Raw genomic sequence first — 56,814 nt, forward strand, 5'->3', positions numbered from 1 at the left:
GGGAAGGTCCGCAGGCTGAATAGGCGTTGTCTGCAGGTGAGGCGCTTTAATCCGCCAGCCCTTGGTCTTAATTGAAGAATCTTCTCTGCAATGCGCTTCAAGTGCCGGTAAAGTAAGCCATCTCTTGCCAGGGTACTCGGATGAATAGCGTGCAGCGTATAAGCGGCCAATGGCGGCCCGTTTTGATCGGATTGTTGATGACGGCGGCCTGCGCCAGCGCCGTACGGGCAGATGATGGCGTGGCGCTCACCGCGCTCACCCAAGTGCCTGAGGGTGTTGAGGTGCGCGGCAGGCAGGTCGCCGCCTACACCTGGGACGACCGCCAGGGCAAGAACCTGCTGGTGCTCTCCGAGCAGGTCAGCGAACGCGAGGATGACGGTACCCAGTCGGCGTTTGTCTATGCGGCCCAATACCTGATCGACGGTGACCGTCCCAAGCGCATGTGGATGCTCTACGACGACGTGCAGCATTGCCAGTTCGATGCGGCGCTGCGCTTCGACATGGCCGCGACCAAGGTCACCGACCTCACTGGCGATGGCATCACCCAGGCCACCGTGGGCTATTCGCGCTCCTGCACCAGCGATGTCAGCCCCAACGAATTCAAGCTGATCATGCATGTCGGCAAGTCGCAGAAGTACCGCCTGCGCGGGGTCGACCGGGTCGGCGCAGCCTGGTGGGATGAGGAGGCCGGGGCCCTGCGTGGCATGCCGCTGCCCAAGGATTGCAGCGTGGCCGGGCAGCAGGCGCTGGTCAGCCAGTACAAGGAGCAGGGCACGGAGTTGCCGTTGCCGGGTTGCTATGGCGATGAGAAGGACTTTGCCAAGGCGCCGGAAGCTTACCTGGCCTTTATGCGTCAGCACTGGTTCGCCTTGATGCAGAAGCAGGATGCCGAATGGAGCCAGGCCCAGACCCAGCCCCAGGCGCCCACCGAGGATGAAGACACGGCACCGTGATTTTGTGCCAGGGCTTTTCCTGGGTTAGACTCGGTCTTCGCCAATTCACTAAATACCTCGATTAAACAATGAGTTGTTCGAGGTATTTAATCCAAAGGCTGATCTACCTTGACCGAGTCTATCCGCAACCCGTTGACCCTCTACCTCACCCGCCTGGCCCCCTCCAGCCAACTGACCATGCGCTACGTGCTGCAGGACGCCGCCGACCGCCTGGGCTTCGAAGACATCAACCTCGAAGACATCGACTGGCACCTGCTGCAACCCGAACATGTCATCGCCCTGGTCGCAGCATTGCGTGAAGACGGCTACGCACCGAACACCTCATCCTTGTATGTGAATGCCGTGCGCGGGGTGATGAACGAAGCCTGGCGCATGAGCCTGATCAGCCAGGAACATCTCCTGAAAATGCGCACGGTCAAGGCCACGCCCGGCACGCGCCTGGGCCAGGGCCGCAATCTGCGGCGCACGTTGATCCGGGAAATGATGGAGGTCTGCGCCGCCGACCCTCGCCCCCAGGGCCTGCGTGATGCAGCGGTCATCGGCATCCTGTATGGCTCGGGCATGCGCAAGTCCGAGTCGGTCAACCTCGACCTGGCGCAGATCAACTTCGATGAACGCAGCTTGCGGGTAATCGGCAAGGGCAATAAGGAATTGGTCAAGTATGCGCCGGACTGGGCTTTCGCCAAGCTGCAGGCGTGGTTGGCGTTCAGGCGCGAACAGCTCAAGGAAGGCGAGCAGGACGACAGCTTCCTGTTCAACCGCATACGCCGGGGCAGCCATATCACCCGGGAACGTATCACCAAGCATGCGATTTACTACATCGCCCGCCAACGGGGTGAGCAGGTGGGGGTGAAGATCATGCCCCACGATTTTCGCCGCTCGTTTATCACGCGGGTGATCGAGGAGCATGACCTGTCGATTGCACAGAAGCTGGCGCATCACACCAATATCCAGACCACCGCCAGCTATGACGTGCGTGACGACAACGAGCGGCGGCGGGCGGTGGATCGGTTTGATCTGTAGACGAACAGCTGCGGACCTACAGAATCGGTTTGCCGCCGGTGACCGCATAACGCGACCCCGAGATATAGCTGGCCTCGTCCGATGCCAGCAGCACATAAATCGGCGCCACTTCCACCGGTTGGCCGGGGCGGCCCAGTGGGGTTTCGCTGCCGAAACTCTGCACGTCGTCATCGGTCATGGTCGCCACGATCAACGGCGTCCAGATCGGGCCGGGCGCGACGCTGTTGACGCGGATGCCCTTGCTGCCGAGTAATTGCGCCAAGCCACCGGTGAAGTTGGCGATTGCGCCCTTGGTGGCGGCATAGGCCAGCAGGGTCGGCTTGGGCATGTCGGAATTGACCGAGCTGGTGTTGATGATCGAACTGCCGGCCTTCATATGCGGCAGCGCGGCCTTGCAGAGGCGAAACATCGCGGTGATGTTGATATCGAAGGTCTTGACCCATTCCTCATCCTCGATCTCTTCGAGCGTTTCGTGGGTCATCTGGAACGCAGCGTTATTGACCAGCACGTCAATGCGCCCGAACTGTTCCACGGTCTTGTCGACCAGCGCCTGGCAGGTGGCTTTTTGCGCGATGTCACCGGGCAGCAACAGGCATTGGCGGCCGGCTTCCTCGACCCAGCGCGCGGTTTCCCTGGCGTCTTCGTGTTCGTCCAGGTACGCGATGGCCACATCGGCGCCTTCACGGGCGAAGGCGATCGCCACTGCGCGGCCAATGCCGCTGTCGGCTCCGGTGATCAGGGCGATCTTGTTGGCCAATCGGCCAGAACCCTTGTAACTCTGCTCCCCACAGTCCGGGTACGGGTCCATGGTGCGTTGGGTACCGGGTACGTTTTGCGCCTGAGGGGCGAAGGGCGGGCGTGGGTAGTCAGTCATTTCCAATCTCCATAGGTTTCGAACGGTGCTATGGGATTAGTAGTTTCATGGCCGGCGATAGTTGTAATGGATGCCGGCCAGGCCCGACGAGCGGTATCGCTCAGCCGTGGGGCGGGGCGCTCGCCAGGTGTGCCGGCAGACGGCCCAAGGTCCACAGCGTGGTGAACATCGCCGCGAGCGCACACAGCGCGATACCCATGAGCATCGGCGCCGGTGTGTGGTCGGCGAACACTCCGACCAGGGTCATGGACACGGCAGCGGTGATCATCTGGATCGCGCCCAACAGGGCGGAGGCAGATCCCGCCACAGCACCATGATCTTCCAGGGATAACACGCCCGCCGCCGGCAACAACAGGCCGAGGAAACCGAAGCCGATAAACAGCGACGCCATCATCAAGGCCAGGCTGTCGACCCACAGCGTGGTCGCGGCCAGCAGCACCATCACGGCGGCTACGGCGACCACCGACCAGCGAATCAGTGGCGCCAGGCCGAAGCGCGCGCTCAAGCGTGCAGTGAGTTGGCTCATGGCAAAAAACGACGCGGCGTTCAGGGCGAAACACAGGCTGAACTGGGTAGGCGTAAGGCCGAAGTATTCGATATACACGAAGGGCGCACTGCCGATAAACACGAAGAACGTCGCCAGCCCGAACCCGCACACCACCGACAGACCGATGAAGACCGGGTCACGCAGCAGTGCGCCGTAGCTGCTGAATGCCGTGCCCAAGGTCTTGCCCAGTCGGCGCTCGGCGGGATGGGTTTCGGGCAGCTGCACAATTGTCATCACCAGGCACAGCACGGCCACCACCGCGAGCACGGCGAATACTTCGCGCCAGCTCCACAATGAAATCACCAGGCTGCCGGCCAGCGGCGCGAGAATCGGCGACACACTCATCACCAGCATCAGCAAGGCCATCAGCCGCGCAGCTTCATGGCCGGTGTACAGGTCACGCACGATCGCCCGGGGAATGACCATCCCGGCACAGGCACCGAACGCCTGCACGGCACGAAAGCCGATCAGCACTTCAATGGTGGGCGCCAGCGCGCAGCCGACGCTGCCCACCGCAAAGATCAGCAGCCCGGCGTAAATCGGCGGCTTGCGCCCGAACACATCGCTGATCGGGCCGTAGAACAGCTGGCAAACCCCAATGATCATGAAAAATACCGTGAGGCTCATCTGTACCGCCGCCGGCGAGGCGTGCAGGCTGGCGCCCAGGGTGGGCAGGGCAGGCAGGTAGATGTCGATGGCGAACGGGCCGACGGCGGTAATCAACCCCAGCAGTAACGCAAGGTGGGCAATACTTCGGGACATGGGCGGTTTCCGGCAGCGCAAAAGTCGATCAGCTTAAGGGATCCGCGCAGATCCGCAAACTTAGGCTTCACTAACAGGGATTGATGCCGATAACGGTAAGAACGTTGCTTCGACGGTTGGGTATGGGGATGTCAGCATGACGATCAAATTACGCTTGATGCTGTTGATTGCCACTGGGTTGCTCACGGCTCTGGTCATGAGCCTGGCCGGCTACCTGGGGAATGTTCGGATGAGCGAGGCCGTACAGGATAGCGAGGTGAGCATGACGGTCCTGCGCAACCATATGGAAGCCGACATGATGCACGACGCACTGCGTGCCGACGTGCTGTCCGCCATGCTCGTGGGGTTGGGCAAAAGCACCAGCAGCAAGGATGAGGTCAACACCTCGTTGAAGGAACACGCCGAGCATTTCCGTCAGGTACTGGGGGACAACCTCAAGTTGCCGCTGGATCCCACGATCAAAAGCGGCCTGGAAAAAATCAGACCCAGCCTGGACACCTATATCAGTGCCGGCGAGCGCATCGTCGCGCTGGCACTGGAGAATCCTGAGGCCGCTCGCGGGGAACTGGACACCTTCAACAAGGCGTTTTCCCAGCTGGAAGATCAAATGGCGGCGATGAGCGAGCTGATCGAAAGCAATACCCAGGAGACCAGCGCCAGCACGCGGCAGACCATCAGCCACGCCAATTTGACCTTGGGCGCCGTATTGCTCGCCAGCCTGTTGCTGCTGCTGGCCCAGGGGCGCTGGGTGTTGTCGAGCATCATGGCGCCGCTGCAGGCCGCCAGTCGCATTGCTGCCAGTATCGCCCGGGGTAACCTGAGCGAGCCGATTGTCGAACCTAAGCGCAAGGACGAAGCCAGCTCGTTGATCCGCAGCCTTGCCACCATGCAGCGAGATCTACGCGGCATGATCGAGGTGGTGCGCAGCAATGCCCACGGCGTCAATGGCATGAGCGAACGCTTGAGCCAGGGCTGCCATGACGTCGCCGGCAGCAGCCAGCAGCAAAGCGCGGCCGCCAGCACCATGGCGGCCGCGGCCAGTGAAATGACCGCCAGTATCGAGGAAATCACCCGGCATGCCGGACGCGCCCTGGACATGGCCAACCAGGCCGAAGCCCTGGCCAAGGACGGCGGCCGGGTGATCCACCAGGTGGTGAAGGACATGGATGGCATTGCCCGCTCAGCGCAGCAATCGGCCCAGGTCATTCGTACACTGGACAAGGAGTCCGAGGCGATCTTCAGCATTATCCAAGTGATCAAGGGCATCGCTGACCAAACCAACCTGTTGGCCCTGAACGCCGCGATTGAAGCCGCCCGCGCCGGCGAACAGGGACGCGGCTTTGCGGTGGTCGCCGATGAAGTGCGCAGCCTGGCGGGCCGCACCAGCGCCTCGACCCAGGAAATTGCCAGCATGGTCGGGCGTATCCAGCAGAACACCCGGGAAGCGGTGACCAGCATGGAGGAGGGCGTCACCCAAGTGGACAAAGGCATGGCGGTAACTGCCGAGGTGGAGCGAGCGATCCGCGATATTCTGCAGGCCACCCTGAATACCACCGAGTTGGTGAACGACATCTCGCGCACCATCGGTGAACAGAGCCTGGCCAGCAACGAGATCTCCCACCAGGTGGAGATGATTGCGGGAATGTCGGAAAACAACAGCCGCATCATTGGCGAAACCGCCTCGACCACCGATGAGCTGGCCGGGCTGGCCGGCAAGTTGTCGCAATCCGTGGATCGCTTCAGCCTGTAACACCGCACAGACCTGATACACGCTTTATGGACCGGCCCCCTGTGGGTCGGTTTTTTTTGCCCGGTCCACCGGCCCACTCGCAGGGCTCGTTGACCGGGCACTGCAAAAAAAGATTGAATATTCACACCTAATGTTATTTAAATAACAAAACAAGAGCGCCACGACCTGCCTGGTCGGGGTGCAACAAGGTGGAATAGCAATGAGCAAGATCGCAGTCATCGGCAGCAATATGGTGGATTTGATCACCTACATCGACCGCATGCCGGCCCAGGGCGAAACCCTGGAAGCGCCTGGTTTTGCCCTCGGGTGTGGCGGCAAGGGGGCGAACCAGGCGGTGGCGGCCGCCAAGCTTGGGGCGCAGGTGCTGATGTTGAGCAAGGTCGGCGACGACATGTTTGCCGACAACACCCTGGCCAACTTCCAGCGTTTTGGTATCGACACCCGTCATGTGCAGCGGGTGCCTGGGGTTTCCAGCGGTGTCGCGCCGATTTTTGTGCGAGCCGACTCCCACAACAGCATTCTGATCGTCAAAGGCGCCAATGCGCATTTGTTGCCGGCGGACATCGACGCCGCGGCCGCCGACCTGCGCGAGTGCACCCTGATCGTGCTGCAGTTGGAGATCAATCTGGAGACGGTCTACTACGCCATCGAATTTGCGCACCGGCACGGCATCGCGGTGCTGCTCAACCCGGCACCGGCCCTGGCCGGCCTGAGCGGGGAGCACCTGGCGCAGCTGGATTTCCTGATCCCCAATGAATCGGAACTGGCGTTGATCACCGGCCAGGTCGTGGACTCGCCGGACGCCGCCCAGCGCGCAGCGCGCACGCTGGTAGCCAGCGGCATTCGCCACGTGATTGTCACCCTCGGTGAACACGGTGCGTTGTACGTGGGAGAGGAGGGCGAATTCCGGGTGCCGGGCCGAAAGGTCGTGGCACGGGACACCACGGGCGCCGGCGACGCCTTTATCGGATGCTTCATCCAGCACTGGAGCCGCGACGGCGGTATCCGGCAGGCCATGGAACAGGCCGTGGCGTATTCCGCCTGCTCGGTCATGGCCCTGGGCACCCAGACGTCATATCCCGACAGCGAGGCGTTCGCCCGTTTCCTGCAACAGCCGTAACCCCCAAACCAGCCCGGAGAACAATAATGAACAAACCTGCGCTGCAACAGACACCCGATGGTTTCTACCTGAACCGCACGCCCTGGTTCGCTTTTATCCTGCTGTGCAGCATCTTTGCGCTGTGGGCGGCGGCGGCAAGCATGAATGACGTGCTGATCGCACACTTCAAGAAAGCGTTTTTGCTCAGTGATTTCCAGACCGCCTTTGTGCAGTCGGCGTTTTACCTGGGCTACTTTTTCGTGGCGATTCCGGCGGCAATGGTGGTGCGCCGCTTCAGCTACAAGAGCACGATCCTGATCGGGTTGCTGCTGTACATGTTCGGCTGCCTGCTGTTTTTCCCGGCGGCGTCGACGGCCAAGTACGGCATGTTCCTGCTGGCGCTGTTTGTGATTGCGGCCGGCCTGTCGTTCCTGGAAACCGCCTGCAACACCTACTCGACCCTGATGGGGCCCAGGGAAACCGGGACGCGGCGCTTGAACATCTCGCAGACGTTCCACCCCTTCGGTGCGATGGCAGGGGTGTACGTCGGCAGTTTCGTGATGTTCAAGGACACCGACGCGACCACGGAACAACTGACCCGGATGAGCGCCTCCGAGGCCGCCGTGCAGCAGTTGCAGATGATCCAGTCCACGCTGTTGCCCTACAAGTGGATGATCGCCGTGCTGGTGCTGATGTTTATCCTGGTTGCGATCACTCGGTTCCCGGCCTGCAAGGGCAATAAGCCGGCTGACAGCAAGCCTGGCAGCCTGCGCCACAGCCTGGGCCGACTGTGGCGTAACCCGCGCTTTACCTTTGGCGTATTGGCGCAGTTTCTCTACGTGGGCGCCCAGGTCGGCGTGTGGAGTTTCACCATTCGCCTGGCGATGCAAATGGGCGGAATGAATGAGCGCAGCGCCTCATGGTTTTTGCTGACCACCTTTGCCGCCTACTTTGTCGGCAAGATGATCGCCAACCTGTTGATGCGCCGCCTGCATCCGGCCAAGGTCCTGGCGATCTACGGTGTGCTGTGCATTGTGCTGCTGGCCTACACCATTCTGGTGCCGAATATTTCGGCGGTGTACGCAGCGGTCGGCGTGAGTATTTTCCTCGGCCCGTGCTGGCCGACCATTTACGGCCTGACCATCGATGGGCTGGGTGAAGACACCGGCGTCGGCGGTTCATTGCTGGTGATGAGCATCGTCGGCGGCGGGGTGATTCCGATCTTCCAGGGCCTGTTGTCCGATGCCAGCGGCGGCAATATGCAACTGGCCTACAGCGTACCGTTGCTGTGCTTTATCGTGATCGTGATGTACGCGGTCAAGTGCATGCGCCAACCCGGCACGTTGCCGTCGAGCGCCGCCGCGGCGGTGGCCTCATGAATACGCGGATCCCGCTGTATCCAGCGGTGTTTGCCGAGCAGGAGAGAATCCTGTTGCAGTCCGAGGATTTCAAGGTCAGTGCCTGGATCTATCCGTCAGGCGTACAGGCCGTGAGCCTGGAGAACAGCCGTGGACGCCTGGTGCTGCTGCCTTATCAAGGGCAGATGATCTGGTCGGCGATGTTCGATGGCTGTGACCTGACCATGAGCAACCTGTTCGAGCAACCCCGGCCCAGCCCGACGGTCGTCGATACCTACGGCTGCTTCATGTTTCACAGTGGCCTGCTGCGCAACGGTTGCCCGGCGCCGGATGACACCCACGCCTTGCACGGCGAAATGCCTTGCGCCCCGATGGACTCGGCCTGGCTGGACATCGGCGAGGGCTTTGTGCGCCTGGGCGGTTGTTATCAATATGCCAAGGGCTTCGGCGATCGCTACCGGGCGTGCCCCAGCGTGACCCTGCGCGCCGATTCGGCGGTGTTCGATATCGACATGGACGTGACCAACCTGGCCGGCAAGCCTATGGAACTGATGTACATGGCCCACATGAACTACGCCTTTGTGGCCGGCGCGCGGTTGGTCGAGCCATGGGGCATGCAGCGCCTGCGCCTGCGCACCAGCATTCCGGGCCACGTCAAGCCGACGCCGGACTGGAGTGCCTACATGGCGCAACTGGCCGAACAACCCGGGCAATTGGCCTGTCTCGATCAGCCGGGGTTGTACGACCCTGAAATCGTGTTTTTCTTCGACGGCGTCGGCACGGATGCCACCGGCCAGGCGCACTTCCTGCTGGATCATCCCGATGGAGCGGCGTTCTACACCCGCTATCGCCCCGAACAATTCGAGCACGCCGCACGCTGGATCCTGCACACGCCGGATCAGCAAGTGGCGGCGTTCGTGCTGCCATCGACGTGCGAACCCGAGGGCTATAACGCCGAGAAAGCCAAAGGCCACGTGCGTCTGCTGGCGGCGGGCGCCAGCGCTTCGTTCAGGGTCACCACCGGCTACCTGAGCGCGCAGGAACGCCAGCGGTTGCTGGGTTAAACCAGCAATTGCGCGCCGTGGGCCTGGATGGCGTCCTTGTAGCTGCGGGGGATTTTCTTGTCGCTGACCACGTACTGAAAGTCCTCCAGGGTGGCGAAGTGAGCGGTGCGCACCGTGTCGAACTTGCTGAAGTCGGCGAGCAACACACGTTGCTGGGCCTGGCGCATGACCTTTCGCTTGACCTCGACTTCGTTGAAGTTGAAGCACGTCACGCCGAATGCCTGGCTGACGCCGGCGGCCGTCACGAAGGCCCAGGTCAGGCGCACGCTGTCGAGGATGCTGCTTTCGGCACTGTTTTCAAACACCTGGTTCTTGCGGTGGAAGGTGCCGCCGCACAACACGATGTGGCAGTTGGGCTTGTTATGCAGCTTGAGCAGCACGTTCAAGGAGCTGCACACCGCCGTGAACTCCAAGTCGTCGGGGATGAAGTCGATCACAAACGGCGAGGTGGTACCGCAGTCGAAAAACACCGTGTCACCGGGCTGGATCAGGCGCGCGGCGAGTTTGCCGATGCGGCGCTTTTCCTCGACGTGGCGGGTGTCCTGCTCGGCAACCCGGTAATCACTGACCTCGCTGCCGACCCGGGTGATGTAGCCACCCAGCAGGCGCAGGTGATCACTGAAGTGGTTGAGATCGCGGCGCAGGGTCATCTCCGAAACCTCCAGCAGCGCCGCCATTTCCCTCAGGTGAATGGCGTTCTGGTCCTGCAAGGCTTGTTGGATAAGCTTGAGTCGCTCGGCTTTTCTACTGTCCACGAGTATTCCAGGGCTTGATTGTTTGTGTTAGATAAGTAACATTTGGTGTTATTATTGTAACGTATTAGTGTGAGTGCTGTGACAAGCGGCACACGACCATTCGCAACATACAGGCAAGGGCACGTTAAATGAACACTCTTCAACCCGCAGCATTGGCCAAGTACATCGATCACACCTTGCTGGCGCCCGACGCCTCCCGCGAGCAGATTCGCACCTTGTGCGAGGAAGCCCGGGAGCACGGTTTTTATTCGGTGTGCCTGAACTCGGGGCAGGTGCCTTACGCCGCTTCCTGCCTGACCGACGACAGCGTGGTGATTTGTGCCGTGGTGGGCTTTCCCCTGGGCGCCGGCCTGAGTGACACCAAGGCCTTCGAAGCCGAACGGGCGATTGCCGCCGGGGCAGGGGAGATCGACATGGTGCTCAATATCGGCTGGTTGAAGGACGGTTTGCTGGAGGCAGTGCGCGAAGACATTGCCTTGGTCCACAAGGCCTGCGGCGCCGTGCCGTTGAAGGTCATCCTGGAAACCTGCCTGCTGGACGACGAAGAGAAAGTCCAGGCCTGCGAAATCTGCCGGGACCTGGGTGTGGCGTTCGTCAAGACCTCCACGGGGTTCAGCCGAAGCGGTGCCACCGCCGAAGACGTGGCCCTGATGCGTAAAACCGTGGGCGCCGCGGTTGGGGTCAAGGCGTCCGGGGGCGTGCGCGATTATCCGACGGCACTGAAAATGATTGAAGCTGGGGCGACACGTTTGGGCAGCAGTTCGGGGATTGCGATTGTCGGCGGGGCGATGACGGCGGCCAGTGGTTACTGAGTTTCGGGCCGGCGCTTGGCAGCCTGTAGGGAAATCCCTACAGGCCGCGCAAATCATTAGAGCACTATCCGGATTTCTTCATGGCTCTTTGCTATATGTCACGCTAGAGTGATTGGAAGATTCAATGAAGTCTTGATTTCTCCGGCCTCGGCCGAGGCCGCAGGACACTTCATACCTGTGGAGTGCACCATGAAAGTTCTAATCGCCGATGATTCATCCATGTCCCGCAAGATGGTCTTGCGTTCCCTGCCGGAATCACTGACCGAAGATGTTCGCCAGGCCTGCAACGGTGCCGAGGTGATGGAGGCTTACCACGCCGGGTTGGTCGACCTGCTTTTTCTCGACCTCACCATGCCCGTCATGGACGGCTTCCAGACCCTGGAGGCACTCAAGCGCGAAGACGCCAATGTGGTCGTCGTGGTGATCAGCGCAGACATCCAACCCCTGGCCCGGCAACGGGTATTCGACCTGGGCGCTGCTGCATTCGTAGCCAAGCCGGTTACGGCTGAAGCTGTAGTCAATGCCTTGCACGTCATAGGAGTGCTTTGATGGAAACCTTGGCCGCACTCACCGAAGACCAACGTGATGCCCTGCAGGAACTGATGAACATCGCCATGGGACAGGCGGCCGAGCGACTGGCGCTGCTGACCGATACCATGGTGACGCTTTCGGTTCCCTTTATTCACCCGCTGATCCGGGAACAGAATCACCTGTTGATTCCGGAGCATCTGCGCCGGAGCTTCATGATCGTCACCCGCCAGTCTTTTCTGGGTGAGTTACGTGGCGAAGTGTTCGTGTGCTTTGGCTCCAAGGGGGCCGATGAACTGGCCGAACTGCTGGGCTACAAGGGCAGCGGCCTGGAGCAGCAGCACGAATTGATGCTTGATGTCACCAACATCCTGACCGGCGCCTGCATCAGTGGCCTGGCACGGCAGGTGGCGACTCAGGTGAGCTATGACGCACCGTCCATTCTCGTCCACACCGAACATGCGGCGAATGCACTGGATGAATTGAACCTGAATGAACACCTGGCGATGGTGCTGGAAATCCGTTTCGAGGTTCAGGCTCATCAGTTCTCCTGCGACTTGTTGATCTGCATCACTGAACGTACGGCAGGCGTTGTCGTTCGGGCCATAGATCGTTTGCTGGACGAGCTTTGAAGGGGCCTCTTCATGACAGACAGCAAGGTAATTTCCCGGGAAACCCTTGAGTCGATGCTCAAGGCCATCAATATGGGCGTGCTGCTGGTCGACCAGGACTGCAAGGTGCTGTTCTCTAACCATTTCATGTCCATCAACAGTGGCCGCAGCGCGGAAGAACTGGTCGGCCGTACGTTGTTCGAAGCCTTTCCGGAGCTGCCGGAGGCCTGGACCCGGCAGAAGATCAACAGCGTCATCACCCTGCAAAACTTTGCGTTCACGTCATGGCAGCAGCGGCCGCACCTGTTCAATTTCGAGAGTACCCGGCCCATCAGTGGCATGGTCCGGCTCATGTATCAGAACTGCACCTTCTTCCCCGTGCAAGATGCCGATGGCAGCAATCTTGGCGTGGGCCTGGCCATCAGTGATACGACTGACACGGCTGCCCGCCAACTCGAGTTGACGCAACTTAACAAGTTGCTGGAAGAAGAGAAGGGTGCCCAGGCGCTGCTGATCGCGCGGCTCGAAGACGCACAGGCGCAGTTGCTGCAGTCCGAGAAAATGGCGGCGATAGGGCAACTTGCTGCAGGCGTGGCCCACGAGATCAATAACCCGATCGGGTTTGTCGGCTCCAACGTCAACAGCCTGCGTCGTTACCTGGTGGACATCTTCGCGCTGCTCGAAGCCCATGAACAGGCGACCGACGAGAGGCATGCCAGCGCTCATCCCGAGCTTGCGGTGATGCGGGACAAGATGGATTACACCTTCATGCGCCAGGACATCGACGACCTGCTGGCCGAGTCGGTCGACGGCCTTGACCGGGTCACTCGCATCGTCAAGGACCTGCGCGAGTTCTCCCACGTCGACAGTTACGAATGGCAGTTGGCCGATCTGCACAAGGGGCTCGACAGCACCCTCAACGTTATCTGGAACGAGATCAAGTTCAAGGCTCAGGTGATCAAGCGCTACGGCGATGTCGAGCCCATCGAATGCATGGGCTCACAGATCAACCAGGTCTTCCTGAACCTGCTCATCAATGCCAGCCATGCCGTGGGGGCCGACGGCGAAATCACCCTCAGCAGCGGCAGGGAGGACGGGGGCGTCTTCGTCGAAATTGCCGACAACGGCCACGGCATTCCCCTTGAAATCCAGAACCGGATATTCGAACCGTTCTTCACAACCAAGCCGGTGGGCATGGGGTCGGGCCTTGGCCTGTCGTTGTCGTACAGCATCATGGTCAAGCACCATGGACGGCTCACCGTCGACAGTGAGCCGGGCAGGGGAAGTCGCTTCCGCGTCTGGTTACCCTTACGCCAGCCGGTAATCGAGGCTGTCTCTACCTGCGCCGTTGAAGGACGCTGATCATGGATACGCTGTCTTCCTGCGAAAAACGACACACCGTCATGCTGGTGGATGATGAGGAAAGTATCCTCAACAGCCTTCGGCGCCTGCTGCGCGCAAAGCCTTACGACTTGCTGCTGGCCACGAGCGGGGCCCAGGCGCTGAGCCTTTTCGAACAACACGCTGTCGACCTGATCGTCTGCGACGCGCGCATGCCGTTCATGGACGGGCCGACCTTGCTGCGCGAGGTGCATAGGCGCGATCCGCACTGCGTGAATATCCTGCTGACCGGCTACGCCGATATGAGCATGATCACCCAGGCGATCAACGATGGGTATGTGTTCCGTTACATCAGCAAGCCCTGGAATGATGAAGAGCTCAAGCTCACTCTCGATCAGGCTCTGGAAATGAAGAGTGCTCGCTGAGCGTAACCCTGCGAATTCGTCGCCAAGCCTATAACTCAACTAAATAGTCATTTAGTTGAGTTGGCTATCGGGGCAGGGCTCAGGCCTGGGCGAGGGCGCTGATACGCCGTTCGCTGATGCGTTCGACGGTGTCCATATGTTCGGTGCCCCACACGCACAACGCGCCCAGCGCAGTGGCCAGTGACTGCCCGAAGGGTGTCAGGGAATACTCGACCTTGGGCGGGATCTCCTGGAAGTCGATCCGCGCGATGATTTCGTCGCGCTCCAATTCCTTGAGTTGCTGGATCAGTACCTTGTCGGTCACGCCGCCAATCGCACGCCTTAACTCGCCATACCGATGAACATGTCGCGCCAGGTTATACAGGACCAGCGGTTTCCATTTGCCGCCAATCACCGCCAGGGCAGCCTCGAGCCCGCAATTGAAGGTGTTGTTCGCCATGTGATGGGTGCTCCAAAGGGTACTTACTAAAAGGTGCATACTATTCAAAAGAATAGTCTGGATCTAGAGTTGGGCCTCAACATTCTTCGGAGTTAACCATGAGCAGGCTCGACGGAAAAATTGCAGTGATCACCGGTGGCAACAGTGGTATTGGCCTGGCAACCGCCATGCGCTTTGCAGCGGAAGGTGCACAGGTTGTGATTGTGGGACGCAGGCAGGAAGAACTGGACAAGGCGCTCGGGCTGATCGGGCCTGGAGCGCTCGCCATTCAAGGGGATATCTCGAGGCTGGACGACCTGGAGCGCATTTTCACCCACATCAAAAGCGTCAAAGGTCGCGTAGACGTGCTGTTCGCCAATGCGGGCCTGGGGGATTTCCAGCCGCTCGGGTCGATCACCGAAGAGTCGTTCGATCGCACGTTCGGCATCAACGTCAAAGGCACACTGTTCACCGTGCAAACAGCGCTGCCACTGATGCACGCCGGCGGTTCGGTCATCCTCACCGGTTCGACCACCGGCACCATGGGCACACCGGCGTTCAGCGTGTACAGCGCCACGAAAGCCGCATTGCGTAATTTCGCCAGGAGCTGGGCGCTGGATTTGAAAGGCAGCGGTATTCGCGTCAACGTACTTTCACCGGGACCGATCTCGACACCGGGCCTGGACCTGGCGCTTTCAAGTACCGGCCAGAAGGATGCAATCATTGACGACATGACGGCGCAGTTGCCACTGGGCCGTATCGGCCAACCGGAAGAAGTTGCGGCGGCGGCATTGTTCCTAGCGTCGGACGACAGCAGCTTCATGACCGGCAGCGAAATGTTCGTGGATGGAGGGTTCGCTCAGGTTTGAACCAGAGAGGGGTTTTGCCTGTTGGAATCTGACGGGCACTGCCCCTCATTACGTAACATCGTATTACGCATAATGTATATTATGTTAAATCGTGTGTCAGGCTCAGCCACTTCCCGCTCTCGTCGCCTACTGCGGTGCACCATCGCTATCATAGGTGCTGGATTCGTACCTGACGGCATTACTCATCGCCGGAGGGAACGCTGATGCTTGACTTACTTCTCAGCGAATCAAGATTCATGAGTGTGTTCCCGGAACGCTTACGTACTCGGCACCGTGAATCCGGCTTCACGTCCATGATAGCGCTCGAAGCGTTTAAGGGAGAAAGACGAGAGATCCAAGTCGGTCGAACCGCGTATGCACCACTGTGCAAACGCCTCGCCCAACGCGGCGGAATGTTTGAAGCCGTGACCGGAACAGGCGGACACCACCAAGGTGTGCTGCCACGACGGATGCTCATCGATAATGAAATGGCGATCCGGCGTCACGGTGTAGGCGCAGACAGCAGACTTGACCACGCTCGAGGTCACACCGACGATGCGGCCGCGCACCTGGTGCTCATACATGTCCCGCTCTTCCGCCGGCGAGACCGTACGATCCATTGTTTGCGGCAACGAAGTAGTGTGGTATTGCGCGGTGGCGATTTTCAGGCTGCCCTCGCCGTGTAATGCGGGAAAGCCGTAGTTGATTTTGTCGTCGCCACGGCCGTGAGTGAGGATAAACGTCGGTGAGTGATCCACCCACTCGGCGCCCTCCTCCAGCCCGAACCAGAACAGCTTCTGCCGGTAGACGCTGAGCAGGCTGTCAAACGGCTCGCCCAGCAAACCGCCGCTCCAGTTGCCGGCGCTAATCACAAGCTTGTTTGCAAAGAGCGTGCGCAGATTCGTAGTGACATGGACTCCCTGCTCATTCGAGCTAATCCCAGTGACGGTTTCGCCTTTGTAGAGGATTGCTCCGTGTTGCTCGGCCAATTTGAGCTGCACATCAATGCAACGTTCAGGACGTACAAAACCTCCACCTGGCTCGAAATAGCCGATGGCAGTGTCGTGTACGTTGGCAAATTGTGGAAAGCGCTGGCGAATCCGGTCGGCGGATAAAACGTCGTGCTCGATGCCATAGGCCTGTGCTAGGCCGATGGTGCGCAATGTGAAGTCGGTTTTATCGCTGGGGTCAAACTCGGGACTTGAAGTCAGAACCAATAGACCCGACTGTTCGAACAGCGACTCCCCGGACAATTGCTCAAGCTCGCGCCAGATGCGGTGGGAATTGCGCACAATGGGAACGTACTGCGCGCCCTCACCCACCGAAAGCCGGGTAATACGCGTATCGCCATGGCTGGAGCCCAGGTTGTGAGGTGGGTGATGGCGGTCGATACCCACAACATTCGCACCCGCCTTCGCCAACTGATACACCGTAGCGGCCCCCATGGCCCCCAATCCCAATACCACTACATCACACCGCTCGGACATCAACTCTCACCTGTCAAAAAGAAGCCAGTTGAAAGTGAAGCCGATTAAGAATCAACGACTAAAAGAGCATATGCATATTATCAACCGAGCATCACCGGCCGCTCTGCTGCTGCAATACTACGCAGTGCTGAGTCCAAACACGCGCCTCTCCCGGCAACACAGGAGAGGCCGTCTGCCTGCATACCGTTGGGCTATCAGAGGAATAGAAAAAACAACATCATAATGATGGCACTGTCTGATACCGTGCACATAAACACAGCCACTCCGAGGATTGTCATGGGCGCAGGCGCTCCTATTCCGCCGAATGAAATTGAACGGCTTAAAGAGGTCGCGAAATTTTGTCCAGCTGACAGCGAGTACGATACTGTCTTCGATAAAATCGTCGAGATGGTTTCTGCTTACTTCAACGCCCCCATAGCGCTGATTTCGATCGTCGATGAGCATCAGCAATGGTTCAAGGCGCGCGTAGGGCTTGAAGAGACGCAGACACCACGAGAAGTGTCCTTCTGCGCTTACTCGACGCTGGATAACGCCCCGCTGGAGGTATTGGACGCGACGCTTGATCCCCGTTTTAAAGACAATTCCCTGGTAACGGGGCCTCCGTATATTCGTTATTACACAGGCACCCCACTGATTACCGAAGAGGGTTTTACGCTGGGAAGCCTGTGCATCATTGATACAGTCTCACGTGCCGCTATGAGTGAGCGTGATAGCGCGATGCTCAGCGGTTTTGCTGAACTGGTGATGATGCACATCCACAGCATGCGCTCTCGAAACTTCGTCGACCAACCCACAGGGTTATTTAATCGACTCCGGTTTGAGGAGGATATACGCCAAGCGCTCAAGACCCACAGCGCGTGCCAAGCGTATGCGGTTGACATCATCTCGCCAAAGTTCCTTAACGATATCGTGAAGGCGTTGGGTTACAGTTTTGCCACAGACTTGGTCCTGGCAATCAAAGCGCGCCTACAAAAACTATTACCGCCACAGTGTCTACTTTATAAAATTAGCCCGACGCGGTTTGGTTTCCTCCTTGAGGAGGATCAAACGGCCGAGCACATTTGTGAAAACATCCTCAAGGACTTCAAAAAGCCTGTCGAATGCCACGCCATCCCCATACTCATGCAAGTCGGGATTGGCGTCCTGCCTATTCATAGCTCAGGGCTCCAGCAAGACTGGCTTCGCCTGGTGGTCAGCGCTGCGGATGAGGCGCGTGACCGCAGGCTGGGATGGTCGCGCTATGAGCCCCATTTTGATGCGGCTCAACAACGCGCGTTCATGTTGTTGAGTTCGTTGCCGGAGGCGGTCTGCGCCGACAAACAGTTCAGCCTGGTGTACCAGCCAAAAATCAAACTGCCCTCAGGACGGTGTCATTCAGTAGAAGCACTATTACGTTGGACACATCCTTTACTGGGGCCCATCAGCCCTGCTGAATTCATACCCTTGGCTGAAAAAACCGCACTCATACCTTCTGTTGGATTGTGGGTGCTCAACGCAATCATCCAGCAAGCGGTTATTTGGAAAGCGCAAGGTGTGCGCCTGCGGATAGCGATGAACATTACCGTCAGCGATCTTGAAAGCGCCGAATTCGTCGACGCGATGATCCATGAGATTCAACAGCACGGCCTGGACCCAGCTGGCTTTGAACTTGAGTTTACCGAAAGCATGCTCATGACCAACCCTGAAGAAGTCATCCGGCAACTGGAGCGTGTCCGTAAGTTTGGCGTAGAGGTTGCTGTTGATGACTTTGGCACCGGCTACAGCAACTGGGCTTATTTGAAGGAGCTCCCGGCCAATACCGTCAAGCTTGACCAATCTCTGATCAGCGGGCTGGGCAGCAATCAAAATGACAAGCAACTGGTTAAAACCCTGATCGGACTGGCTAAGGGGCTCGGCTACCGGGTGGTTGCAGAAGGCGTAGAAAATCAAGAAATCCTGGACCTGTTAATTCAGTGGGGATGTTCCGAGGCACAGGGTTATTTGATAGCCAAGCCTATGAGCGCCGAGGCATTAGAAGCCTGGATAGCACAAGGAGTCGATGGAGGTCGGGGCCGGTAGAATGACTGCCGGGGACGCGCAAGCAAGGACTCTATAGATCGCGGACACCACCTGCATCGTTGCGTCTTCGATCGTGCCTTCATTACGGCACAAAACCCAACCGTGATCAGCCATCGCTCGCTCGAATGCCTGGGTACACGCGCTATGTTCTTCCAGCTTATGGATCACCGTGCTGCTCAGCCCACGCCGTCGTGCCGCTGCCCTCGCCCATGAAATCTCAGGGGCGGTGACAATCCCGACATGCAGGTCTGGCACTCGCACGTTTCGATCAATGTTCAACTGCAGGATCTCTGCAAACGGAATTATCCGGCGAAACGCGGCATCCGACGGGTACCAGCGATCGATCAGGATGATGCTGCCTGGTGGCTGTTTAGCCAGCACCTGCCGGGAAATCCAGGCACGGCTGTCAGCAAAGCGTTCACACACCCTCAGCTCCAAGTCCCGGGAGGGACTTCTGACGAGCTGGTTAACAAGCGCCATTGTTCCCTCCCGGTACGGATCGCTTTTTCTCTCGCAAAGCCGGATCACCTTTTTGTTGCCTGCCCTCAGTGCTTTCGTAACGGCCTCCAACAGCGTGGTTTTGCCGGTGCCCTTGGGCCCATCCAGAGAAATAAACAGCGGACGATTCATTCTTCACTTAACAATTGAGATACCGTTTTTTTGCCCTGTCCGGACGCTGGAACCGCTCGGTGCGACTGCGCGAAGGCCCTATGAACAGAAAGTGATGAACACTCTACCCTTGTTTTGGCTCACGGGTCCCAAATCCACGCTGACAACCGCTGGTGAGCATCGGTTATCGCCCATCAGTCATGCGTGAGTGAGGTACCAGCGCCAGTCCTGCTCCCCGACTTCAGCGTTGAATTGACGGAACTCGCGCCATTTGATCGCCAGATACACCTTCAGGAATTCGGCGCCCAGCGCCTCGCGTGCCCACGTTGAATCCTGCAAGGCCTGCAACGCGGTCAGCCAGTCGGTGAGTAGAAAATCGGTCGCCTGCTCATAGCCATTTCCCACGATCGCCGGGCCGGGATCGCTTTGATGGGTGATGCCGTAGTGAATCCCCGCGAGTAATGTGGCAGCGGCAAGGTACGGGTTGGCGTCCGCCCCGCAAATGCGGTGTTCGATGTGCCGACTGATTGCTGACCCGCCGGGCACGCGGAACGACACCGTACGATTGTTGACGCCCCAACTTTTGGCCAGTGGCGCGTAACTGCCGGCCTGGAACCGGCGATATGAATTGGCATGGGGGCAAAATATCGCCAGTGAGTCAAACAAGGTCGCCATCATCCCGCCAATCGAGTGACGCAACAGGAGCGTACCCTGTGGGTCTTCGCTCGCATACAGGTTGTTACCCTCCTCGTCGGCCAGGCTGACGTGCAGATGCATGCCACTCCCGGCCTGGTCACTGAACGGCTTGGCCATGAAGCACGCTTGTAGCCCATGTTTGTTGGCGACACCTTTGACCAGGCGTTTGTAGCGTACGCCTTCATCAATAGCCTGGAGTGCGTCGAAACGATGTTCCAGGGTCAACTCCACTTGGCCTGGAGCGTACTCGGAGATGGCCGTCCTGACTGGCAGGCCCTGTAGCGCACACGCAGCGTAGAGGTCATCAAGAAAGGGTTGCAGCTGCTCCAATTCGTAGAGGCCATAAACCTGCGGTGCCTGGGGACGGACGCCGTTGGCCTGCAATGCCGGCTGCGGCCGACCGCTGGCATCGCGTTGCTGGTCCAGCAAGTAAAACTCCAGCTCAACGGCCATTACCGGATGGAAACCATCGGCTTTGAGTCGGTCAATGGCATGCACCAGTACGTGTCGCGGGTCTGCCGGTGCGGCAGGAATACCTTGGGTCGGGTGCATGCTCACCTGCACCTGGCCGGTGGGGTTGGTGCGCCAGGGTTGCAGGGTCAGGCTTCCCGCCAAGGGGTATGTCCAACAATCGGCATCGGCGACATCCCAGACCAGGCCTGTGTCTTCGACGTCTTCACCCTGCACGGTCAAGGCGAGAATGGAACTTGGCAGCGGCCGACCGTTTGCGTAGATCGCCAGCAGTTCGTCGCGATGCAGCAGTTTGCCTCGCGGAACACCGTTCGCGTCGAGAAGGAACAACTCGATGCTCAGCACTTCAGGGTGGGCGGCCAGATAAACTTCGGCCTCTTTTTTATCAGCAAATTGCATGTCACACCTCTTGGCGCTTATTCAAGCGACTGGACAGTATTCAAGAACAATGGAACTTATGAACAGATAACCCGCGCTCCAGGTAAGGCAAGCAGCGCGGTCAGCGCGTTATCCAACTCACCGATCAGCCTGTCGACATCCCCTTCACTTGTTTGCGGACAGCACAGGGTCATGTTGTGAAAAGGCGTGATCAGGATCCCGCGATTGATCAGATAGAGATGCAGCGCCATTTGAAGGCTGTCATGAAAAGCCGCCTCGGCTTGCGCGCCGGTTCTTGGGGGGGTGGCACAGAATTGAAATTCACAACGAGCCCCCAACTCGGTTACCGACCAGTTCAATTGGTGCCGCTTGAACAGCGCTCGAAATCCCTGGGCCAGTCTTGAGGCCAGGGGCAACATGTGCTGGTACGCAGACTCGGTCATGACCTCTTCGAGGCTGACGCGCATGCAGCGCATCGCCAGTGCGTTGGCGGACAAGGTGGTGCCCATGCCACTGTGGCCATGCCCGCCGCTCGCTTCGCTGATGCTTTTCTGCGCATCGTGCATGGCCAACGCAACGTGCTCGGTCATGCCAAAGACTGCGCAAGGCACGCCACCGGCGATGGGTTTCCCCACTACGAAAAAGTCGGGCTTCAAATCCCATTGGCGCGTGCATCCACCGATGCCGGTAGAAATAGTGTGGGTCTCATCAATGACCAACAGGCTGCCGTATTTTCGCGTCAGCTCGCGGCACTGTTGCATGAACCCCGGATCGGGCAGGACCATGCCGATATTGGTCATCGCCGGCTCGCACATCAGCGCGCACACGTCGCCCTGAGCTAAAGCAGCCTCCAGTACAGCGACATCGTTGAAGGGAATGGATCGACTGTATTGGGTCAAGTCGTAGGCTTGTCCCACCAGGCCCGAACGGTGCACGGTCTTGCCCTCTCGGTACCGGACCATCACGTCATCCACGGTGCCGTGATAACAGCCGTCGAACACCAGTAGAACATTGCGCTGGGTGATAGCGCGCGCCCAGCGCAGCACATAACGATTGGCGTCGGTAGCGTTGGCGGTAACTTGCCAATAAGGCAGCTCAAACCGCTGGGCCAGCAACTCAGCGCAGACCACCGCGTCTTCGCCGGGCAGCATCGTGGTCAAGCCATTGTTCGCCTGCTCGGCTATGGCGCGGGCGATAGGATCAGGTGAGTGGCCAAACATCGTGCCGGTGTCGCCGAGGCAAAAGTCTATGCAGTCATGACCGTCGACATCGGTGAAGCGGGCACCTTTAGCACGCTGGACAAAAAGCGGCGAAGGCATCGACCAATCGCTCATCCAGTGCATGGGCACACCGTTGAACAGCGCCGCCTTGGCACGCTTGGCCAGCGCCATTGACGTTGGGTTGTTTTCTATAAAACGGGCACGCTCGGCTGCGGCAAAGGCAGCAATCGCTGATTCACCAACTCCACTGTTCGACATGATTAGAACCCTTTGTTAAGTATCACATTAGTTAAACTTCGTTGCCGTATAGATAAGCCACACGCCCTCATTCTCCAGGTGCAGCAACAGCTCCCGAATATTGGGTGAATATCGCTCCGCAAACTTATAACGTGGGTGTTGGCTTTAACTATTTACATTGCCAGCTGATATACAGCCTTGATATATCGCGCAGATGTTCATTGAAACGTCATTAACCGGATTGAGGGGCTTTATTCTCGACCAGGCAATTACCGCCATCGACCACGATAACTTCACCGGTGATGTAACTGGATTCTGGAGACGCCAGAAATGCAACCGCCGCCGCCACTTCGTGGGGACTGCCTGCCCGCCCGATCGGGGTAAAGCGCCCCGCCTCTGCTTCAACCGGCGTGGTTGAGCCCGTGGTGATCCATCCGGGCGCCACGCTGTTGACGGTAATCCCGTGCTTGGCGACTTCAAGTGCCAGTCCCATGTTCATGCCCACCATCGCGGCTTTGGCAGCGCTATAAGCGGCTTCGCCCGGGTTGCTCCCGCGGGTGCCCGTGGTGGAACTGATATTGACAATGCGCCCGTAACTTCGCGCCCTCATAGCGGGCAAAACAGCCCGCGTCAGAAGAAAAGCGGTGGTTAGGTTTCTGGCCAGTGAAAGGTTCCACTCATGCAGTTCCATACTCGCCAACTCCGAGAAAACCTCAGGGCTGCCTTGCATGGCCATGCCGGCATTATTCACCAGAATATCGACCCGCCCCCAGACCGACACCGTCCAGAGGCCGAATTCCCGCACCTGACGTTCATCGGTGAGGTCAACTGCCCTGCCCTCAACTTCAAACCCTTCTGCGAGCAGCTCTTTAACGCGTTCCTCGACGCGGCGGCTGCTGGCGGTGATGATCAATCTCGCACCCGCCGCACCTAGCCTGCGAGCGATCGCCATGCCAATACCCGCTTCACTGCCGGCACCACTGACAAGTGCCACGTGCCCCCTCAAATCAGTGTTTAACATGGTGTGCCCCACGGACTTCATTTGGAATAGAAGTGGAAATTAGGCTAATAAACCTGATAAACAAAGACGATCATCATCAGAAAATCTGACAACCACCATGGCGTTTACCAGTGAGTCACTGAAAGTTTTCCTTGCGGTTGTCGAAAGCGGCTCCTTTTCTGCCGCCGCACGCAAATTGGGGCGGGTCCCCTCGGCCATCAACATGGCGGTGTCGCAGCTTGAAGCCGAACTGGATTTATTGCTTTTTGACCGATCAACCCGCAAAGCCATTCCTACGGCCGCCGCCAAAGCCCTTGAGCCCCAGGCTCGACAGGTCGCCAGCCAGTTAAACCTGCTGGACGCCCATGCGCTCCAGCTTCACCAGGGGTTGGAGGAGCGCTTGGTCCTTGCGATGGCGCCGGAGTTGCAAACAGGCGTGTGGAATCGTCCGCTGTCCATTATCGCCAGGGAGTTTCCCACGCTTGAAATCGAGATTCGCTCCGCGTCCCATCCGGAGGCGATGCGCATGCTCCATGAAGGGCGTGTGCAGTTGGCCCTTGGATTTGAACGACCAGGGCTTGACGAGCGTGAGACGTTTCTTGAAGCAGGGAGCCAATTGCTGGTAGCCGTTGCCGCTCCGGATCATCCTGCGGCCGCCGGCAAGAAAAGCCCCTTGAGTGAAGAGCAACTGGTCAACGTTCGGCAGATCATCGTGGCTACTGGAGGGCCTACAGACTCTGATCCACGTGTTGTGCTGTCACGGCGGATTTGGCACAGCGACAATTACCTGGCAACGCTGGATCTGGTCCAGCAAGGATTGGGTTGGGCTTATCTTCCACAGCCGTTGGTACAACCTCTGATCAGTTCGGGCGCATTGACGGAGGTGGTGTTTGACAACATGCCGAGTCAGATGCGGCTATGGGTCGATATCATCTGGGTAAAGAACCGCCCCCTGGGGCTGGCAGCGAGTCGCTACCTGAGCCTGATGCGCAAGATTGTCGAGGACGAGCCGCGGCGTGTTTGAGAAAAAAACCAGCCGTATGGCTCATTGAGGCCATTGCTCAAGCAGTATCGAGACGAATTTTTCCGCCGCCGGCGAAAGCGATGCTCCCCGGCGATAGACCAGGCCCAAGGAGCGGTTCACAACCGGCTCGATCAACGGGACGCTGACCAAGGTTGGATGATCTTCAGCCGGCATGGCCAGGCTCGGCATCGCCGAAACCCCCAGGCCGGCCTCCACCAGGCCCAGCGAAGTCGAGAGGTGCTGGACCTCGTAGAACCATTGCGGCCGCCAACTCAAGCCTGACAACGCGTGATCGAGCAGCATGCGGTTGCCGCTCAGGCGCCCTACCCCGATCAGGCGGTAATCGCTCAATTCGGACCAGGTGACCGAACTGCGTCCAGCCAACTCGTGATCACGCCGGCACGCCAATACAAAGGGCTCGCTGACCAGGGGCACGAACTCAATGTCCGGATGCTGCCCACTCATCATGTTGATCCCGAAGTCGGCCTCTCCCCGCAGCACCGCTTCAAGCCCCTCATTGGCACTCAAGTCCAGCAGGCGGATGCGGATTTTTGGGTAGCGCTCGTTATACAGGCGAATGACTGACGGCAGGAAATAGAAAGCCGCAGTAGGGATACACGCCAGGGTTACCCGGCCAATCTGGCGTTCGGCCAGTTCACGGATATTGAGAATCGACTCATCGAAGTCATCCAGCAACCGACGTGCCTTGGGTAGAAAGTCACGACCGACACTCGTGAGGCTGACCTTGCGCGTGGTGCGATCCAGCAACGAGGTGCCCAACCCCTCTTCCAGTTTTTTAATTCGGCGACTGAGTGCCGGTTGAGACAGGTGCAAGGCATCGGCTGCTTCGTGAAAACTGCCAAGTTCAGCGATTTTCACGAAGGATCGAATGTCATTCAGCTCATATTCCATGTCTTATCTCACCCGCACAAGGCGTCAAAAGGAAACTCAGCGTAAATTTATCATTCGAAAAACGCAATAATCTCTTCAATCTTTGCATTTGAAACATTTTTTAAAGCTTGAGACTCTTGCTCCAAGAACATCAATTACACCGATTGATCAACAAGAGTCAGTATCATGCAAAGAATTCCCTGTGTGCTGATGCGCGGCGGCACCTCGAAAGGTCCGGTTTTTCTTGACTGGGATTTGCCCGCCGCCGTTGAGGCCCGCGACGAACTGCTGCTTAACCTGATGGGCTCCGGTCATGAACTGGAGATCGACGGCATCGGCGGTGGCAGCCCGCAAACCAGCAAGGTTGCGATTGTCAGCCCTTCGCTGCACCCGGATGCGGACGTTGATTACTTGTTCGTTCAAGTGATGGTTTCACAACGCAGGGTCGACAGCGCCCCCAACTGCGGCAACATGCTGTGTGCGGTGGGCCCGTTCGCCGTCGAGCAGGGTCTGGTCAAAGGCACCCCGGAGCGCACTCGTGTGCGTATTCGCAACCTAAACACCGGCACCTTTATTCACTCCGACGTGTACACGCCGGATGGCAAAGTCAGTTACGAGGGCGATACCGCCATTGATGGCGTGCCCGGTACTGCCGCACCGGTGCAACTGACGTTCCTCGACGCAGCCGGCAGCAAGACAGGCAAGCTCTTTCCCACCGGTAACACGCAGGACGTGATCGATGGCATTGCGGTGACCTGTATCGACATGGCGATGCCCATGGTGCTTGTCGAAGCCAGCCAACTGGGCAAGCGTGGCGATGAGAGCCCGGCGGAACTGGACGCCGATAAGGAATTCCTGCGGCGCCTCGAGACACTGCGGCTTCAGGCCGGCCTGGCCATGGGCCTGGGCGATGTCAGCGACAAAGTGATTCCCAAGCCGGTACTGGTTTCGCCCGCAAAAGCGGGCGGCACGATCCAGGTCCGTTACTTCATGCCGCACAACTGCCACCGTGCGCTCGCCATTACCGGCTCGATTGGTTTGGCCACTGCGTGTGTGATTGAAGGCAGCATCGTTGCGCAGATGCTCGGCGGGATCAGTACGCCGCGCCTTGAAGCGGTGCGGATCGAACACCCGAGCGGCGGGATTGATGTCGTATTGTCCTACACCGGCGTCAACGGTGAGACAATTCAGGCCTCAGTCGTACGCACCGCCCGCAGGCTTTTCTCCGGCTACGTCTACGCCACTGACTCGCAGCGCCTTGCCGGATAAATTCCGATAGTCGTTGGCATTTTTGCATCCGCACAATTCTAAAAATGGGTGATGCCATGAAAGTTGTTAAATCGCTCTACTTCCAGATCCTCTGCGCCGTGGCGCTCGGCATCGTGGTCGGGCATTTCTGGGCCCAGCAGGCCATTGCACTCAAACCCCTGGGTGACGCGTTCATCAAACTGATCAAGATGATGATTGCGCCCGTGGTGTTCTGCACCATCGTCACCGGCATCGCCGGGATGAGCGACAAGCGCTCCCTCGGGCGCCTGCTGGGCAAAACCATGCTGTTGTTCTTCGTCCTCACGGTGATCAGCCTGGTGATTGGCCTGGTCGCGGTGTACGTGTTCCAGCCGGGCGTCGGCATGAACATCGATCCCAGCCAGCTGAGCACCAAAGGATTGGCCCAGTACACGGAGTCGGCCGCAAAGCTTGGGGTGGTGGAGTTTTTCATGCACATCATTCCCGAGACGTTTATCGGCGCCTTCAGTAAAGGTGAAGTGTTGCCGGTGCTGTTTATCGCGGTGTTGTCCGGCTTTGCCTTGTCGTCGCTGGGCGAGCGTGGCAAACCGGTACTCGACGTGCTCGAATCCGCCTCGCAAATGGTCTTCAAGATCTTTTCCTACCTGATGCGTTTTGCACCGGTCGGCGCTTTCGGGGCCTTGGCGTTCACTGTCGGCCAGTACGGCATCACCTCGCTGGGTTCGCTGGCGAAGTTGATCATGACCTTGTACATCGCCTGCGGCTTTTTCGTGTTCGTGGTACTGGGCAGCATTTGCCGCGCCAACGGCTTCAGCCTGTGGAAGCTGCTGCGCTATTTTCGCGAAGAGTTCCTGGTGGTACTCGGCACCTCCTCCACGGAACCGGTGATGCCGAGCATGCTGGAGAAACTCGAGGCACTGGGTTGCAAAAAAGGCGTCGTCGGCCTGGTACTGCCCACCGGCTACTCGTTCAACCTGGACGGCACGGCCATCTACCTGTCGTTGGCGGCGATTTTCATTGCCCAGGCCTGCAACATTGATCTGAGCCTGACGCAGATCATCACCATGCTGGCGATCATGCTGCTGTCCTCCAAAGGCGCCGCCGGGGTTACCGGCAGCGGGTTCGTGGCACTGGCCTCGACCCTGACGGTCATTCACGACATCCCATTGGCCGGCCTGGCATTGCTGATCGGCGTTGACCGCTTCATGTCTGAAGCTCGCGCCCTGACCAGCCTGGCCAGTAACGCCGTAGCGACGGTGGTGATTTCGATGTCTGAAAATGCCTGCCACCGCGAAACGCTGAACCGGATGCTCGACGCAAAATCTTCTGCCGCACCGGGAAAAGCCTGGGACGACCTGAAGGACGCCAAACGCGTCTAGAGACAACCGGATAACGCTTCCCCCCTGACTTGACTGAACCCCCCTCCCCGCCAGGCGCGTTGTGCCGCCCGGCGGGTCAGGGCTCGTGCGCCTCGGCGTCAGCCATTTTTACGATAACAACAAGAGAATCGTCCTATGCTCGCTTTCCTTGGCTTGGCCATGGTGGTCGTATTCACCTATCTCATCATGACGAAGCGCTTGTCGCCCATCGTCGCGCTCACCGTGGTTCCCATCGTCTTCGCGGTGATCGGCGGCTTTGGCGGCACCACTGGCAAGATGATGCTCGACGGCCTGAAAATGGTCGCCCCGTCTGCCGCGTTGCTGCTGTTTGCGATCCTGTTCTTCGGCCTGATGATCGACGCAGGCCTGTTCGACCCGCTGATCCGCAAAATCCTGAAGAGGGTCAATGGCGACCCGATGAAGATCGCCGTAGGCACGGCCCTGCTGTCGTTGCTGGTAGCGCTCGACGGCGACGGCACAACGACTTACATGATCACCTGCGCCGCAATGCTGCCGCTGTATAAACGCATCGGCATGAACCCGATGATCCTGGCAACCATCTCCATGCTGTCGCTGAGCATCATGAGTGGCATGACGCCCTGGGGCGGCCCTGCGACACGGGCTATTGCCGCGTTGGGCCTGGATGCCGGCGAGTACTTCGTGCCGTTGCTGCCGACCATGATCGGCGGTGCCCTGTGGGTGATCTTCACGGCCTTTATACTGGGTCGCGCAGAGCGCAAGCGTATCGGCAACGTGCAGCTGCAAAGCGGCGGCGGCGATTGCTACATCGACGCGATTCTCGAGGACACGCCCCACAAACGTCCGAAGCTGGCCTATGTCAATCTGGTGCTGGTGATCGCGGTGATGGCGGCGCTGGTGATGGGGCTGATGCATTCCGCGATCCTGTTCCTGATCGGCTTCGTGCTCGCGCTGATGATCAACTACCCGCAATTGGACATTCAGAAAGAACGCATCCTGGCGCACTCGGGCAATGCCATGACCGTGGTGTTGCTGGTATTTGCCGCCGGGATCTTTGCCGGGATCTTTTCCGGTACAAAGATGGTGGATGCCCTGGCACAGACCCTTGTCGACTGGATCCCGCCATCCTGGGGCCACCTGTTTCCATTGGTGGTTGCGATCACCAGCATGCCGCTGACCTTTGTACTGTCCAATGACGCCTACTATTTTGGCGTGGTGCCGATCCTGGCCAATGCCGCCGCCGCTTATGGCATCGATCCGGTTGAAATCGCCCGCGCCTCGATCCTGGGCCAGCCCGTTCATCTCATGAGTCCGCTGGTGGCCTCGACCCTGCTGCTGGTGGGCATGGTCGATCGCGATATCGGCGACTTCCAGAAGGCCACCGTCAAATGGGCCGTGCTGACATCCCTGGTCGTCACCGCCCTGGCCTTGTTGACCGGGGCCATCAGCCTGTTCACCTGATCCACCCATAACCCCTGCTGCCTTCCAGCGCGCCTCACTCATGAGGCGCGTGCCGACCTGTACCCCAAATAACAACAACGAGTCATTTGCCATGAACCCTATGTATACCCGTCGAGCTTTGTTTTGCGCGTTAGGCCTGGTACCCGTCGCGGCGGCCAACGCCGAAGGTTTTATTGATGACAGCAAGCTCAAGCTGCAACTGCGCAATGTGTATTTCAACGAGAACTTTCGCGACGAGCACGGCTTGAGTGCGCGGGCCGCCAGAACGGCAAAGAGCGAACGCACCGAGTGGGCCCAGGGATTTCTGCTGGACTATCAGTCCGGATTTACCGCGGGCACCCTCGGCTTCGGCGTGGACGCCTTGGGGCTCTATGGGGTAAAGCTCGATTCAGGGCGCGGGCGCAGCGGCACCGGGCTCATGCCGGTGCATGATGACGGGCGGGCGGCCGGCGAGTTTGCCAGCGCCGGCGCTACGGCAAAAGCCAGGTTCGCCAAAACCACGGTCAAGTACGGCACCTTGCTGCCCAAGACGCCGGTGCTGATTTACAACGATGCGCGCTTGTTGCCCCAGACCTACCAGGGCACCCAGGTCAGCAGCAGCGACATCGAGAACCTGACCGTGACCGGCGGGCATCTGGACCGTTTCAAACTGCGCGACTCCACCAACAGCGTGCCGATCGTGCCTGATGGCTACAGCGGGGAAAAGTCCGGAGATTTCAACTACGCCGGGGCTGAGTACAAATGGGGCAAAAACCTGCGCTTGAGTTATTTCTACGGGGAACTCGAGCACTTCTACCGACAGAACTTCGCCGGTATCCAGCACGACCTGCCGCTGGCCGGTGGCGTGCTGACCAGCGACCTGCGCTACTTCAACAGCGTTGATAGCGGCTCGGCCTATGCAGGCAAAATCGACAATGACATGTTCAGCGGCCAGTTGTCCTACGTGATTGCAGGCCATACCCTCGGTGGCGGCTACCAGGCCCTTCGCGGTGATGCCGGATTACCCTACATCAGCGGCGCGACCGTCTACTCGTTCAGTAATGCCGGCATCGGCAAATTCATTGAGGAGGACGAGAAGACCTGGATGCTCAACTATGGCTACAACTTCGCCGCCGTCGGCGTGCCCGGCTTGACCTTCTCAACGCGCTACCTGAGCGGCAATGACGGCAAGTCCGCCACCACGGTCAAGGAATGGGAGCGTGATACCGAGCTGGCTTACGTTGTGCAAGCCGGCACGTTCAAGGGGCTGGGCGTGCGCATGCGCAACTATGTCTACCGTTCTGAGTTCTCCCGCGGCCGTGACAGTAATCGCCTCTACCTCACCTATGACATTGCCCTTTGGTAAGTCGACGATCGCGGCCCTTGCGGCCGCTTTCCTGCAGATTCAGGTGAGGAACCCCACGCATGCTGTTTAAAAACAAAGTACTGATGCTGGTGCTGGCCCCGGTGGTGCTGTTGTCCACGGTGCTGGCGCTGACAACGAGCACCACCTTGCTGTCGAGCGCCGAGCAGGAAGTCACGGCGACCCGGGAACGCCTGCTGGATGAAAGCCGGGAACGCTTGAAAGACTACGCCAACCTTGCCCGAACCTCGGTAGCGGAGCTGTATGCGCAGGCCGAGACGGGGGACACCGCAACGCGTGCGCTGGCGATCGCGCGGCTGTCCCGGATGAAGTATGGGGACGACGGCTATTTTATCGGCTACGACAGTCAGGTCGTGCGCCTGTTTCGTGGTGACAGCAGCGAAGGCGTCGGCACCAACATGAGTGAGCGCAAAGACAGGAACGGGCTTTACCTGAACCGGGAAATGGTTGCCGCCGCGAAGAACGACACCCACTTCGTCAACTATTCGGGGGCCCTGATCAATACGGATAAAGTCGTTCCCAAGCTGGCTTACAGCTTTTACCTGCCGGCCTGGGACATGGTCGTGGTCACCGCGATCAATCTCGACCGAATCGAAAGCCAGGTTGCCCAAGTACGAGGGGAAATCCATCAGCGTGTGCGCAGCCTGGTCTACGGGATAACCGTCATTGCCTTGATTGCGCTCGGGATCACCGGCGTGCTCGCAGTGTTAATGGTTAAAAGCAGCCTGCGTCCCCTGTCGCGGATTCGCGAGCACCTCGATGAAATCGCCGCGGGCGAAGGCGATCTGACGCGGCGCTTACCCATCAGCCGCGACGAGTTCGGCCAGGTGGCCGTGTCGTTCAATGCCTTCGCCGATAAGATTCATGGGCTGGTCGGCCAGATCGTCGGCATGGCCAGAGAACTGAATATATCCGTGACCCAGGTGGCCGAACAGAGCAAATGCATCGATCAGGTCATGGAACGGCAACGCCAGGAAACCGATCAAGTCGCTGCAGCAATCAATCAGATGTCATCTGCGGCGCAAGAGGTCGCCAACAGTGCCCAGAGCGCTTCAGAGGCAGCAGGCGAAACCGATGTGCAGGCCCAGCACGCCAGGCAGGTCGTCAATGAAAGCATCACCCGGTTGGGCAGCCTGACCGAGGACCTGTCCGCGGGAGGCGCCTCGCTGAAAAGCCTGCAAGGCGATGTAGCAGGCATTGTCACGGTGCTGGATGTGATCCGCTCGATCGCCGAGCAAACCAACCTTCTCGCACTCAATGCCGCGATCGAAGCCGCCCGGGCCGGGGATGCAGGTCGTGGATTTGCCGTGGTTGCCGACGAAGTACGCGCGCTGGCAAGCCGGACGCAACTCAGCACCCAGGAAATTCAAGCGATGATCGAGCGCCTTGACCAGGCCACCACCAAGGTCGTCACTGCAATGAGTCACTCCGGCGCAGCAGGCCATGGCGCCAGCCTGCACGCGGAACAAGCCGGGCAATCGCTGGGCAAGGCGGTCGAGTTGATCGTTACCATCAACACCATGAACGCGCACATCGCCAGCGCCGCGCAAGAGCAGACGTCGGTTGCCGAAGCCATCAATCGCAGCGTCCACCAGATAGCCCGCGCGATTGAAAACGTCGCAGACCAGACCCAAAGCGGCGTACATACGGTCGATGAGCTGTACGCCATCGGTCATCGCCTGGAAGGCCTGTTGAGGCAATTCAAGATTTAACCGGTGTGTTTTCGGTGCCCAGTGCGTTGAGGCATTGTCCGCGGTGCTCAAACCGCGGAATCGGCAACCCCAGGCTTTCGCGCAGGGTCGTCCCTTCATACGCTTTGCGATACACGCCACGGGCCTGTAATAGCGGTATGACGTCTTGGGTGAAACGCTTGAATTGCTCGGGGTGGCCGATGTAGATGTTAAAGCCATCCACGGCGCGGGCCTCGAACCAGTCGGCCATTTTCTGCGCGACCGTGTCAGCTGTGCCGACGAATGCGCCGGGACGCAGTTGTCGACCAAACTCTACGGCCTGGCGCAGCGTGAAACCTTTCTCGCGGGCCTGATCGGCAATCCGCTTGGCCGCAGTAAAAAAGCTGCTGCGCGCAGACTCGAGGCTTTCCTGGGGAAACGGCGCATCGAGGTCGTACTGGCTGAAATCATGCCAGCCAAAGTTACGTCCGAATTCCTTCAGCGCAAGTTCAAAGCTGTGGTCGACCTGATGGTAGTGCTGCTCGATTTCACGGGCGTGCTCATCCGTGTCGCCGACGTAAATTTCAGCGCCAGGCATGACCAGTATCTGCTCCGGGTCGCGCCCCCGTTGTGCTGCCCTGCCCTTTACATCCCGATAGAACGCCTGGCCCTGTTCGATACTGGCGGCATGGGTAAAGATCACATCGGCCGTGGCGGCACCCAGTTCGCGCCCCTGGGGCGAATCACCGGCCTGGAATATCACCGGCTGGCCTTGGGGTGAGCGTTGGATATTCAGCGGGCCGACCACCGAAAAATGCTCGCCCTGGTGATTCAGGCGATGCAGTTTGCTCGGGTCAAGAAACTGCCCGGTCGCCCGGTCGCGCACGAAGGCATCTTCCTCGTAGGAGTTCCACAAGCCCTGCACAACCTGGACGTGTTCAGCCGCTCGGCCGTAGCGCGTGTCGTAATCGTAGTGTTCGTCCCGGCTGTAATTGCCGGCGGTACCGGCATCGCCGCTGGTCACCACGTTCCATCCCGCACGACCTTTGCTGATCAGGTCCAGTGAGGCCAGGCGCCGCGCAACGTTGTAGGGCGAGTTGTAAGAGGTGGTCAGCGTACCGACCAAGCCTATATGGTGTGTGCTCACGGCCAGCGCCGAGAGCAGAGTCAGCGGTTCCAGCCGATTCAGGTAATGGGAGGGCGACCCCGGTGTGATGAACTGGCTGTCGACGATAAACATCAAGTCGAACAACGCCGCCTCGGCCTGACGCGCAATATCGATGTACCAATCGACGTTGACGCTGGCGTCGGCCGGTAATTGAGGATCGAGCCACAGGTTATGGCGACCCGGCCCGCCACTGCCCATCGTTAAGGCACCCAGTTTGAGCTGTCTGTTGGTCATGTTCAGAGTCTTCCTTGGCGCCTTCACGGCTGGTTCTCAGCGACGGCCGGCTGCAGGGACGCCGCGAATGACTGATCGAACAGATTGGCTGCCGGGTACGACTTGACCAACCCTTGGCCGGCAAAAAAGTCCACGGTCTTTTGCGCCTCTACTGGCGACTGCGCCGTCACGGGCTCGACGGTCGTGCGCGCACGGGCAAACCAGGCCCGCGCGATACCGGCGTCCGCACGTGTACGCCTGGCCCACGCATCGGCATAGGCGTCGGTGTTGGCCGGGGTTTGGCGAGCCCAGTCACGCGCCTTTTTCAGGCGCTGGAGAAAATCGCTGATCTGCACACGCTTGGCTTCGACGGCACGGGCGTTGGCTGCAATGAAGCTCTGGGCCGGGATCAACCCGTCAGCCGTCGCGAGCACCCGCGCGCCTTGGCGTTCCTGCTGCGTAACGTAAGGTTCCCAGGTGGCGATAACGTCCACCGAACCGCCTTCCAAGGCATGGGAGGCGTCCAGCGCACTGAGGTAGCGCAACTCCAGTGAATCCGATGGCACGCCGGCTTTATCCAGCGCAGTCAACAGCAGTTGCTGGCTCCAGGAGCCTTTCCAGATCGCCGCACGTTTGCCTGCAAGGTCCGCAAGAGTCCTGATGGGTGAATCGTTTTTCACCAGAATGGCCACGCCGTCGAGATTTTGCCGACTGACCGCAATCACCTTGATGGGCGCGCCTAATGCGCCCAGGAACAGCACGGGCGCATCACCCAGCAAGCCAATGTCCAGGCTGCCGACGTTGAGTGCTTCGGCAACCGGCGACCCGGCGGTGAACTGCTTCCATTCAAGGGTATAGGGCAGGTCTTCAAGCACCCCCGCCGCTTCCATCGCGGCCTGGGCGTTGTAGCTTTGGTCGCCCACCACCAGCGTTTGCGCATTCGCGGTCAGGCACAGCAATACGGCCGCCAACCCGGCCGCCAGTCTCGTCAGGTAACGCACGTTCGTCTCCAGATGCCTTGCCAGGCCGTTCAAGTCGATCCGCGCGTACGGTCTCGGGTGTGTTCACAGGAATAATCTGCCCACACCATAAGGACCGGATCGGCCGCTGTAAACTTCTTATAATGCATAACGTAATTCTATAATAATGCACTTGTCGCATTTTAAGGCCGGCGTGCACCATCTGTTTCCAGCATACCCCATGCTCAAACGTCATAATCCCCGCCCCGCCTGCATGGTAATCTCGCGCGACCACGAATAGACATAGATCGTCACATGACGATGACCAGAGCCAGGAAAGAACATGCCCAAAAAATCTCACTCGACGCTGCGCCGCAACTTCCGCGAACTGCTGGCCAAGCCGAGCTGCGTTGAAACCGCTTCCGTATTCGACCCCATGTCCGCCCGTATCGCGGCAGACCTGGGGTTTGAGGTGGGTATCCTGGGAGGGTCAGTTGCGTCGTTGCAGGTACTGGCAGCACCCGACTTTGCCTTGATCACGCTGAGTGAGTTCGTCGAGCAGGCTACCCGTATCGGCCGCGTCGCCCAGTTGCCTTTTATTGCCGATGCCGACCACGGTTACGGCAATGCACTCAACGTGATGCGCACCGTCGAAGAGCTTGAGCGCGCCGGCGTTGCGGCATTGACGATTGAAGACACGCTGCTGCCTGCACAATTCGGGCGTAAATCCACCGACCTGATTTCCATCCAGGAAGGCATCGGCAAGGTCCGCGCCGCCCTGGAAGCCCGTGTCGATCCTGAACTGTCGATCATCGCCCGGACCAACGCCGGCGTGTTGTCCACCGAAGCGGTGATCGAACGCACCCGGGCTTATCAGAAAGCCGGTGCCGACGGCATCTGCATGGTGGGTGTCAGCGACTTCGGGCACCTGGAGAAGATCGCGGAAAACCTCACCGTGCCGCTGATGCTGGTGACCTACGGCAACCCCAAGCTCAACGACGCCCAGCGTTTGGCGGATTTGGGCGTGCGCGTGGTGGTTGCCGGCCATGGCGCGTACTTTGCGGCGATCAAGGCTACTTACGACAGCCTCCGCGCCCAGCGCCAGCTGACCCACAGCACCTCGAACCTCAGCGCGACGGAACTGACCCATACCTACACGCTGCCTGAGAGTTACGTGGCGTGGGCCAAGGAATTCATGGACGTGGAAGAGTAATAAGGAAGCCGTGTTGGAGAGGGCGTTGCTCCCTCTCCACCACTTAAACGCGATCAGCCCACCCAGCCGACAGCCGTCTTCGGAATAACCTCCGACTCATCCAGTTTCGACGCAAACATACTCACGGCCTGCACCGCATCACTGGTGCTGGTGCGGATCTGCAAAATCACCGAACCCGCCTGGTCGGCCAGGTTCACGCCGCGTTGCGCGCCCTCTTGGGTGGAGCTCATGCTGGCCACCGCGTCGCGGGTTTCCGACAGGATCATGCCGATCATTTCGGCGATTTCCGCAGTCGAGCGGCTGGTACGCCCCGCCAACTGCCTGACCTCATCGGCCACCACGGCAAAACCACGCCCTTGGTCGCCCGCACGGGCAGCCTCGATGGCCGCGTTGAGGGCCAACAGGTTGGTTTGGTCGGCGATGCCTCGAATGGTATTGACGATGGCGGTAATTTGCTCGGAGCGCTCGCCCAATTGCCCGACCAGACGCGCCGACGCGCCGATGTTCTCCGCGATCCGGCGCATTTCAGCGGCGGTTTCATGGATTACCTGGGTGCCATGTTCGGCAAACCGCTCGGTCTCGGAGGAAATATGGTAGGCCCGGGAGGCGCCGCGTGAGTCTTCCTCGAACTTTTCCACGCGTTCAGTGATGTCACTGGCAAACTTGACGATCTTGATCAGCGTGCCGTCGCCGTCGTAGACCGGGTTGTAACTGGCCTCCAGCCACGCGACACGGCCATGCTTGCCGAGACGTTTGAATTGCCCGGTGAAAAATTCACCGTTGTTCAAGCGTCGCCAGAAGTCGGTGTACTCGCTGCTGTTGATCAGGCTGGGTTCGCAAAACAGGCGGTGGTGCTTGCCTTTGATTTCGGCCAGCGTATAGCCCATGACGTGCAGAAAGTTCTCGTTGGCGTCCAGCACCTGACCGTTCAAGTCGAACTCGATCACTGCCATGGCCCGATCCACTGCGGCCAGTTTGCTGCGGGTCGCCGCCTCCTGTTCGACTTTGGCGGTGACATCCAGGGCGTACTTGACCACTTTCAGCACTTGGCCACGCTCATCCAGTACCGGGTTGTAGCTGGCTTCCAACCAGACCGTCTTGCCGTGGGCATCCACGCGCTTGAAGGTGCCCGATACGAACTTACCGGCCTTGAGCTCACCCCAGAACTGGCTGTAGGCGGGGCTGTTGGTCAGCGCCGGCAAGCAAAAGTCCCGGTGGGATTTGCTCGCCAATTGGTCGCGACTGTAGCCCAGGGTTTTCAGGAAGTTATCGTTGGCACGCAGGACCTTGCCGTTGAGGTCGAATTCGACGACCGCCATGGAGCGTTCCAGGGCGCTGATCAGTCCTTTGTACTCGGTGACTTCGGCCGTCCTGGCCGCCAGTTCGGTTTTGAGTGTTGTATTGAACATGACGAGCCCTCAGCCGTGCGGAAAAACCTGTGTCTTGACTCGCTATCGGCTGGGAAATACGCGACTTTAAGGGGCGCAGCAGGATTATTTTCTGGCGTCAAATTATTGCTTGAGCCCGCAGGATTCAAGGCTTTGCGGCAAGCGAAGCCAAGCGCTCCCGCATACCGGTACTGGCCGCCGGGCCGGCCTGCAACACACAGTCCTCCAACGCTACGATGTGTCCCTCTGCACTCGCCAACATCGGCTGCACCGGCCGCCCCGTGTCCCGCTCGACCAACTCGACACTGGTGCCTTCTTCGGCGTAATGCCGGTTACCCCACGCCACCAGCGACATCAGCACCATGCGGAAATCCTCGCCCTTGGCGGTCGGCACATATTCATAGCGCGGCGGCCGCTCACTGTAGGCCCTGCGCTCCAGCATCCCCGCCTCCACCAACGCTGTCAGGCGGCGCGTGAGCATGTTTGGCGCAATGCCCAGGCTGCGCGAGAACTCATCGAAGCGGCGCAGCCCCTGCAACGCGTCGCGCATGATCAGGATGCTCCACCACTCCCCTACCCGGTCGAGGCTGCGGGCGATGGGACATTCGTCGCGGGTCAGGGACTTGCGTTGCATAAAGGTTCCTAGGGGCCGGTGCACAGTTGTGTGACGCCATGTTACTTTCATCATGATAGTGACGTCCATAAGGTCTGGACCCTCAACGTAACCGGAGTCGATTGATCATGAGTAAACGTATCGTTGTGACAGGCATGGGTGCGCTGACACCGTTGGGCGCTGACGTGGAGTCAACCTGGAAACGCCTGTTGAACGGGCAGTCGGGCATTCGTCGCCTGCCTGAAGAACTGATCGGCGACCTGGCCATCAGCATCGGCGGCCAAGTGCAGAGCGTGCTGCAGGACCCTGAAGCCGGGTTCGATCCTGATCGCCTGCTGGCGGCAAAAGAGCAGCGCAAGATGGACCGTTTTATCCTGTTCGCCCTGGCGGCGGCCGACGAAGCCCTGAAGCAGGCCGGCTGGGCACCGAACACCGCGCAGCAGCAGGAACGCACCGCCACCATTATTGCCTCGGGCGTCGGCGGTTTTCCGGCCATCGCCGAGGCGGTACGTACCACCGACAGCAAGGGGCCGCGACGTTTGTCGCCGTTCACCATCCCATCGTTCCTGAGCAACATGGCCGCCGGGCATGTGTCGATCAACTATGGCTTGAAAGGCCCGCTGGGAGCGCCGGTCACGGCCTGCGCGGCGGGGGTGCAGGCCATTGGCGACGCCGCGCGGATGATCCGTGCGGGCGAAGTGGATGTGGCAGTGTGCGGGGGCGCCGAAGCGGCGATCCACCGGGTCAGCCTGGGCGGCTTCGCCGCTGCACGGGCCTTGTCCAGCGCCTTCAACGACGCCCCCGAGCGCGCCTCGCGCCCGTTCGATCAAGCGCGTGACGGCTTTGTGATGGGCGAAGGCGCCGGCATCCTGGTCATCGAGGAGCTGGAACACGCCCTGGCACGCGGTGCCCGGCCTATTGCCGAATTGGTGGGCTATGGCACCAGTGCCGATGCCTACCATATGACCGCCGGCCCGGAAGACGGCGACGGTGCGCGCCGGGCGATGACGCAGGCGTTGCGTCAGGCGGGGATCGAGGCGTCTGCGGTGCAGTACCTGAATGCCCACGCCACCTCGACCCCGGTGGGCGACAAAGGCGAACTGGCAGCCATCAGGACCGTATTCGGTGCCGGTGGCCCCCTGGCGATCAGCTCGACCAAGTCCGCCACCGGCCACTTGCTCGGGGCAGCAGGCGGGATCGAGGCGGTCTTCACCGTACTTGCCCTGCGCGATCAGGTCGCGCCGGTGACCCTCAACCTGGAACACCCGGATGACCTGGCCGAGGGCCTGGACATGGTGCGCGGTGATGCGCGGCCGATGGCGATTGAATACGCGCTGTCCAACGGCTTCGGGTTTGGTGGCGTAAATGCCAGCGTGTTGTTCCGCCGCTGGGTATAAGCCAGCGGTTTGCCCCTGGGATTGTTTTCGGGGACCATGGCGCCTTTCCGTTACTGCCAACAAGAGGCGCCCATGGCCAACCACGACCTGTCCTACACCCCCGATCCGGATGCCGACTCGATTTCCTCCGACGTTGTCGGTTTCAACGGCATCCTGGTCTCCACCCAGATCCCGACCCGCGCCGACGGCAGCCTGGAACTGGGCGATATCACCCTGCAAAGCGAATGCACCCTGCAAGCGCTGAAAGTCGCGCTGGAAAAAGCCGGCAGCTCCATAGACCGGGTCATGCACCTGACCATTTATCTGACCGATATGGCCGACCGCGCCGCCTTCAATGAGGTCTACAAGCGCTTCTTTGCCAAGCCCTGGCCCGTGCGTGCGGCGGTTGGCGTGGCTGCGCTGGCGGTAGACGGCATGCGTGTGGAAGTCACCGCGATGGCCGCTCAAGCCTGAAGTAATGCCGGTCAGGCATTTCACAGCTACAATGCGCGCCTCAACCGTGACAAGCCTGACTAAAAAAACTATGTCCTTGCCCAAGCATCACCTGGAATTGCTCAGCCCTGCCCGCGATGTCGCCATCGCGCGCGAGGCCATCCTGCATGGCGCCGACGCCATCTACATCGGCGGCCCGAGCTTCGGCGCGCGCCATAACGCGTGCAACGAAGTGAGCGATATCGCTCAACTGGTGGAATTCGCCCGTCGTTACCACGCCCGCGTGTTCACGACTATCAACACCATCTTGCATGACAACGAACTCGAAGCCGCGCGCAAGCTGATCCATCAGCTCTACGACGCCGGTGTCGATGCGTTGATCGTGCAAGACCTGGGCGTGATGGAGCTGGATATTCCGCCCATCGAGCTGCACGCCAGCACCCAGACCGACATCCGCACCCTGGGCCGCGCCAAGTTCCTCGACCAGGCCGGGTTCTCGCAGTTGGTGTTGGCCCGCGAGCTGAACCTGCAGGAAATCCGCGCCATCGCCGACGAGACCGATGCCGCCATCGAGTTCTTTATCCACGGCGCCCTGTGCGTGGCCTTCTCCGGGCAGTGCAATATCTCCCACGCGCAAAATGGCCGCAGCGCCAACCGTGGGGACTGCTCCCAGGCGTGCCGCCTGCCGTACACCTTGAAAGACGACCAGGGCCGCGTCGTGGCCTTTGAAAAGCACCTGTTGTCGATGAAAGACAACAACCAGAGCGCCAACCTGCGCGCGCTGGTGGAAGCCGGCGTGCGTTCGTTCAAGATCGAAGGCCGCTACAAGGACATGGGCTATGTGAAGAACATCACCGCCTATTACCGCCAGCGCCTCGACGAAATCCTCGAAGACCGTCCGGACCTGGCCCGCGCGTCCAGCGGCCGTACCGCGCACTTCTTCCTGCCCGACCCGGAAAAAACCTTCCACCGTGGCAGCACCGACTACTTTGTCAGCGACCGCAAGATCGACATCGGCGCCTTCGACACCCCGACCTTCACCGGTTTGCCGGTGGGTGTGGTGGAAAAAGCCGGCAAGCGTGACCTGCAAGTGATCACCCATGAGCCGCTGTCCAACGGCGACGGCCTCAATGTGCTGGTCAAGCGCGAAGTGGTGGGGTTCCGCGCCAACATCGCCGAGCCCAAGGGCGAGTTCGAGGAAGACGGTGAGAAGCGCTACCGCTATCGCGTCGAGCCGAATGAAATGCCGGCCGGCCTGCGTCAGTTGCGCCCGAACCACCCGCTGAACCGCAACCTCGACCACAACTGGCAGCAGGCGTTGCTCAAGACTTCGGCCGAACGCCGTATCGGCCTGTCATGGGTCGCGCGTTTGCGTGAAGAGCAGTTGGACGTCACCGCCACCAGTGAAGAAGGCATCCACGCCAGTGTCACCCTGCCCGGCCCGTTTGGCACGGCCAACAAGCCGGAGCAGGCGCTGGACACCCTGCGCGACCTGCTTGGCCAACTCGGTACCACCGAGTATCACGCCACCCGCATCGAACTGGATGCACCGCAGGCATTCTTCATCCCCAACTCGCAGCTCAAGGCATTGCGCCGCGAAGTGATCGAAGCCCTGACCGCCGCCCGTGTTGCCGCCCACCCCCGTGGCGGGCGCAAGGCCGAGACCACGCCGCCGCCGGTGTATCCGGAAGCGCACCTGTCGTTCCTGGCCAACGTCTACAACCAGAAAGCCCGCGACTTCTACCACCGTCACGGGGTGAAGCTGATCGACGCAGCCTTTGAAGCCCATGAAGAGAAAGGCGAAGTGCCGGTGATGATCACCAAGCACTGCCTGCGTTTCTCCTTCAACCTCTGCCCTAAACAGGCCAAGGGTGTCACGGGCGTGAAGACCAAGGTCGCGCCGATGCAGTTGATTCATGGCGACGAAGTGCTGACCCTGAAGTTCGACTGCAAACCCTGCGAAATGCACGTGGTGGGCAAGATCAAGGGGCATATCCTTGGCTTGCCACAGCCGGGCAGTGTGGTGGAGCATTTCAACCCGGAAAATATCATCTTTCAGGGCACGCACTGACCCTATGGGAGCGGGGCCACCACCAGCCCCGCTGCAACCCCGCCGCCGCCAGCAGGATCGCCGCCACCCCCAGCCATTGCAGCCAGCCCAGGCGATGCCCGAAGGCAATCCAATCGACGAAGATCGCCGCAGTCGGGTAGATAAACGACAGAGCGCCGGTGATGGCGGTGGGCAGTTTCTGGATCGCGCCATAGAGCAACACATACATCACGCCGGTGTGCACCACGCCGAGCGTGACCAATGCCGCCCAGGCGTTGGTGGTGACCGGCAAGCTATGCCAAGGTACCAGCGGCGCCAATAGCAGTGCGCCCGTCGTCACTTGGATCAACGCCATCAAATGCGGCGGTACGTCCTTCAAACGCTTGATGATCAGTGCGGCAATCGCGTACAGCAATGCCGCGCCCAGCGCCAGGGCGATGCCTGCAAGGTAATCGTCGCCGGTTGGCTGATCGCCATGGGCCGTGACAATCGCCAGCATTCCCAGGAACGCCAGGCTCAGCCACGCCAGTTTCTGCACGGTGATCTTTTCCCCGAGGAACAGCGCCGCCAGCATCACCAACATGAACGGCTGCACGTTGTACACCGCCGTGCTGATGGCGATCGAGGCGCGGGAATAGGATTCGAACAGCAGCAACCAGTTGCCGACAATCGCCACGCCACTGAGCATCGCCAGGCCGAACGTGGCCCAACTGAGCAGGTCCAGGCGCAGGTAGCCGAGCAGCGCGCACACCAGCAACAGGGTCAGGCCGCCGATCACGCAGCGCCAGAACACCACTTCGATCACCGACACGCCGGACACCAGCACAAACCAGCCGATGGTGCCCGAGATCAGCATGGCGGCGATCATTTCCCACGAACCGAGACGGATGGATGAATCCATGATTGATGCTCCTCAAGTGAGGCTCAATTATGGCAATCTGCTGGTGAGCGGCTCCAGTGGGTAAAAAAGGCAAAATCCAGAAATCACCTTTTCTTATTAGGCGAATACCATGATTGACACCATCGACCAGCAACTGATCGCCGCCCTGATGGATGACTCGCGGCTGTCCCTCAAGGCCCTGGCGGGCATCACCGGGCTGTCCTCGCCCAGTGTGGGCGAACGCCTGCGCCGCCTGGAAGAACGCGGCGTGCTGACCCACTACACCGTCGACATCGACCCCAGGCACTTCGGCTACCTGCTGCAAGCCATCGTGCGCATCCGCCCCCTGCCCGGCAAATTGCAGGAGGTGGAGCGGCAGATCCAGGCGATACCCGAATTCACCGAATGCGACAAGGTCACCGGCGAAGACTGCTTCATCGCACGCCTGCATGTGCGCACCATGGACCATCTCGACAGCCTGCTGGATCGGATCAATGCCTACGCCGAAACCAACACCGCCATCGTCAAGAAAACCCCGGTAAAGCGACGTTTGCCGCCGCTGACCAACGACTGAACAACAACACACCGATTCTTGTGGAGAGTGGGCCGGGTGTGGTGAGCGGGCTTGTTTGGGCAAGCAGGCTTCCTGTGGCAGGCAGGCTTGTTGTAGTAAGCAGGCCTGTTGTGGTGAGCGGGGCTGTTGTGGTGAGCGGGCTTGCCCCGCGCTGGGGCGCGAAGCGGCCCCTAAACCTGACCACTCACCATGCCTGGATAAACGCGGTGCCTTTATTGGGGCTGCTTCGCAGCCCAGCGCGGGGCAAGCCCGCTCACCACAACAAGCCCGCTCACCACAACAAGCCCGCTCACCACAACAGGCCCGTTCACCACAACAAGCTCACTCACCACAACAGGTCTGCTCACCACAACAGCCCCACCCACAACAGGAGCCTAGTCGTGAAGGGCCTTGGCGGCGGGCAGCAAACTTTGAAACTTGCGATAACGCGCCGCCAACACCGGCTGCTGCATCAGGTCAGGTGTGTACCGGGCTTTAACCGGCATCCCCGCCGCGAGTAACTCAGCCCCCTGCCCCATCGCCACAAACCCGAGCTTTGCCGCGCCAATACACGCGCTCAATTCACTGCCCTGCAAGGTGAAGATTTCCCGCTGCAGGATATTCGCCAGCAGCTGCGCCCAGTACTCACTGCGCGCACCACCGCCCACCAGGGCCAAAGCGGTAACGTCGGCGCCGGTCGATTGCACCGCGCGCAACGCATCGAGCAAACCGAAACCCACCCCTTCCATCACCGCGTAACCGAGCATCCCCGGCGTGCAATCGTGGCCCAGGTTCATAAAGCCGCCGCGCAGCATAGGATCATTGTGGGGCGTGCGTTCACCGGCCAGGTACGGCAGGAACAACGGCGTCCCTAAAGGCACGTGCTGCTCAATCGGCAATTGCGCCCGCACCTGCTCCAGTAACGTCTGTTCATCCGTCATACCCGTCAGCCGAGTAACCCAGCGCAGGCAACTGGCGCCGGCGAGCATGGCGCCCATGGTGTACCAGCGGTTGGGCAGCGCGTGGCAGAAGCTGTGCACTGCACTGGCCGGGTTGCCTGCAGCGTGATCGGTGATCGCAACAATGGCCGCGCTGGTGCCAAGGGTAATGAAGCCATCACCGGCATTGACCGCGCCGATGCCGACCGCCGCCACAGGGTTGTCACCGCCACCGCCGGCAATCACCACCTCAGCTGACAGGCCCAGTCCCGTGGCCGTCAACAACGCGCTCGCGGCACCACCCTCCACCAGCCTGGGCAATTGCCCGGGCGTAAGGCCTGTAGCGCGAACCATAGGGGTAAACCATGCCCGCCGCGCCACATCCAGCCACAACGTACCCGCCGCGTCGGACATCTCGCTGATGCGCTCGCCACTCAAGCGCAAGCGCAGGTAATCCTTAGGCGACAGCACGCAATCAATCGCCTGGAACACCTCGGGCTCATGCCGTTGCAGCCACAGCAGTTTCGGCGCGGTCAGCCCGGCCATGGGCAGGCTGCCGGTGACGTCGGCGAAGCCGGGACCCAGTTGTTCGGCCTCGGCCACGGCACGGGAGTCGTCCCACAGGATCGCCGGGTACAACACGCGGTTGTCCGCCCCCAGCAACACCGCGCCGTGCATCTGCCCCGACAGGCCGATACAGGCCACGCGGGTAAACGCCTCGTGTCCGCGCAGTTGCGCCAACGCCTGCAAGCAGGCTTGCCACCAGTCTTCCGGCGCCTGTTCAGACCAGCCGCTGTGCCGGCGCGACACGCTCAAGCGCACGCCGGCATGGGCCAGCACCGCGCCCGTGGCGTCCATGAGGATGGCTTTGAGTTCCGATGTGCCCAGGTCAATGCCCAGGGAAACAGGACTGTTCATGCGTGTGTTATTCCCATCAAGGACAGCCACAGGAGTTACGTAACTGCAGGGTCGGCGCCAGGCGCACGCTCTGGGGCGGTGCGTCAGGCGACGCCATACGTTGCAGCAACAGGTCGACCGCGCGGGCGCCAAGGGCCTTGACCGGCTGTGCGATCAGGCTCAGGCGCGGCACGAAAAAATCCGCCCAGTCAAAACCATCAAACCCCACCAGGGCCATTTGTCTCGGCACTTCAAGCTGCGCGTCACGCAGAGCGTGCATCGCGCCGAGGGTCATCAGGTTATTGCCGGCCATGATCGCCGTGGGTGGCGAAGCCAGGCCCAGCAACTGCGCCGTGGCTTGGCGCGCCGGTTCGGTGTTGGAGCCACCGTTGACCAGCAGCTGCGGATCGAAGGCCAGCCCCGCCGCGTGCAACGCCGCGCGGTAACCCGCTACCCGCTCATCCGTAGTACTGAAACCCGTGCGCCCGGCGATAAAGCCGATGCGGCGGTGCCCGTGACCGATCAGGTGCTCAATCAGGGCCTGGGTGGCCTGGGCATTCTCCACCCCGACCTGGTCAAACTGCTCGCTCATCATGCGGTCCACCAGCACCGCCGGAATCTCGTTGGCGCGCAGGTATTCCAGGGCCATCGAGCCGTTCGACGGCGCCAGCACGATACCGTCGACCCGCCGATGATGCAGCGCCATGACGACCCGCAGCTCCTGCTCCGGGTCGTCGTGGGTGTCGACAAACAGCATCATGTAGCCGTGCTTGGCGCACTCGGTTTCAATCGCGTGCACCGTCTCGCTGAAGTAATGGTTGGACAGCGCCGAGATCGCCACGCCGATCGTGTTGGTACTCGACCGCGCCAGCGAGCGCGCCAGGGTGTTGGGGATATACCCCAGCGCCTGGATCGCCCGCTGCACCGCCAGCACCGTGGCCGGGCTGACCTTGCGGGTGCCGTTCAACACGTGTGACACGGTCGACGTCGACACCCCCGCCCTGCTTGCCACGTCATCCATGGTCACCACGACGCTGTTCCTCTCACGCTATCAATGTTTACTCGACCAGCCACTGTACGTACCGACGTTGTCGCGGGTGATCAGTTTTGGCGTGAGCAGGGTCACCGCTTCGGCCGGGGCCTTGTCGTTGAGCAGGTCATTGCCGACATTCACCGCCGTCTGCGCCATGGCCCACGGGTCCTGGCTGGCTGACGCCTGGATCTGGGTATCGGTCTTCAGCGCGTTCTCGATATCCGGCGCGCCGTCCACCGAGGTGATGATGATGCCGCTGCGCTTGAGCTGCTTGGCCGCCAGGTCGCTGCCGATGGCCTGCGGGTCGTTGATCGCAAACAGGCCGTCGATTTTCGGGAAGCGCGTGAGGTAGCCCTGCATCACGTTCAGGCCGCCTTCGCGGGAGCCTTTGCCGTCCTGGTCGTCGGACAGCACCTTGATCTCCGGCGCGCCGGCCAATGCGGCTTTACAGCCTTTGACGCGGTCGGTCACGGCGGTGACTTGCGGGCCATTCTGGATAATCACGTTGCCCTTGCCGGCAAGCTTGTCCACCAGGTATTGGCAGGCCAGCTTGCCGGCTTCGACGTTGTCGGTCTGCACGGTGGCATTCACGCCCTTGGCGTCCACATCCACCGCCACCACGACGATGCCGGCATCGCGGGCTTTCTTGATCGCCGAGGCCATGGCCGAAGGGTCGACGGCGTTGATCAGGATCAGGTCGACCTTGGACGAGATAAAGTTGTCGATCTGCGAAAATTGCTTGCTCAGGTCATAGTCGGCGGACACCGAGGTGACCTTGACGTTGGGGTTCAGCTCCTTGGCCCGGGCCGTGGCGCCATCGGCCAGGGTCACGAAATACGGGTTGCCGAGCGAGCCCATGCTGATGCCCAGGGCCTTGAGTTCACGGGCCTCTGCGGCTTGGGACATCAGGGCAGCCAAGGCAATGACGGGAAACATGCGTTTAAGGTTCATGCGGGTCTCTCTTGTGATTGTTATGGGAGTGAAATCAGGTCCGCGCACCGGACTGGCGATAGCGATCCAGCGCGACCGCGCCGATGATCACGATGCCCTTGATGATGTACTGCCAGATGTCCGACACCCCCAGCAGCACCAGGCCGTTGGTGAGTACCGCGATGATTAGCGCGCCGATCAGCGTGCCGCCGATGGTGCCGACGCCACCGGTAAAACTGGTACCGCCGAGGATCACGGCGGCAATCGCATCCAGCTCGTAGGATTGCCCCAGTTGCAGGCCATTGGCGGCGAACAGGCGCGAGGCGCTCATCACCGCACCCAGCCCGGCCAACGCGCCGGACATGGCGTAGACGAACAGCAGCACCTTCCACACCTTGATCCCGGAGAGTCGCGCCGCTTCGGGGTTGCCGCCTACCGAATAGATCTGCACGCCCATCACCGTGCGGCGCAGGATGAACCACGACAGCGCCACCACCGCCACGGCGATCACCACCAGCCAGGGCACGCCAAGGATCGAGTCGTTGCCGATAAAGGCAAACGGCAGGTCGGGGTTGAACACGGTCTTGTCATCGGCCAGCAGACGCGCCAGGCCGCGCATGGCGGTGAGTGCGCCAAGGGTGACGATAAACGGCGGCAGGCGCATAAAGGCAATCAACCCGCCGTTGACCAGGCCCAGCAGCAGGCCGAAGCCGATACCGGCGGCAATCCCGAACATGCCGAACTGCGGCGACATCGACGCCTGCAACGCCACCACGGCCGACGCCGCCAGGATCGCCCCTACCGACAGGTCGATCCCCGCCGTGAGGATCACAAAGGTCATGCCCGCCGCCAGCACCACGTTGACCGAGGCCTGTTGGGTGATGATCGACAGGTTCTGCATGGTCAGGAAGTTCTCGCTGGCCAGGGCGAAGCCCACCAGCAGCAAAATCAGCACCGGCAACATGCCGACGGTGCGCATCAGTTCGCGGGCACGTTCGGCCTTGCCTGTTGTTGCAATCATCGAATCAGCCATGGGCAACCACCTGATCGCCACCGGTGGCGAGGTCAATAATACGTTCCTGGGAGATGACGTGGCCGGAGGCCCCGCCGACTTCGGCCACCAACTGGCCTTCGCGCATGATCAGCACCCGGTCGCAGGTGCCGATGATTTCCGGCAGCTCGCTGGAGATCACCACGATGCCCACGCCGGCCTGCGCCAGTTGATTGATGATGCGGTAGATCTCGGACTTGGAGCCGATGTCCACGCCGCGTGTGGGTTCGTCGAGGATCAGCACGTGGGGCTTGACCTCCAGCAGCCGCGCCAGCAGGACCTTCTGCTGGTTGCCGCCGGACAGCGTGCCGACATTGACCTTGCCCGACGCCACGCGAATCGACAGTGACTTGATTGCATCATTGGCACGTTTCAAGCCATGACCACGGTCGAGCACGCCACCGGCGCGGGCATCCGGCACACAGGCGCAGACGTTGATGTTGTCGGCCACGCTCATGTCCAGGAACAGGCCCTGGGCCTTGCGGTCTTCGGTGAGGTACACCACGCCGGCACGAATCGCATCCGCCGGGTTGCGCAGTTGGGTCACGGTCTTGCCCACCACTTCCAGGGTGCCGCTGGTGCGCGGATCGGCGGCGAAGATCAGCCGCGCCAACTCGGTGCGCCCTGCCCCCACCAGCCCGGCGATACCCAGCACTTCACCGGCATGCAGGTCGAAACTGCAATTACGCACGCGCTTGCCATCGGCCATATCACGCACACGCATCACCACCGCGCCGGGGTCGTAGGCGGCGTGTTCCTTCTTGTAGAAACCGGACAGATCGCGGCCCACCATCATCTTCACGAGGACTTCGGCCGACAGCGCGTCGCGGCTCAGTTCGCCGATGTATTGGCCGTCGCGCAGCACCGAGACACGGTCCGACAGTTCATAGATCTCGGCCATGCGGTGACTGATGTAGATGATCGCCAGGCCCTGGCTGCGCAGTTGCTTGATCAGCGCAAACAGACGGTCGGTCTCGCGGGACGATAACGGCGTGGTCGGTTCGTCCATCACCAGGATCCTGGCGTGGGCGTGCAAGGCCCGGGCAATTTCCACCAGCTGACGCTCGGCAATCGACAGGCTGCTGACCTGGGTGGCCGGGGTGAATTCGGCGCCCAGGCGTTGCAGCACTTCGACGCAACCGGCTTGCATGCCCTTGCGGTCGATGGTCCAGCCACGGCGCAGTTCGCGGCCCAGGTAGATGTTCTCGGCCACACTCAGGTTCGGGCACAGGCTCAATTCCTGGTAGATCACGGCGATGCCGAGGGCTTTGGCGGTGGCGGGGGTAAAGGTGGCGACGGCCTGGCCGGCCATGCGGATTTCACCGCCGGGATCGGCCTGGTAAGCGCCGGAGAGGATTTTCATCAGGGTCGATTTGCCGGCGCCGTTCTCCCCCATCAAGGCGTGGATTTCGCCGGGGTAGACCTTCAGGCCGACATTCTTGAGCACGCGCAAACCGTTGAAGGTTTTGCTGATGCCCTGCATCTCGAGCAAGGGTTCAAGGCTCATCAATGAGCTCCTGGTTTTATTATTTTTGTCGTTCAGCCCCCTTTGATCAGAGCCGATTGCCACCGACTCTAATCAGATACATTTACTTACGCAAGCGCTTGCGCAGGCCGTTTGTCGCTAGAAGAAACGTTTCATCAAGCGCATAAAGTGCAATTTTGGCATTTCTAACGTTTTGGCAGCATGCGCACCAGGGTGTTGTCACGCACCCAGTAATGGTGGAATAGCCCCGCGGCAGCATGCAGGCCGATCAACCAATAGCCGGCGCTGCCCAGCCACTCATGCCAGTGCTTGAGTTGCTTGGCCAGGTCGGGGTCCACCGCCACCAGCGATGGCAAGGCGAACTCGAAATACGGCACGGGCTTGCCTGCGGCGTTGAGCATCAGCCAGGCCAGCAGCGGTGTCACGATCATCAAGCCATACAGTGCCAGGTGCATCAGGTGCGCCACGGCAGTCTGCCAGGCCGGTGGACGCGGCAGGATCGCCGGGCGCGGCGCCAGGCGTCCCAGCAGGCGCAGCCAGACCAGCAGGAAAATCCCGTTGCCGAACAGCCCGTGACCGCCGAGCAACACGCCCTTCAATGCATGGCCGCGAGGCAGCAGGCCTTTGATTTCAATGCAGGCGTACACGCCGACAAACAGCGCCAGCATCAGCCAGTGCAGGGTCATCGACAGCTTCGTGTAGCGCTGTGTCAGCAGACGTTCAGTCATGGATGGGGCCTTGTGCAGATGGTGGCCGCAAGCGGCCGTGGAAAGACCGCGCCACCCTGTCCGCGAAGTCTTAAGGCAGTCTGAAGATCGGGAAAAATATCCTTTTGCCACCTTCAGACTTCGTTAAGAAATGCCTCCGATACTCCTCCCAACTTCACTGGGGAGGCGTACTGCCAATGCCCGATATCGATTGGAACATTTCCTTGCCGCTGCTGTTCGGCCATGCCGACAGTGCACCGCTGCGCCTGTCCCGCGCCCTGCCCCAAGACCCGCAGCGGCCTGCCTTCGAAGCGTTTATCCAACAACGTTTTCGCCTTGCCCACGGCGCCGATATCCGCCACTTCATGCCGCAGTTGTTTGGCGTCAGCCAGGGCAACGGCGACTTGTGTGCCGTTGCCGGTGTGCGCCTGGCAAGCGCCGAACCGTTGTTCCTGGAGCGTTACCTGGACCATCCGATCGACCCGCTGATCAGTGCCGCCGCCGAACACCCCGTGGAGCGCGGCGCCATCGCCGAAGTCGGCAACCTCGCGGCCAGCGACACCGGCAGTGCGCGCCTGAGCATCATCGCGATTACCTGGCTGCTGGCCATGGGCGGCCTGGAGTGGGTGGCGTTCACCGGCAATATCGGTCTGGTCAACAGCTTCCATCGCCTGGGCTTGAAGCCCGTCACCCTGTGCGCGGCCGACCCGCAGCGCCTGGGCGATGAGCGCCATCACTGGGGCAGTTACTACGAAAGCCAACCGTGGGTGCATGTCGGCAATATCCGCGCCGGGTTCATCCATTTGCGCAACATGGGCCTGTTCTCACGCCTGGGGTTGCCAACCACCCTCGAGGATGCCAGCCATGTCGCCTGAAACCCGCCGCTTCCACGCCGTACTGCGCGGCCATGCCGAACGCAACGATGGCGCCATCGCCCTGTGGGGCGACAGCTTGAAAATGGATTACGCCCAGATGTTCGCCGAAGTGGCGTATCGGCAGGAGCGCCTGCGCGACGAAGGCGTCAAGGTGGTCGCCCTGGCCCTGGACAATGGCGTCGAGGCCATGCTGTGGGACCTGGCAGTGCTGTTCGAAGGCCTGACCTGCCTGACCTTGCCGCCGTTCTTCAGCCCGGCCCAGCGCGCCCATTGCCTGGAACAAAGCCACGCCGAACGGGTGATCGCCGAGCCGCATCTGGCGGCTGAATTGCGCGCCAACGGCTATCAACCGTGCGGCGAATTCTGGTGCCGCGCCTTTGAAGGCCGCCCTTCGATACCCGTGGGTACCGCCAAGGTAACGTTCACCTCCGGCACCACCGGCGCGCCCAAGGGCGTGTGCCTGGGCGCCGACAGCCTGCTGCGGGTGGCCCGCGAGCTGTACCAGGCCAGCCACGGCAGCGACCCACGCCACCACCTGGCGCTGTTGCCCATCGCGATTTTGCTGGAAAACCTCGGTTGCTACGCCGCGCTCTACGCCGGTGCCACCCTCAGCTTGCCCAGCCAGAAGAGCCTGGGCATCCAGGGCGCCAGCGCGGTGGACGCCGCACAATTGCTTGGCTGCCTGGCAACGCGTCAGCCCCACAGCCTGATCCTGGTGCCGCAATTGCTGTTGATGCTGGTGATTGCTGCCGAGCAAAAGGCCTTCAGCCCACAGGGCCTGCGCTTTGCCGCCGTCGGCGGTGCGCGCGTCTCCAAGGCCTTGCTGCAGCGCGCGCAGCAACTGGGCGTACCGGTATACGAAGGTTATGGGCTGTCGGAATGCGCCTCCGTGGTGAGCCTCAATCGTCCCGAGGCACACCGTCCTGGTAGTGTCGGCCGGCCACTGCCCCACGTGGAAATCCGCCTGGCCGAAGACGATGAAGTGCTGATCAAGGGCTCGACGTTGCTCGGCTACCTGGGCCAGACAGACCAACCCGAGCAATGGTGGCCCAGCGGCGACCTCGGCGCCTTTGACGAGGACGGTTTTCTCTACCTCAAGGGCCGCAAGAAACATCAGTTCGTTACCAGTTACGGGCGCAACGTCAACCCGGATTGGGTCGAGGCCGAGCTGACCCAGGGCGGTGTGATCGCCCAGGCGTTCGTGTATGGCGAAGCCCTGCCGCAGAACCACGCCCTGCTCTGGCCCCATCGCGCCGACTGCAGCGACGCGCAACTGGCCGCCGCCGTGGCCGAGGCCAACAGCGGCCTGCCGGACTACGCCCAGGTGCATCGCTGGACGCGCCTGACGCACCCCTTCACCGCCGCCAATGGCTTGCTCACCGCCAATGGCCGGCCACGGCGCGACGCCATCGTCGCCCGTTATCAAGCCCAATTTGCCCCGGCATTCAACGAGGAAGCCTCATCGTGAATTTTTTCGACACGCTGCAAGAAGCCACCCAGCAGGAGCGCCATGCGCTGTTCAACCTGCCGATCATCCGCGACGCCCTGGAGGGCAAGGTCAGCCTCGACAGCTATCGCGCGTTCCTGGCCCAGGCCTACTACCACGTGCGGCATACCGTGCCGTTGATGATGGCCTGCGGTGCGCGCCTGCCTTCGCGCCTGGAATGGCTGCGCAAGGCTGTCTGCGAGTACATCGAGGATGAATACGGCCACGAGCAGTGGGTGCTCGATGACATTGCCGCCTGCGGCGGTGATGACGACGCGGTACGTGACGGTCGCCCCGGTTTGCCCATCGAGTTGATGGTCAGTTACCTCTACGACCTGATCGCCCGTGACAACCCGGTCGGCCTGTTCGGCATGGTCAATGTGCTCGAAGGCACCAGCATCGCCCTGGCCACCCACGCGGCCGGCAGCATCCGTGAGCGCTTGCAACTGCCGGCAACGGCGTTCAGCTACCTGAGTTCCCACGGATCCCTGGATATCGGCCACATGGAAACCTATCGCCGCTTGATGAACAGCCTGGACGACCCCGACGACCAGGCCGCGGTGATACGCGCCTCCAAGGTGGTGTATGCGCTCTACACCGACATGTTCCGCAGCCTGCCGCGTCTCGGGGAGGCGCCCCATGCGCCTGTCTGAAACGCGCGTGGTGCTGACCGGCGCCAGCGGTGGCATCGGCCTGGCGATTGCCACCGCCCTGTGTGCCAGTGGTGCGCAGGTGCTGGCCGTGGCCCGTCACCGTGCACCACTGGAGGGGTTGCTTGAGCGCTACCCGGAGCAACTCTGCTGGGTCGGTGCCGACCTGACCTTCCTCGCCGACCGCCGTAAGGTGCTGGCCGCCGCCGAAGCCATCGGCGGCATCAACCTGCTGATCAACGCCGCCGGCATCAATCACTTCGCCATGCTTGAGCAACTTGAAGACAGCGACATCAACGGCATGCTGGCGCTGAACATCACCGCGCCGATCTGCCTGACCAAGCTGCTGCTTCCGCTGCTCAAGCAGGCACCGAGCGCCATGGTGGTGAATGTCGGTTCCACCTATGGCTCCATCGGCTACCCCGGCTACGCCACCTACTGCGCCAGCAAGTTTGCCTTGCGCGGGTTTTCCGAAGCGTTGCGCCGGGAACTGGCCGACACCCGCGTCGGCGTGCTGTACGTAGCACCGCGCGCGACCCGCACCGCGATGAACAGCCCGGCGGCGCAGGCTTTGAACGATGCGCTCAAATCCAACGTCGATGACCCGCACACCGTGGCATCGGCCGTGATCCAGGCCATAGCCAACCAGCGTCGCGATCTGTACCTAGGCTGGCCGGAGCGTTTTTTTGTGCGCCTCAACAGCCTGCTGCCGAACCTGGTCGACCGGGGTTTGCGTAAACAGCTGCCGCTGGTACGCCGCCTGAGCGACACACCTGAGAATAAGGACCCGAAGCCATGAAACAACTCTTTACCGCGCTGCTGCTCACCGCCCTGAGCCCCTTCACCTGGGCGATGGGCGCCGTCGACCAACAACGCCTCAACGAGATCCAGACGCGCTGGGCGCACATCCAATACAACCTGCCCGAGGAACAACGGACCCAGGCTTTTGAACAACTCGCCACCCAGGCTACGGCCTTCACCCACAACCGCCCCCAAGCCGCCGAGGCGTGGATCTGGTCAGGCATCGTCACCAGCAGTTGGGCGGGTGCCCAGGGCGGGCTTGGCGCGTTAAGCAAGGTCAAGGCGGCCAAGGTCGACCTGGAAAAAGCTCTCGCCCTGGATCCCCAGACCCTGCAAGGCTCGGCCTATACCAGCCTGGCCGCCCTGTACGACCGGGTGCCCGGCTGGCCGATCGGCTTCGGTGATGCGGACAAGGCCGAAGCGCTGCTCAAACAAGCCTTGCAACTGAACCCGGCAGGCATTGATAGTCTGTACTTCTGGGGTGACCACCTGTACCGGCAAAAACGCTATGGCGAAGCCCGTGAAGCCTTGCAAAAAGCCCTGCTGGCCGCGCCCCGGCCCGGTCGCGAAACCGCCGATGCCGGGCGGCGCAAAGAGATCGAAGGCGTGCTGGCTGACATCAACCAAAAACTCAAATGACAAGGAGTCTGCGTGCGCCTTTTACTGATCGAGGATGACGTGGCATTGGGCGAAGGCATTCACCAGGCGCTGGTGCGTGAGGGCTACACCGTCGATTGGCTGCAGGATGGCAGCAGCGCCTTGCATGCGCTGCTCAGCGAAACCTTCGATGCGGCAGTGCTTGACCTCGGCCTGCCACGCATGGACGGTTTGGAGGTGCTGCGGCGCCTGCGTGACAGCGGCTCCAACCTGCCGGTGCTGATCCTCACCGCACGGGATGCCACCGAAGACCGCATCGCCGGGCTGGACGCCGGCGCCGACGATTACCTGATCAAGCCCTTCGACCTGGCCGAACTCAAGGCACGCCTGCGTGCACTGCTGCGCCGCAGCGCCGGCCGGGCAAGGGTATTGATCGAACACGCAGGCATCTGCCTGGACCCGAGCACCCAGCAGGTCAGTTACCACGGCGCACCGGTACTGCTTACCCCCAAGGAATATCAACTGCTGCACGAGCTGCTGTCGCCGCCGGGCCGCGTGATGACCCGCGACCAGTTAATGCAGTTGCTCTACGGCTGGAACGAAGAAGCCGAAAGCAACACCCTGGAGGTGCATATCCATCACCTGCGCAAGAAGTTCTCCAGTGAACTGATCCGCACCGTGCGCGGCGTGGGCTACCTGGTGGAGGAGCGCCAATGACCTCGATTCGGCGGCGAACCCTGAGCCTCATTATCGGCCTGCTGCTCACCGGGCTGCTGGTAATCAGCGTGCTCAACCTGCATGACAGCAATCACGAAATCGCCGAAGTCTACGACGCGCAGTTGGCGCAGAACGCCCGCCTGCTCCAGGGCGTCATGAGCATGCCGCTGGCCAGCCAGGACCAGGCCGACCTGTATCGCGCCTTCAACAAAGCCTTGGGCAACGCCATGCCCAAGGTGGACGGGCACCCCTATGAAAGCAAAATCGCCTTCCAGGTGTGGAGCCCACAGGGCGAACTGCTGGTGTTTACCACCAGCGCCCCGTCATTCGCCACGCCCCCCGCACAGCCGGGGTACAGCAATATCGACGACCTTAATGGTCGCCAATGGCGCGGCTTCGTGCTCAAGGACAAGGACAACGGCCTGCGTATCTGGGTCGGCGAGCGTGATGACGTGCGCTCCGACCTGGTCCAGCGCATCGTGCGGCATACCCTGTGGCCCAACGTGCTGGGCAGCCTGATCCTCGCCGCCATGGTCTGGCTGGCCATCGGCTGGGGCCTCAAGCCGCTGGCCGATATGGCCGCCACCTTGCGCGCGCGGCATTCCGGCTCACTGGAGCCGATGCAACTGACGCCCCTGCCCATGGAGTTGGAGCCGATGCAGGCGGCGTTGAACCGCATGCTCGCGCAGATCCAGGACATGCTCGGCCGCGAGCGGCGCTTTATCGCCGATGCCGCCCATGAAATGCGCACACCCCTGGCGGTATTGCGGGTGCACGCGCAAAACCTGCTGGAAGCCGGCACTGAAACCGAACGGCGCGAGTCCCTGGCCTTCCTGATCAGCGGTGTCGACCGCACCAGCCGCCTGGTCAACCAATTGCTGACCATGGCACGCCTGGAACCCAGCGCCGGGCTGCCAGCCGTGCAAGCTATCGACCTGGCGACAACGGTGCGTGAAACGCTGATTCAGCTGACACCCTGGCTGCTGAGCAAAGGCCTCGAGCTGGTGTTCGATGTCGACGATGCCCAGTACCGCGTGACCACCGATGCCGGCGCAATCAACATCGCCCTGACCAATCTGGTGACCAACGCCGCGAACTTCTCCCCGGAGCATGGGGTGATTACCGTGGGGTTGTGCAAAACAGCCAGGGGATGGGTCCTGAGCGTCGAGGATCAGGGGCCTGGCATCGACGAAAGCCAGCGTGAGCGGCTGTTCGAGCGGTTCTACAGCCGTGGCAATGCCCAGGGCGCCGGCCTGGGCCTGACCATCGTGCAAACCATCGCCCAACGCCTGGGCGGCCAGGTACGCCTGGACAACCTGGCGGCCGGCGGCCTGCGGGCGAGCCTGGAGATTGCGCAGTGATCGGCCCAGCGGGTATCAGGGCGTAATCGCGACTTTCATCACCCCATCGCGCTGATGGGCAAACAGTTCATAGGCCGCCT

The 56,814-nt window shown here is 60.8% G+C and carries 52 protein-coding genes and 4 pseudogenes (1 of these 56 cut by a window edge); 33 read left to right on the plus strand and 23 right to left on the minus strand.

What is annotated here, in order from left to right:
* The first annotated feature begins 140 nt into the window (after positions 1-140).
* Both J1N02_RS29860 and J1N02_RS29865 read left to right on the plus strand, forming a co-directional pair.
* Positions 141-953, plus strand: a complete 813-nt coding sequence (locus tag J1N02_RS29860) for a M949_RS01915 family surface polysaccharide biosynthesis protein (protein ID WP_027605856.1) — start codon at positions 141-143, stop codon at positions 951-953.
* A 108-nt stretch (positions 954-1,061) separates the two neighbouring features.
* Positions 1,062-1,976: a site-specific integrase gene (locus J1N02_RS29865; protein WP_027605855.1), complete on the plus strand. Its 915-nt coding sequence runs from the start codon at positions 1,062-1,064 to the stop codon at positions 1,974-1,976.
* 16 nt (positions 1,977-1,992) lie between these two features.
* Here the strand turns inward: J1N02_RS29865 and J1N02_RS29870 are convergent, their stop codons facing one another.
* Together J1N02_RS29870 and J1N02_RS29875 are read right to left on the minus strand one after the other, a co-directional pair.
* Entirely contained in the window at positions 1,993-2,850 is an 858-nt protein-coding gene (locus J1N02_RS29870) for an SDR family oxidoreductase (protein WP_092358015.1), read from the minus strand.
* A 100-nt stretch (positions 2,851-2,950) separates the two neighbouring features.
* The gene (locus J1N02_RS29875) at positions 2,951-4,159 is read right to left on the minus strand and encodes a multidrug effflux MFS transporter (RefSeq protein ID WP_027605853.1); all 1,209 of its coding nucleotides are present in this window, start codon (positions 4,157-4,159) and stop codon (positions 2,951-2,953) included.
* A 136-nt stretch (positions 4,160-4,295) separates the two neighbouring features.
* On the opposite strand from J1N02_RS29875, the pseudogene J1N02_RS29880 reads away from it, so the two are divergent.
* The 5 genes and pseudogenes from J1N02_RS29880 to J1N02_RS29900 all read left to right on the plus strand — a co-directional run.
* A pseudogene (locus J1N02_RS29880) lies at positions 4,296-5,051 on the plus strand (MCP four helix bundle domain-containing protein); the annotation flags it as partial.
* Between the two features lie 132 nt (positions 5,052-5,183).
* The gene (locus tag J1N02_RS29885) at positions 5,184-5,909 is read left to right on the plus strand and encodes a methyl-accepting chemotaxis protein (protein WP_370671277.1); all 726 of its coding nucleotides are present in this window, start codon (positions 5,184-5,186) and stop codon (positions 5,907-5,909) included.
* 199 nt (positions 5,910-6,108) lie between these two features.
* Positions 6,109-7,029 (plus strand): ribokinase, encoded by a 921-nt coding sequence (gene rbsK, locus J1N02_RS29890; RefSeq protein WP_092358021.1) that lies wholly within the window; start codon positions 6,109-6,111, stop codon positions 7,027-7,029.
* A 26-nt stretch (positions 7,030-7,055) separates the two neighbouring features.
* The gene (gene fucP / locus J1N02_RS29895; RefSeq protein WP_027605850.1) at positions 7,056-8,387 is read left to right on the plus strand and encodes an L-fucose:H+ symporter permease; all 1,332 of its coding nucleotides are present in this window, start codon (positions 7,056-7,058) and stop codon (positions 8,385-8,387) included.
* Positions 8,384-9,430, plus strand: a complete 1,047-nt coding sequence (locus J1N02_RS29900; RefSeq protein ID WP_421148177.1) for an aldose 1-epimerase family protein — start codon at positions 8,384-8,386, stop codon at positions 9,428-9,430. Before fucP ends, J1N02_RS29900 begins: the two co-directional genes overlap by 4 nt.
* Here the strand turns inward: J1N02_RS29900 and deoR are convergent.
* Positions 9,427-10,185, minus strand: a complete 759-nt coding sequence (gene deoR, locus J1N02_RS29905) for a DNA-binding transcriptional repressor DeoR (protein WP_043293538.1) — start codon at positions 10,183-10,185, stop codon at positions 9,427-9,429. The genes J1N02_RS29900 and deoR overlap by 4 nt on opposite strands.
* 128 nt (positions 10,186-10,313) lie before the next feature.
* Here deoR and deoC point away from each other — a divergent pair, with 128 nt between their 5' ends.
* From deoC to J1N02_RS29930, 5 genes and pseudogenes are all read left to right on the plus strand, one after another.
* On the plus strand, positions 10,314-10,997 hold the full coding sequence (gene deoC / locus J1N02_RS29910; protein WP_027605847.1) for a deoxyribose-phosphate aldolase: 684 nt from the start codon (positions 10,314-10,316) through the stop codon (positions 10,995-10,997).
* Between the two features lie 189 nt (positions 10,998-11,186).
* A complete protein-coding gene (locus tag J1N02_RS29915) occupies positions 11,187-11,546 on the plus strand; it encodes a response regulator (protein WP_065927544.1) in 360 nt (119 codons plus the stop codon).
* The gene (locus tag J1N02_RS29920) at positions 11,546-12,157 is read left to right on the plus strand and encodes a chemotaxis protein CheC (protein ID WP_027605845.1); all 612 of its coding nucleotides are present in this window, start codon (positions 11,546-11,548) and stop codon (positions 12,155-12,157) included. The genes J1N02_RS29915 and J1N02_RS29920 overlap by 1 nt, the downstream gene beginning before the upstream one ends.
* 12 nt (positions 12,158-12,169) lie before the next feature.
* Positions 12,170-13,498, plus strand: coding sequence for an ATP-binding protein (locus J1N02_RS29925; protein ID WP_027605844.1), 1,329 nt, complete (start codon positions 12,170-12,172; stop codon positions 13,496-13,498).
* Positions 13,499-13,500: 2 nt separating this feature from the next.
* Positions 13,501-13,884: pseudogene (locus tag J1N02_RS29930) on the plus strand (response regulator); the annotation flags it as partial.
* Positions 13,885-13,981: 97 nt separating this feature from the next.
* On the opposite strand, the gene J1N02_RS29935 reads toward J1N02_RS29930, so the two are convergent.
* Positions 13,982-14,341 (minus strand): winged helix-turn-helix transcriptional regulator, encoded by a 360-nt coding sequence (locus tag J1N02_RS29935; protein ID WP_027605843.1) that lies wholly within the window; start codon positions 14,339-14,341, stop codon positions 13,982-13,984.
* A 98-nt stretch (positions 14,342-14,439) separates the two neighbouring features.
* Between J1N02_RS29935 and J1N02_RS29940 the strand changes: the two genes are divergently transcribed.
* Positions 14,440-15,189, plus strand: coding sequence for an SDR family NAD(P)-dependent oxidoreductase (locus tag J1N02_RS29940; RefSeq protein WP_027605842.1), 750 nt, complete (start codon positions 14,440-14,442; stop codon positions 15,187-15,189).
* Positions 15,190-15,446: 257 nt separating this feature from the next.
* Here the strand turns inward: J1N02_RS29940 and solA are convergent, their stop codons facing one another.
* Positions 15,447-16,655: an N-methyl-L-tryptophan oxidase gene (gene solA, locus J1N02_RS29945; RefSeq protein WP_421148178.1), complete on the minus strand. Its 1,209-nt coding sequence runs from the start codon at positions 16,653-16,655 to the stop codon at positions 15,447-15,449.
* Positions 16,656-16,931: 276 nt separating this feature from the next.
* On the opposite strand from solA, the gene J1N02_RS29950 reads away from it, so the two are divergent.
* Positions 16,932-18,713, plus strand: a complete 1,782-nt coding sequence (locus J1N02_RS29950) for a sensor domain-containing phosphodiesterase (protein WP_405125843.1) — start codon at positions 16,932-16,934, stop codon at positions 18,711-18,713.
* Here the strand turns inward: J1N02_RS29950 and J1N02_RS29955 are convergent.
* From J1N02_RS29955 to J1N02_RS29970, 4 genes are all read right to left on the minus strand, one after another.
* The gene (locus J1N02_RS29955; protein ID WP_405125844.1) at positions 18,666-19,343 is read right to left on the minus strand and encodes a dTMP kinase; all 678 of its coding nucleotides are present in this window, start codon (positions 19,341-19,343) and stop codon (positions 18,666-18,668) included. The two genes, J1N02_RS29950 and J1N02_RS29955, sit on opposite strands and share 48 nt — an antisense overlap.
* Before the next feature lie 177 nt (positions 19,344-19,520).
* Positions 19,521-20,888 carry a glutamine synthetase family protein gene (locus J1N02_RS29960; protein ID WP_421148179.1) on the minus strand — a complete coding sequence of 456 codons (1,368 nt, stop codon included), beginning with the start codon at positions 20,886-20,888 and terminating at the stop codon, positions 19,521-19,523.
* 56 nt (positions 20,889-20,944) lie between these two features.
* Positions 20,945-22,345 (minus strand): aspartate aminotransferase family protein, encoded by a 1,401-nt coding sequence (locus J1N02_RS29965; RefSeq protein WP_421148180.1) that lies wholly within the window; start codon positions 22,343-22,345, stop codon positions 20,945-20,947.
* A 211-nt stretch (positions 22,346-22,556) separates the two neighbouring features.
* Positions 22,557-23,345 (minus strand): SDR family NAD(P)-dependent oxidoreductase, encoded by a 789-nt coding sequence (locus tag J1N02_RS29970; protein ID WP_421148181.1) that lies wholly within the window; start codon positions 23,343-23,345, stop codon positions 22,557-22,559.
* Positions 23,346-23,442: 97 nt separating this feature from the next.
* Here J1N02_RS29970 and J1N02_RS29975 point away from each other — a divergent pair, with 97 nt between their 5' ends.
* Positions 23,443-24,348, plus strand: coding sequence for a LysR family transcriptional regulator (locus tag J1N02_RS29975; protein ID WP_421148182.1), 906 nt, complete (start codon positions 23,443-23,445; stop codon positions 24,346-24,348).
* Between the two features lie 21 nt (positions 24,349-24,369).
* On the opposite strand, the gene J1N02_RS29980 is transcribed toward J1N02_RS29975, so the two are convergent.
* Entirely contained in the window at positions 24,370-25,260 is an 891-nt protein-coding gene (locus J1N02_RS29980) for a LysR family transcriptional regulator (RefSeq protein WP_027605835.1), read from the minus strand.
* A gap of 165 nt (positions 25,261-25,425) precedes the next feature.
* Between J1N02_RS29980 and J1N02_RS29985 the strand changes: the two genes are divergently transcribed.
* From J1N02_RS29985 to J1N02_RS30010, 6 genes and pseudogenes are all read left to right on the plus strand, one after another.
* Complete coding sequence (locus J1N02_RS29985) at positions 25,426-26,508, plus strand: 4-oxalomesaconate tautomerase (protein WP_027605834.1); 1,083 nt, start codon at positions 25,426-25,428, stop codon at positions 26,506-26,508.
* A gap of 44 nt (positions 26,509-26,552) precedes the next feature.
* Entirely contained in the window at positions 26,553-27,866 is a 1,314-nt protein-coding gene (locus tag J1N02_RS29990) for a dicarboxylate/amino acid:cation symporter (RefSeq protein WP_421148183.1), read from the plus strand.
* A 135-nt stretch (positions 27,867-28,001) separates the two neighbouring features.
* The gene (locus J1N02_RS29995) at positions 28,002-29,306 is read left to right on the plus strand and encodes a CitMHS family transporter (RefSeq protein WP_027605832.1); all 1,305 of its coding nucleotides are present in this window, start codon (positions 28,002-28,004) and stop codon (positions 29,304-29,306) included.
* 100 nt (positions 29,307-29,406) lie between these two features.
* On the plus strand, positions 29,407-30,651 hold the full coding sequence (locus J1N02_RS30000) for an OprD family porin (RefSeq protein ID WP_371856031.1): 1,245 nt from the start codon (positions 29,407-29,409) through the stop codon (positions 30,649-30,651).
* Between the two features lie 83 nt (positions 30,652-30,734).
* Positions 30,735-31,523, plus strand: a pseudogene (locus J1N02_RS30005) (cache domain-containing protein); the annotation flags it as partial.
* 102 nt (positions 31,524-31,625) lie between these two features.
* Complete coding sequence (locus tag J1N02_RS30010) at positions 31,626-32,381, plus strand: methyl-accepting chemotaxis protein (RefSeq protein ID WP_371914529.1); 756 nt, start codon at positions 31,626-31,628, stop codon at positions 32,379-32,381.
* On the opposite strand, the gene J1N02_RS30015 is transcribed toward J1N02_RS30010, so the two are convergent.
* Positions 32,371-33,741 carry an LLM class flavin-dependent oxidoreductase gene (locus J1N02_RS30015; protein WP_421148184.1) on the minus strand — a complete coding sequence of 457 codons (1,371 nt, stop codon included), beginning with the start codon at positions 33,739-33,741 and terminating at the stop codon, positions 32,371-32,373. The genes J1N02_RS30010 and J1N02_RS30015 overlap by 11 nt on opposite strands.
* 23 nt (positions 33,742-33,764) lie before the next feature.
* Entirely contained in the window at positions 33,765-34,721 is a 957-nt protein-coding gene (locus J1N02_RS30020; RefSeq protein WP_098479526.1) for an ABC transporter substrate-binding protein, read from the minus strand.
* A gap of 301 nt (positions 34,722-35,022) precedes the next feature.
* Here J1N02_RS30020 and J1N02_RS30025 point away from each other — a divergent pair, with 301 nt between their 5' ends.
* Entirely contained in the window at positions 35,023-35,892 is an 870-nt protein-coding gene (locus J1N02_RS30025) for an isocitrate lyase/PEP mutase family protein (RefSeq protein ID WP_169898060.1), read from the plus strand.
* 53 nt (positions 35,893-35,945) lie between these two features.
* Here J1N02_RS30025 and J1N02_RS30030 read toward each other — a convergent pair whose 3' ends face one another.
* The 3 genes and pseudogenes from J1N02_RS30030 to J1N02_RS30040 all read right to left on the minus strand — a co-directional run bounded on the left by J1N02_RS30030 (position 35,946) and on the right by J1N02_RS30040 (position 37,914).
* A complete protein-coding gene (locus tag J1N02_RS30030) occupies positions 35,946-36,530 on the minus strand; it encodes a methyl-accepting chemotaxis protein (protein WP_223841639.1) in 585 nt (194 codons plus the stop codon).
* Positions 36,531-36,533: 3 nt separating this feature from the next.
* Positions 36,534-37,301: pseudogene (locus J1N02_RS30035) on the minus strand (PAS domain-containing protein); the annotation flags it as partial.
* 124 nt (positions 37,302-37,425) lie between these two features.
* The gene (locus J1N02_RS30040) at positions 37,426-37,914 is read right to left on the minus strand and encodes a winged helix-turn-helix transcriptional regulator (protein ID WP_141157735.1); all 489 of its coding nucleotides are present in this window, start codon (positions 37,912-37,914) and stop codon (positions 37,426-37,428) included.
* 107 nt (positions 37,915-38,021) lie between these two features.
* On the opposite strand from J1N02_RS30040, the gene fabF reads away from it, so the two are divergent.
* The 3 genes from fabF (at position 38,022) to J1N02_RS30055 (ending at position 41,793) form a co-directional block, all read left to right on the plus strand.
* A complete protein-coding gene (gene fabF / locus J1N02_RS30045; RefSeq protein ID WP_098479529.1) occupies positions 38,022-39,290 on the plus strand; it encodes a beta-ketoacyl-ACP synthase II in 1,269 nt (422 codons plus the stop codon).
* Positions 39,291-39,362: 72 nt separating this feature from the next.
* Positions 39,363-39,743, plus strand: a complete 381-nt coding sequence (locus J1N02_RS30050; protein WP_368960271.1) for a RidA family protein — start codon at positions 39,363-39,365, stop codon at positions 39,741-39,743.
* A gap of 70 nt (positions 39,744-39,813) precedes the next feature.
* Entirely contained in the window at positions 39,814-41,793 is a 1,980-nt protein-coding gene (locus tag J1N02_RS30055; RefSeq protein ID WP_368960273.1) for a peptidase U32 family protein, read from the plus strand.
* Here the strand turns inward: J1N02_RS30055 and J1N02_RS30060 are convergent.
* Entirely contained in the window at positions 41,771-42,673 is a 903-nt protein-coding gene (locus tag J1N02_RS30060) for a DMT family transporter (protein ID WP_098479531.1), read from the minus strand. The genes J1N02_RS30055 and J1N02_RS30060 overlap by 23 nt on opposite strands.
* 109 nt (positions 42,674-42,782) lie before the next feature.
* Here J1N02_RS30060 and J1N02_RS30065 point away from each other — a divergent pair, with 109 nt between their 5' ends.
* Positions 42,783-43,226, plus strand: coding sequence for an Lrp/AsnC family transcriptional regulator (locus tag J1N02_RS30065; protein ID WP_027605815.1), 444 nt, complete (start codon positions 42,783-42,785; stop codon positions 43,224-43,226).
* 374 nt (positions 43,227-43,600) lie between these two features.
* Here J1N02_RS30065 and xylB read toward each other — a convergent pair whose 3' ends face one another.
* From xylB to J1N02_RS30095, 6 genes are all read right to left on the minus strand, one after another.
* On the minus strand, positions 43,601-45,061 hold the full coding sequence (gene xylB, locus J1N02_RS30070) for a xylulokinase (protein WP_421148185.1): 1,461 nt from the start codon (positions 45,059-45,061) through the stop codon (positions 43,601-43,603).
* A 16-nt stretch (positions 45,062-45,077) separates the two neighbouring features.
* Positions 45,078-46,070 (minus strand): LacI family DNA-binding transcriptional regulator, encoded by a 993-nt coding sequence (locus tag J1N02_RS30075; RefSeq protein ID WP_027605813.1) that lies wholly within the window; start codon positions 46,068-46,070, stop codon positions 45,078-45,080.
* Between the two features lie 21 nt (positions 46,071-46,091).
* Positions 46,092-47,024 carry an ABC transporter substrate-binding protein gene (locus J1N02_RS30080; RefSeq protein ID WP_092358053.1) on the minus strand — a complete coding sequence of 311 codons (933 nt, stop codon included), beginning with the start codon at positions 47,022-47,024 and terminating at the stop codon, positions 46,092-46,094.
* 34 nt (positions 47,025-47,058) lie between these two features.
* Complete coding sequence (locus J1N02_RS30085; RefSeq protein WP_027605811.1) at positions 47,059-48,036, minus strand: ABC transporter permease subunit; 978 nt, start codon at positions 48,034-48,036, stop codon at positions 47,059-47,061.
* Complete coding sequence (locus J1N02_RS30090) at positions 48,029-49,561, minus strand: sugar ABC transporter ATP-binding protein (protein WP_421148186.1); 1,533 nt, start codon at positions 49,559-49,561, stop codon at positions 48,029-48,031. The genes J1N02_RS30085 and J1N02_RS30090 overlap by 8 nt, the downstream gene beginning before the upstream one ends.
* 164 nt (positions 49,562-49,725) lie before the next feature.
* Positions 49,726-50,268, minus strand: coding sequence for a cytochrome b (locus J1N02_RS30095; RefSeq protein WP_368960282.1), 543 nt, complete (start codon positions 50,266-50,268; stop codon positions 49,726-49,728).
* A gap of 176 nt (positions 50,269-50,444) precedes the next feature.
* On the opposite strand from J1N02_RS30095, the gene J1N02_RS30100 reads away from it, so the two are divergent.
* Genes J1N02_RS30100 through J1N02_RS30130 form a run of 7 tightly spaced genes read left to right on the plus strand, consistent with a single transcriptional unit; the run spans position 50,445 to position 56,734 of the window.
* Entirely contained in the window at positions 50,445-51,122 is a 678-nt protein-coding gene (locus J1N02_RS30100; RefSeq protein WP_368960284.1) for a thermostable hemolysin, read from the plus strand.
* Positions 51,112-52,590, plus strand: a complete 1,479-nt coding sequence (locus J1N02_RS30105) for an AMP-binding protein (protein WP_027605807.1) — start codon at positions 51,112-51,114, stop codon at positions 52,588-52,590. Before J1N02_RS30100 ends, J1N02_RS30105 begins: the two co-directional genes overlap by 11 nt.
* Positions 52,587-53,261 (plus strand): TenA family transcriptional regulator, encoded by a 675-nt coding sequence (locus tag J1N02_RS30110; protein WP_027605806.1) that lies wholly within the window; start codon positions 52,587-52,589, stop codon positions 53,259-53,261. The genes J1N02_RS30105 and J1N02_RS30110 overlap by 4 nt, the downstream gene beginning before the upstream one ends.
* Entirely contained in the window at positions 53,248-54,057 is an 810-nt protein-coding gene (locus tag J1N02_RS30115; protein ID WP_027605805.1) for an SDR family oxidoreductase, read from the plus strand. Before J1N02_RS30110 ends, J1N02_RS30115 begins: the two co-directional genes overlap by 14 nt.
* The gene (locus J1N02_RS30120) at positions 54,054-54,698 is read left to right on the plus strand and encodes a tetratricopeptide repeat protein (protein ID WP_421148187.1); all 645 of its coding nucleotides are present in this window, start codon (positions 54,054-54,056) and stop codon (positions 54,696-54,698) included. The genes J1N02_RS30115 and J1N02_RS30120 overlap by 4 nt, the downstream gene beginning before the upstream one ends.
* 12 nt (positions 54,699-54,710) lie before the next feature.
* Positions 54,711-55,373: a response regulator gene (locus J1N02_RS30125; RefSeq protein ID WP_027605803.1), complete on the plus strand. Its 663-nt coding sequence runs from the start codon at positions 54,711-54,713 to the stop codon at positions 55,371-55,373.
* Positions 55,370-56,734: an ATP-binding protein gene (locus J1N02_RS30130; RefSeq protein WP_027605802.1), complete on the plus strand. Its 1,365-nt coding sequence runs from the start codon at positions 55,370-55,372 to the stop codon at positions 56,732-56,734. Before J1N02_RS30125 ends, J1N02_RS30130 begins: the two co-directional genes overlap by 4 nt.
* A gap of 15 nt (positions 56,735-56,749) precedes the next feature.
* Here J1N02_RS30130 and J1N02_RS30135 read toward each other — a convergent pair whose 3' ends face one another.
* Positions 56,750-56,814, minus strand: partial view of an NAD(P)-dependent alcohol dehydrogenase gene (locus J1N02_RS30135; RefSeq protein ID WP_027605801.1) — the end only. Its footprint extends 1,009 nt past the window's final position; only the last 65 of its 1,074 coding nucleotides appear in the window; the start codon falls outside the window, past its right edge; it ends in the stop codon at positions 56,750-56,752.

The organism is Pseudomonas sp. NFX5 (assembly GCF_049132125.1).
Classification (GTDB): Bacteria; Pseudomonadota; Gammaproteobacteria; order Pseudomonadales; family Pseudomonadaceae; genus Aquipseudomonas; species Aquipseudomonas marginalis.

What these genes read in the sequence shown, in the direction of transcription:
- J1N02_RS29860 (WP_027605856.1), top strand. Translation starts at nt 141, where the DNA reads ATGAATAGCGTGCAGCGTATAAGCGGCCAATGGCGGCCCGTTTTGATC.
- J1N02_RS29870 (WP_092358015.1), bottom strand. Translation starts at nt 2,850, where the DNA reads ATGACTGACTACCCACGCCCGCCCTTCGCCCCTCAGGCGCAAAACGTA.
- J1N02_RS29875 (WP_027605853.1), bottom strand. Translation starts at nt 4,159, where the DNA reads ATGTCCCGAAGTATTGCCCACCTTGCGTTACTGCTGGGGTTGATTACC.
- J1N02_RS29885 (WP_370671277.1), top strand. Translation starts at nt 5,184, where the DNA reads ATGGCGGCCGCGGCCAGTGAAATGACCGCCAGTATCGAGGAAATCACC.
- rbsK (WP_092358021.1), top strand. Translation starts at nt 6,109, where the DNA reads ATGAGCAAGATCGCAGTCATCGGCAGCAATATGGTGGATTTGATCACC.
- fucP (WP_027605850.1), top strand. Translation starts at nt 7,056, where the DNA reads ATGAACAAACCTGCGCTGCAACAGACACCCGATGGTTTCTACCTGAAC.
- J1N02_RS29900 (WP_421148177.1), top strand. Translation starts at nt 8,384, where the DNA reads ATGAATACGCGGATCCCGCTGTATCCAGCGGTGTTTGCCGAGCAGGAG.
- deoC (WP_027605847.1), top strand. Translation starts at nt 10,314, where the DNA reads ATGAACACTCTTCAACCCGCAGCATTGGCCAAGTACATCGATCACACC.
- J1N02_RS29915 (WP_065927544.1), top strand. Translation starts at nt 11,187, where the DNA reads ATGAAAGTTCTAATCGCCGATGATTCATCCATGTCCCGCAAGATGGTC.
- J1N02_RS29920 (WP_027605845.1), top strand. Translation starts at nt 11,546, where the DNA reads ATGGAAACCTTGGCCGCACTCACCGAAGACCAACGTGATGCCCTGCAG.
- J1N02_RS29925 (WP_027605844.1), top strand. Translation starts at nt 12,170, where the DNA reads ATGACAGACAGCAAGGTAATTTCCCGGGAAACCCTTGAGTCGATGCTC.
- J1N02_RS29935 (WP_027605843.1), bottom strand. Translation starts at nt 14,341, where the DNA reads ATGGCGAACAACACCTTCAATTGCGGGCTCGAGGCTGCCCTGGCGGTG.
- J1N02_RS29940 (WP_027605842.1), top strand. Translation starts at nt 14,440, where the DNA reads ATGAGCAGGCTCGACGGAAAAATTGCAGTGATCACCGGTGGCAACAGT.
- solA (WP_421148178.1), bottom strand. Translation starts at nt 16,655, where the DNA reads ATGTCCGAGCGGTGTGATGTAGTGGTATTGGGATTGGGGGCCATGGGG.
- J1N02_RS29950 (WP_405125843.1), top strand. Translation starts at nt 16,932, where the DNA reads ATGGGCGCAGGCGCTCCTATTCCGCCGAATGAAATTGAACGGCTTAAA.
- J1N02_RS29955 (WP_405125844.1), bottom strand. Translation starts at nt 19,343, where the DNA reads ATGAATCGTCCGCTGTTTATTTCTCTGGATGGGCCCAAGGGCACCGGC.
- J1N02_RS29960 (WP_421148179.1), bottom strand. Translation starts at nt 20,888, where the DNA reads ATGCAATTTGCTGATAAAAAAGAGGCCGAAGTTTATCTGGCCGCCCAC.
- J1N02_RS29965 (WP_421148180.1), bottom strand. Translation starts at nt 22,345, where the DNA reads ATGTCGAACAGTGGAGTTGGTGAATCAGCGATTGCTGCCTTTGCCGCA.
- J1N02_RS29970 (WP_421148181.1), bottom strand. Translation starts at nt 23,345, where the DNA reads ATGTTAAACACTGATTTGAGGGGGCACGTGGCACTTGTCAGTGGTGCC.
- J1N02_RS29975 (WP_421148182.1), top strand. Translation starts at nt 23,443, where the DNA reads ATGGCGTTTACCAGTGAGTCACTGAAAGTTTTCCTTGCGGTTGTCGAA.
- J1N02_RS29980 (WP_027605835.1), bottom strand. Translation starts at nt 25,260, where the DNA reads ATGGAATATGAGCTGAATGACATTCGATCCTTCGTGAAAATCGCTGAA.
- J1N02_RS29985 (WP_027605834.1), top strand. Translation starts at nt 25,426, where the DNA reads ATGCAAAGAATTCCCTGTGTGCTGATGCGCGGCGGCACCTCGAAAGGT.
- J1N02_RS29990 (WP_421148183.1), top strand. Translation starts at nt 26,553, where the DNA reads ATGGGTGATGCCATGAAAGTTGTTAAATCGCTCTACTTCCAGATCCTC.
- J1N02_RS29995 (WP_027605832.1), top strand. Translation starts at nt 28,002, where the DNA reads ATGCTCGCTTTCCTTGGCTTGGCCATGGTGGTCGTATTCACCTATCTC.
- J1N02_RS30000 (WP_371856031.1), top strand. Translation starts at nt 29,407, where the DNA reads ATGTATACCCGTCGAGCTTTGTTTTGCGCGTTAGGCCTGGTACCCGTC.
- J1N02_RS30010 (WP_371914529.1), top strand. Translation starts at nt 31,626, where the DNA reads ATGGAACGGCAACGCCAGGAAACCGATCAAGTCGCTGCAGCAATCAAT.
- J1N02_RS30015 (WP_421148184.1), bottom strand. Translation starts at nt 33,741, where the DNA reads ATGACCAACAGACAGCTCAAACTGGGTGCCTTAACGATGGGCAGTGGC.
- J1N02_RS30025 (WP_169898060.1), top strand. Translation starts at nt 35,023, where the DNA reads ATGCCCAAAAAATCTCACTCGACGCTGCGCCGCAACTTCCGCGAACTG.
- J1N02_RS30040 (WP_141157735.1), bottom strand. Translation starts at nt 37,914, where the DNA reads ATGCAACGCAAGTCCCTGACCCGCGACGAATGTCCCATCGCCCGCAGC.
- fabF (WP_098479529.1), top strand. Translation starts at nt 38,022, where the DNA reads ATGAGTAAACGTATCGTTGTGACAGGCATGGGTGCGCTGACACCGTTG.
- J1N02_RS30050 (WP_368960271.1), top strand. Translation starts at nt 39,363, where the DNA reads ATGGCCAACCACGACCTGTCCTACACCCCCGATCCGGATGCCGACTCG.
- J1N02_RS30055 (WP_368960273.1), top strand. Translation starts at nt 39,814, where the DNA reads ATGTCCTTGCCCAAGCATCACCTGGAATTGCTCAGCCCTGCCCGCGAT.
- J1N02_RS30060 (WP_098479531.1), bottom strand. Translation starts at nt 42,673, where the DNA reads ATGGATTCATCCATCCGTCTCGGTTCGTGGGAAATGATCGCCGCCATG.
- J1N02_RS30065 (WP_027605815.1), top strand. Translation starts at nt 42,783, where the DNA reads ATGATTGACACCATCGACCAGCAACTGATCGCCGCCCTGATGGATGAC.
- xylB (WP_421148185.1), bottom strand. Translation starts at nt 45,061, where the DNA reads ATGAACAGTCCTGTTTCCCTGGGCATTGACCTGGGCACATCGGAACTC.
- J1N02_RS30080 (WP_092358053.1), bottom strand. Translation starts at nt 47,024, where the DNA reads ATGAACCTTAAACGCATGTTTCCCGTCATTGCCTTGGCTGCCCTGATG.
- J1N02_RS30085 (WP_027605811.1), bottom strand. Translation starts at nt 48,036, where the DNA reads ATGGCTGATTCGATGATTGCAACAACAGGCAAGGCCGAACGTGCCCGC.
- J1N02_RS30090 (WP_421148186.1), bottom strand. Translation starts at nt 49,561, where the DNA reads ATGAGCCTTGAACCCTTGCTCGAGATGCAGGGCATCAGCAAAACCTTC.
- J1N02_RS30095 (WP_368960282.1), bottom strand. Translation starts at nt 50,268, where the DNA reads ATGACTGAACGTCTGCTGACACAGCGCTACACGAAGCTGTCGATGACC.
- J1N02_RS30100 (WP_368960284.1), top strand. Translation starts at nt 50,445, where the DNA reads ATGCCCGATATCGATTGGAACATTTCCTTGCCGCTGCTGTTCGGCCAT.
- J1N02_RS30105 (WP_027605807.1), top strand. Translation starts at nt 51,112, where the DNA reads ATGTCGCCTGAAACCCGCCGCTTCCACGCCGTACTGCGCGGCCATGCC.
- J1N02_RS30115 (WP_027605805.1), top strand. Translation starts at nt 53,248, where the DNA reads ATGCGCCTGTCTGAAACGCGCGTGGTGCTGACCGGCGCCAGCGGTGGC.
- J1N02_RS30120 (WP_421148187.1), top strand. Translation starts at nt 54,054, where the DNA reads ATGAAACAACTCTTTACCGCGCTGCTGCTCACCGCCCTGAGCCCCTTC.
- J1N02_RS30130 (WP_027605802.1), top strand. Translation starts at nt 55,370, where the DNA reads ATGACCTCGATTCGGCGGCGAACCCTGAGCCTCATTATCGGCCTGCTG.